At 62.3% G+C, this 56,703-nt stretch carries 57 protein-coding genes and 1 pseudogene (2 of these 58 running past the window's edge); 31 read left to right on the forward strand and 27 right to left on the reverse strand.

Annotation, left to right across the window (positions count from 1 at the left end):
- On the forward strand, window positions 1-486 hold the 3' portion of the coding sequence (locus VJR90_01705; protein HKV96191.1) for a ParB/RepB/Spo0J family partition protein. It extends 525 nt beyond the left edge of the window; the window shows 486 of its 1,011 coding nt (coding positions 526-1,011); its start codon lies beyond the left edge, outside the window; it ends in the stop codon at window positions 484-486.
- A 561-nt stretch (window positions 487-1,047) separates the two neighbouring features.
- Here the strand turns inward: VJR90_01705 and VJR90_01710 are convergent.
- From VJR90_01710 to VJR90_01720, 3 genes are all read right to left on the reverse strand, one after another.
- Window positions 1,048-1,479: a CBS domain-containing protein gene (locus VJR90_01710; protein HKV96192.1), complete on the reverse strand. Its 432-nt coding sequence runs from the start codon at window positions 1,477-1,479 to the stop codon at window positions 1,048-1,050.
- Between the two features lie 116 nt (window positions 1,480-1,595).
- Window positions 1,596-1,958, reverse strand: coding sequence for a hypothetical protein (locus VJR90_01715; protein HKV96193.1), 363 nt, complete (start codon window positions 1,956-1,958; stop codon window positions 1,596-1,598).
- A gap of 17 nt (window positions 1,959-1,975) precedes the next feature.
- Window positions 1,976-2,386, reverse strand: a complete 411-nt coding sequence (locus tag VJR90_01720; GenBank protein HKV96194.1) for a hypothetical protein — start codon at window positions 2,384-2,386, stop codon at window positions 1,976-1,978.
- Window positions 2,387-2,516: 130 nt separating this feature from the next.
- Between VJR90_01720 and VJR90_01725 the strand changes: the two genes are divergently transcribed.
- The 3 genes from VJR90_01725 (at window position 2,517) to VJR90_01735 (ending at window position 4,350) form a co-directional block, all read left to right on the forward strand.
- Window positions 2,517-3,644: a saccharopine dehydrogenase C-terminal domain-containing protein gene (locus VJR90_01725; protein ID HKV96195.1), complete on the forward strand. Its 1,128-nt coding sequence runs from the start codon at window positions 2,517-2,519 to the stop codon at window positions 3,642-3,644.
- A 58-nt stretch (window positions 3,645-3,702) separates the two neighbouring features.
- The gene (locus VJR90_01730; GenBank protein ID HKV96196.1) at window positions 3,703-4,002 is read left to right on the forward strand and encodes a hypothetical protein; all 300 of its coding nucleotides are present in this window, start codon (window positions 3,703-3,705) and stop codon (window positions 4,000-4,002) included.
- A gap of 102 nt (window positions 4,003-4,104) precedes the next feature.
- On the forward strand, window positions 4,105-4,350 hold the full coding sequence (locus VJR90_01735; protein HKV96197.1) for a hypothetical protein: 246 nt from the start codon (window positions 4,105-4,107) through the stop codon (window positions 4,348-4,350).
- A gap of 26 nt (window positions 4,351-4,376) precedes the next feature.
- Here the strand turns inward: VJR90_01735 and greB are convergent, their stop codons facing one another.
- Window positions 4,377-4,874, reverse strand: a complete 498-nt coding sequence (gene greB / locus VJR90_01740) for a transcription elongation factor GreB (GenBank protein ID HKV96198.1) — start codon at window positions 4,872-4,874, stop codon at window positions 4,377-4,379.
- 33 nt (window positions 4,875-4,907) lie between these two features.
- Window positions 4,908-5,513: a DUF998 domain-containing protein gene (locus tag VJR90_01745; protein HKV96199.1), complete on the reverse strand. Its 606-nt coding sequence runs from the start codon at window positions 5,511-5,513 to the stop codon at window positions 4,908-4,910.
- A 47-nt stretch (window positions 5,514-5,560) separates the two neighbouring features.
- On the opposite strand from VJR90_01745, the gene VJR90_01750 reads away from it, so the two are divergent.
- From VJR90_01750 to VJR90_01785, 8 genes are all read left to right on the forward strand, one after another.
- Complete coding sequence (locus tag VJR90_01750; GenBank protein ID HKV96200.1) at window positions 5,561-6,115, forward strand: hypothetical protein; 555 nt, start codon at window positions 5,561-5,563, stop codon at window positions 6,113-6,115.
- Between the two features lie 43 nt (window positions 6,116-6,158).
- Window positions 6,159-7,952 carry an acyl-CoA dehydrogenase gene (locus VJR90_01755; protein ID HKV96201.1) on the forward strand — a complete coding sequence of 598 codons (1,794 nt, stop codon included), beginning with the start codon at window positions 6,159-6,161 and terminating at the stop codon, window positions 7,950-7,952.
- Between the two features lie 377 nt (window positions 7,953-8,329).
- Window positions 8,330-8,632 carry a metalloregulator ArsR/SmtB family transcription factor gene (locus VJR90_01760; protein ID HKV96202.1) on the forward strand — a complete coding sequence of 101 codons (303 nt, stop codon included), beginning with the start codon at window positions 8,330-8,332 and terminating at the stop codon, window positions 8,630-8,632.
- Window positions 8,633-8,727: 95 nt separating this feature from the next.
- Window positions 8,728-9,825 carry an alkene reductase gene (locus VJR90_01765; protein HKV96203.1) on the forward strand — a complete coding sequence of 366 codons (1,098 nt, stop codon included), beginning with the start codon at window positions 8,728-8,730 and terminating at the stop codon, window positions 9,823-9,825.
- 37 nt (window positions 9,826-9,862) lie between these two features.
- Complete coding sequence (gene gstA, locus VJR90_01770; GenBank protein HKV96204.1) at window positions 9,863-10,477, forward strand: glutathione transferase GstA; 615 nt, start codon at window positions 9,863-9,865, stop codon at window positions 10,475-10,477.
- A 332-nt stretch (window positions 10,478-10,809) separates the two neighbouring features.
- On the forward strand, window positions 10,810-11,262 hold the full coding sequence (locus VJR90_01775) for a hypothetical protein (GenBank protein ID HKV96205.1): 453 nt from the start codon (window positions 10,810-10,812) through the stop codon (window positions 11,260-11,262).
- A gap of 243 nt (window positions 11,263-11,505) precedes the next feature.
- Window positions 11,506-12,138 (forward strand): peptide-methionine (S)-S-oxide reductase MsrA, encoded by a 633-nt coding sequence (gene msrA, locus VJR90_01780; protein ID HKV96206.1) that lies wholly within the window; start codon window positions 11,506-11,508, stop codon window positions 12,136-12,138.
- A gap of 53 nt (window positions 12,139-12,191) precedes the next feature.
- Window positions 12,192-13,499, forward strand: coding sequence for a hypothetical protein (locus VJR90_01785; GenBank protein ID HKV96207.1), 1,308 nt, complete (start codon window positions 12,192-12,194; stop codon window positions 13,497-13,499).
- Window positions 13,500-13,508: 9 nt separating this feature from the next.
- Here VJR90_01785 and VJR90_01790 read toward each other — a convergent pair whose 3' ends face one another.
- From VJR90_01790 to VJR90_01800, 3 genes are all read right to left on the reverse strand, one after another.
- Complete coding sequence (locus VJR90_01790) at window positions 13,509-13,802, reverse strand: UBP-type zinc finger domain-containing protein (GenBank protein ID HKV96208.1); 294 nt, start codon at window positions 13,800-13,802, stop codon at window positions 13,509-13,511.
- A gap of 100 nt (window positions 13,803-13,902) precedes the next feature.
- Window positions 13,903-14,850 (reverse strand): pirin family protein, encoded by a 948-nt coding sequence (locus tag VJR90_01795; GenBank protein ID HKV96209.1) that lies wholly within the window; start codon window positions 14,848-14,850, stop codon window positions 13,903-13,905.
- Between the two features lie 25 nt (window positions 14,851-14,875).
- Entirely contained in the window at window positions 14,876-15,622 is a 747-nt protein-coding gene (locus tag VJR90_01800) for a hypothetical protein (GenBank protein HKV96210.1), read from the reverse strand.
- A gap of 60 nt (window positions 15,623-15,682) precedes the next feature.
- Here VJR90_01800 and VJR90_01805 point away from each other — a divergent pair, with 60 nt between their 5' ends.
- The 3 genes from VJR90_01805 to VJR90_01815 all read left to right on the forward strand — a co-directional run bounded on the left by VJR90_01805 (window position 15,683) and on the right by VJR90_01815 (window position 21,717).
- Window positions 15,683-20,392 carry a DEAD/DEAH box helicase gene (locus VJR90_01805; protein ID HKV96211.1) on the forward strand — a complete coding sequence of 1,570 codons (4,710 nt, stop codon included), beginning with the start codon at window positions 15,683-15,685 and terminating at the stop codon, window positions 20,390-20,392.
- Between the two features lie 89 nt (window positions 20,393-20,481).
- Window positions 20,482-20,946: a hypothetical protein gene (locus VJR90_01810; protein ID HKV96212.1), complete on the forward strand. Its 465-nt coding sequence runs from the start codon at window positions 20,482-20,484 to the stop codon at window positions 20,944-20,946.
- Between the two features lie 33 nt (window positions 20,947-20,979).
- A complete protein-coding gene (locus VJR90_01815; protein HKV96213.1) occupies window positions 20,980-21,717 on the forward strand; it encodes a DUF899 family protein in 738 nt (245 codons plus the stop codon).
- Window positions 21,718-21,920: 203 nt separating this feature from the next.
- Here VJR90_01815 and VJR90_01820 read toward each other — a convergent pair whose 3' ends face one another.
- Window positions 21,921-23,711 carry a monovalent cation:proton antiporter-2 (CPA2) family protein gene (locus VJR90_01820; GenBank protein ID HKV96214.1) on the reverse strand — a complete coding sequence of 597 codons (1,791 nt, stop codon included), beginning with the start codon at window positions 23,709-23,711 and terminating at the stop codon, window positions 21,921-21,923.
- 415 nt (window positions 23,712-24,126) lie between these two features.
- On the reverse strand, window positions 24,127-24,351 hold the full coding sequence (locus VJR90_01825) for a hypothetical protein (protein ID HKV96215.1): 225 nt from the start codon (window positions 24,349-24,351) through the stop codon (window positions 24,127-24,129).
- Window positions 24,352-24,766: 415 nt separating this feature from the next.
- Between VJR90_01825 and VJR90_01830 the strand changes: the two genes are divergently transcribed.
- From VJR90_01830 to VJR90_01855, 6 genes are all read left to right on the forward strand, one after another.
- Window positions 24,767-27,397 carry a copper resistance system multicopper oxidase gene (locus VJR90_01830; protein HKV96216.1) on the forward strand — a complete coding sequence of 877 codons (2,631 nt, stop codon included), beginning with the start codon at window positions 24,767-24,769 and terminating at the stop codon, window positions 27,395-27,397.
- A gap of 14 nt (window positions 27,398-27,411) precedes the next feature.
- Window positions 27,412-28,068 carry a cytochrome c gene (locus VJR90_01835; GenBank protein HKV96217.1) on the forward strand — a complete coding sequence of 219 codons (657 nt, stop codon included), beginning with the start codon at window positions 27,412-27,414 and terminating at the stop codon, window positions 28,066-28,068.
- Between the two features lie 230 nt (window positions 28,069-28,298).
- Window positions 28,299-28,454 (forward strand): DUF3311 domain-containing protein, encoded by a 156-nt coding sequence (locus VJR90_01840; GenBank protein ID HKV96218.1) that lies wholly within the window; start codon window positions 28,299-28,301, stop codon window positions 28,452-28,454.
- A gap of 22 nt (window positions 28,455-28,476) precedes the next feature.
- The gene (locus tag VJR90_01845; GenBank protein ID HKV96219.1) at window positions 28,477-30,024 is read left to right on the forward strand and encodes a sodium:solute symporter; all 1,548 of its coding nucleotides are present in this window, start codon (window positions 28,477-28,479) and stop codon (window positions 30,022-30,024) included.
- The gene (locus tag VJR90_01850) at window positions 30,021-30,275 is read left to right on the forward strand and encodes a SemiSWEET transporter (protein HKV96220.1); all 255 of its coding nucleotides are present in this window, start codon (window positions 30,021-30,023) and stop codon (window positions 30,273-30,275) included. Before VJR90_01845 ends, VJR90_01850 begins: the two co-directional genes overlap by 4 nt.
- 7 nt (window positions 30,276-30,282) lie before the next feature.
- Window positions 30,283-30,969, forward strand: a complete 687-nt coding sequence (locus tag VJR90_01855; GenBank protein HKV96221.1) for a hypothetical protein — start codon at window positions 30,283-30,285, stop codon at window positions 30,967-30,969.
- Here the strand turns inward: VJR90_01855 and VJR90_01860 are convergent.
- Together VJR90_01860 and VJR90_01865 are read right to left on the reverse strand one after the other, a co-directional pair.
- Window positions 30,966-31,451: a type II toxin-antitoxin system death-on-curing family toxin gene (locus VJR90_01860; GenBank protein ID HKV96222.1), complete on the reverse strand. Its 486-nt coding sequence runs from the start codon at window positions 31,449-31,451 to the stop codon at window positions 30,966-30,968. The genes VJR90_01855 and VJR90_01860 overlap by 4 nt on opposite strands.
- Before the next feature lie 8 nt (window positions 31,452-31,459).
- Entirely contained in the window at window positions 31,460-31,684 is a 225-nt protein-coding gene (locus VJR90_01865) for an AbrB/MazE/SpoVT family DNA-binding domain-containing protein (GenBank protein HKV96223.1), read from the reverse strand.
- A gap of 607 nt (window positions 31,685-32,291) precedes the next feature.
- Between VJR90_01865 and VJR90_01870 the strand changes: the two genes are divergently transcribed.
- The 4 genes from VJR90_01870 to VJR90_01885 all read left to right on the forward strand — a co-directional run bounded on the left by VJR90_01870 (window position 32,292) and on the right by VJR90_01885 (window position 36,442).
- Window positions 32,292-32,915 (forward strand): hypothetical protein, encoded by a 624-nt coding sequence (locus VJR90_01870; protein HKV96224.1) that lies wholly within the window; start codon window positions 32,292-32,294, stop codon window positions 32,913-32,915.
- Between the two features lie 4 nt (window positions 32,916-32,919).
- On the forward strand, window positions 32,920-33,558 hold the full coding sequence (locus tag VJR90_01875) for a hypothetical protein (protein ID HKV96225.1): 639 nt from the start codon (window positions 32,920-32,922) through the stop codon (window positions 33,556-33,558).
- Window positions 33,559-33,626: 68 nt separating this feature from the next.
- Entirely contained in the window at window positions 33,627-34,541 is a 915-nt protein-coding gene (gene ttcA / locus VJR90_01880) for a tRNA 2-thiocytidine(32) synthetase TtcA (protein ID HKV96226.1), read from the forward strand.
- A gap of 38 nt (window positions 34,542-34,579) precedes the next feature.
- On the forward strand, window positions 34,580-36,442 hold the full coding sequence (locus tag VJR90_01885; GenBank protein ID HKV96227.1) for an HD domain-containing phosphohydrolase: 1,863 nt from the start codon (window positions 34,580-34,582) through the stop codon (window positions 36,440-36,442).
- Between the two features lie 194 nt (window positions 36,443-36,636).
- On the opposite strand, the gene VJR90_01890 is transcribed toward VJR90_01885, so the two are convergent.
- On the reverse strand, window positions 36,637-36,894 hold the full coding sequence (locus tag VJR90_01890; GenBank protein HKV96228.1) for a YdcH family protein: 258 nt from the start codon (window positions 36,892-36,894) through the stop codon (window positions 36,637-36,639).
- 164 nt (window positions 36,895-37,058) lie between these two features.
- Between VJR90_01890 and queD the strand changes: the two genes are divergently transcribed.
- From queD to VJR90_01905, 3 genes are read left to right on the forward strand one after another with little or no spacing between them, the layout of a single operon-like run.
- Window positions 37,059-37,415 (forward strand): 6-carboxytetrahydropterin synthase QueD, encoded by a 357-nt coding sequence (queD, locus tag VJR90_01895; protein HKV96229.1) that lies wholly within the window; start codon window positions 37,059-37,061, stop codon window positions 37,413-37,415.
- A gap of 14 nt (window positions 37,416-37,429) precedes the next feature.
- Window positions 37,430-38,311, forward strand: coding sequence for a dienelactone hydrolase family protein (locus tag VJR90_01900; protein ID HKV96230.1), 882 nt, complete (start codon window positions 37,430-37,432; stop codon window positions 38,309-38,311).
- 42 nt (window positions 38,312-38,353) lie between these two features.
- On the forward strand, window positions 38,354-38,920 hold the full coding sequence (locus VJR90_01905) for a chalcone isomerase family protein (protein HKV96231.1): 567 nt from the start codon (window positions 38,354-38,356) through the stop codon (window positions 38,918-38,920).
- 67 nt (window positions 38,921-38,987) lie between these two features.
- Here VJR90_01905 and cysQ read toward each other — a convergent pair whose 3' ends face one another.
- Window positions 38,988-39,785, reverse strand: a complete 798-nt coding sequence (gene cysQ, locus VJR90_01910; protein HKV96232.1) for a 3'(2'),5'-bisphosphate nucleotidase CysQ — start codon at window positions 39,783-39,785, stop codon at window positions 38,988-38,990.
- A gap of 44 nt (window positions 39,786-39,829) precedes the next feature.
- Between cysQ and yrfG the strand changes: the two genes are divergently transcribed.
- Entirely contained in the window at window positions 39,830-40,558 is a 729-nt protein-coding gene (gene yrfG, locus VJR90_01915; GenBank protein HKV96233.1) for a GMP/IMP nucleotidase, read from the forward strand.
- A 49-nt stretch (window positions 40,559-40,607) separates the two neighbouring features.
- Here yrfG and VJR90_01920 read toward each other — a convergent pair whose 3' ends face one another.
- The gene (locus tag VJR90_01920; protein ID HKV96234.1) at window positions 40,608-41,882 is read right to left on the reverse strand and encodes a DEAD/DEAH box helicase; all 1,275 of its coding nucleotides are present in this window, start codon (window positions 41,880-41,882) and stop codon (window positions 40,608-40,610) included.
- Between the two features lie 255 nt (window positions 41,883-42,137).
- Between VJR90_01920 and trxA the strand changes: the two genes are divergently transcribed.
- Both trxA and rho read left to right on the forward strand, forming a co-directional pair.
- Window positions 42,138-42,464: a thioredoxin TrxA gene (gene trxA, locus VJR90_01925; protein HKV96235.1), complete on the forward strand. Its 327-nt coding sequence runs from the start codon at window positions 42,138-42,140 to the stop codon at window positions 42,462-42,464.
- A 138-nt stretch (window positions 42,465-42,602) separates the two neighbouring features.
- Window positions 42,603-43,862, forward strand: a complete 1,260-nt coding sequence (gene rho / locus VJR90_01930) for a transcription termination factor Rho (protein HKV96236.1) — start codon at window positions 42,603-42,605, stop codon at window positions 43,860-43,862.
- 148 nt (window positions 43,863-44,010) lie between these two features.
- Here rho and purD read toward each other — a convergent pair whose 3' ends face one another.
- From purD to cutA, 12 genes and pseudogenes are all read right to left on the reverse strand, one after another.
- On the reverse strand, window positions 44,011-45,309 hold the full coding sequence (gene purD, locus VJR90_01935; protein ID HKV96237.1) for a phosphoribosylamine--glycine ligase: 1,299 nt from the start codon (window positions 45,307-45,309) through the stop codon (window positions 44,011-44,013).
- A gap of 212 nt (window positions 45,310-45,521) precedes the next feature.
- A complete protein-coding gene (gene purH / locus VJR90_01940) occupies window positions 45,522-47,096 on the reverse strand; it encodes a bifunctional phosphoribosylaminoimidazolecarboxamide formyltransferase/IMP cyclohydrolase (protein ID HKV96238.1) in 1,575 nt (524 codons plus the stop codon).
- Window positions 47,097-47,303: 207 nt separating this feature from the next.
- Window positions 47,304-47,600, reverse strand: a complete 297-nt coding sequence (gene fis / locus VJR90_01945; GenBank protein HKV96239.1) for a DNA-binding transcriptional regulator Fis — start codon at window positions 47,598-47,600, stop codon at window positions 47,304-47,306.
- Complete coding sequence (gene dusB, locus VJR90_01950) at window positions 47,597-48,583, reverse strand: tRNA dihydrouridine synthase DusB (GenBank protein ID HKV96240.1); 987 nt, start codon at window positions 48,581-48,583, stop codon at window positions 47,597-47,599. The genes fis and dusB overlap by 4 nt, the downstream gene beginning before the upstream one ends.
- A 174-nt stretch (window positions 48,584-48,757) precedes the next feature.
- Window positions 48,758-49,789, reverse strand: coding sequence for a DUF3426 domain-containing protein (locus VJR90_01955; protein HKV96241.1), 1,032 nt, complete (start codon window positions 49,787-49,789; stop codon window positions 48,758-48,760).
- Entirely contained in the window at window positions 49,789-50,673 is an 885-nt protein-coding gene (prmA, locus tag VJR90_01960) for a 50S ribosomal protein L11 methyltransferase (protein ID HKV96242.1), read from the reverse strand. Before prmA ends, VJR90_01955 begins: the two co-directional genes overlap by 1 nt.
- An 88-nt stretch (window positions 50,674-50,761) precedes the next feature.
- Complete coding sequence (gene accC, locus VJR90_01965) at window positions 50,762-52,102, reverse strand: acetyl-CoA carboxylase biotin carboxylase subunit (GenBank protein ID HKV96243.1); 1,341 nt, start codon at window positions 52,100-52,102, stop codon at window positions 50,762-50,764.
- 39 nt (window positions 52,103-52,141) lie between these two features.
- Window positions 52,142-52,618, reverse strand: coding sequence for an acetyl-CoA carboxylase biotin carboxyl carrier protein (accB, locus tag VJR90_01970; GenBank protein HKV96244.1), 477 nt, complete (start codon window positions 52,616-52,618; stop codon window positions 52,142-52,144).
- A 24-nt stretch (window positions 52,619-52,642) separates the two neighbouring features.
- Window positions 52,643-53,092, reverse strand: coding sequence for a type II 3-dehydroquinate dehydratase (aroQ, locus tag VJR90_01975; GenBank protein HKV96245.1), 450 nt, complete (start codon window positions 53,090-53,092; stop codon window positions 52,643-52,645).
- Window positions 53,093-53,342: 250 nt separating this feature from the next.
- Window positions 53,343-53,978 carry a redoxin family protein gene (locus VJR90_01980; GenBank protein ID HKV96246.1) on the reverse strand — a complete coding sequence of 212 codons (636 nt, stop codon included), beginning with the start codon at window positions 53,976-53,978 and terminating at the stop codon, window positions 53,343-53,345.
- Window positions 53,975-56,230, reverse strand: coding sequence for a protein-disulfide reductase DsbD (locus VJR90_01985; protein ID HKV96247.1), 2,256 nt, complete (start codon window positions 56,228-56,230; stop codon window positions 53,975-53,977). Before VJR90_01985 ends, VJR90_01980 begins: the two co-directional genes overlap by 4 nt.
- Before the next feature lie 251 nt (window positions 56,231-56,481).
- Window positions 56,482-56,703, reverse strand: a pseudogene (gene cutA, locus VJR90_01990) (divalent-cation tolerance protein CutA) (it continues 105 nt past the right edge of the window).

The raw sequence follows: 56,703 nt of genomic DNA on the forward strand, positions 1-56,703 counted from the left end.
GAAGTGATCCGCATGGCACGCACGCTCGCCAAGAGCCGGCCGCGCGCCAGGGAAACGGAATTTGCGGCGGAGTTCGAGGCGCCGGAATTTCTCACTCTCGGAATTCTCTACGAGGATGACAGCCGTTTCGCGGGCGGCGCCTACAGTTCTTTCCTGAAGAAACTCGATCGTTTCGACGAGCACACGCTCACGGCGAGTCTTACCCGGCGGCAGGATTATGCCGCGCGCTTGCGCCAGATTGATGCGCAGGTCAAAAAGATCGTGGCGAAATTGCAGGCGCGCGGCTTCAAGTCGCCGTACCTACGCAACTACGTGGTAGCACGTATCAATCCGGTGCGCTGGGTGCGATTGAAGAAGAATGACAGGAAGCCGCCCATGCCACTGGCCGCGGCGCTCACGCGCATGGCGGCGGGGGCGCGTGATTTCAACGTGGAGTCGGTAAAGCCATCCGATCTCGCCATCGTCGCGGCCTTGTCTTCAGAATAATAAATTGCGGGAGCGACTACATGTAGTTCTGTGGGAGCGGCGATATTCGCCGCGATTCCTGTATCACGGAATCGCTGCTGGGGCAGGCTCCTACTGCAGCCGCCGCGAAGCAATCGCTGCGCCGATTCAGGGAGCCTCTGGTTCATACCCCGTTCGCCCTGAGCGTAGCGGAGCGAAGTCGAAGGGTGAACGGCAGCCCCCCGAATCTCAAGGCGCAATTCCGTCCGTACTTCGACAGGCTCAGCACGAACGGAATTGATCAGAGTTTCCTTGGGGCACCTAACAAAATGACCATTCCTGACAAATCCCCCCGCGCGTAAAGCGCGCCCCCCTTTGCAAAGGGGGGGGCGAGGGGCGAAGCCCCGAGCGGACAGCCAGGGGCACATCGCGAAGCGATGCGCGGGCGGCCATGGATGGGCGCCCTGGGCCCGAACACGGAGCAGGATGGCGAAGGGATCGGGGCTGCCCTGGACTTTCGGACGAAGCAGGGTTGCGCAGTCCGAAAGAGGGGGGATTTAACGTGTGCCTGGTGATGACCACCGTACATTTTGTTAGACGCTCTTAGGAATTGATGTACTGGCGCAGGGATTCCGCTTCCGCGGTTTTTTCCTGCAGGATGGCTTTGACCAAATCGCCGATGGACACGATGCCCACCAGCCGGCCCCGGTCCACCACCGGCAGGTGGCGGAAGCGTTTCAGGGTCATGCGCTGCAACAGATCCTCGATACGCGCGTCCGGGTGCACGGTCTCGACCGGTGTGCTCATGATTTCCGCGAGCCGCATGCCGCCGAGCTGAGCGCCGTGGCGCGCGAAGCGCCGCAGGATGTCGCGCTCGGTGACGATGCCGGCTATGTCACCGCCGCGTCCGAGCACCACCAATGCGCCCACGCCACGCTCGGTCATGAGTTGCGCAGCGGCCGCGGCGCGAGTGTCTTCCCCGGAAGTGACCACCTCGTGGACCGGCTTGTTCTGCAATACTTGCGATACGAACATGATTTTGCCCTCCCTGACCCGGTAAAAAGTTTAGTCCAATTGGGGCTGCACGGCGCAGCGCCCAAACACCCCAGCCGCCACTGGCTGTCACGCGGGAGTCAGTGGGACCGGGATTCTCACACAGCGCCGCGCCGCACGAATTCGTGGGCTTCCCTGGCCAATTTGAGCCAAGCGGATTTAGGGAGCTTCACCACCAACCATTCCTTCATGAGCCGGCCGCGCGCAGGTTCGAAATACTCACCTTTGCCGGATTGCACCAGCTCATCCACGCGCTCACCGGACAGTTTGACCACGAACCGCCCTTTAGAAGACAGCATGGCAAAAATCCTGCCGTTCACCTTCAGGGCGGTAGAACCGAAACCCTTGCCGCCGTAGGTGACGTCGCGATTTTGCTTGAATGCCTTGACGAGTGCGGTCAGGTCCGCGTCGCCGGCGCTTGTGGCCGGCCGTTTTGCTTTGCGCTTCGGGGCGCTTTTCACGGCAACCGCTTGCTCAATTACGGCAGCTTGATCTTGCCGCCGCCGGGCAGACCGCCTTTTCCCCCGAGCCCGCCCAAGCCACCATTGCCCGCGCCGGGCAACACGATCGAAGAAGCCGCCTCGCGACGCATTTCTTCCAGGCGCTTCATGGTCTGCTCGATGGCGGCCTTGGCCCCATTGCCGAATTTCTCCGCTGCTTCCTTCAGCGACTTGGCTTCGATGTCGAAGCTGATGGGCAATGTACCGAGCGGCGTGAGCACCTGGGTCTGACCGCTGTAAATCACCGGCCGTGTCTGATCGGGACCGCCATCGCGCGTAATCGGCGTGAGCCGCTGAATGGTGCCGATGTTGCGGTCGGTGAATACCTCTTCCTGATAAAGCTGTTCGGGTGACATCTGGATGTCGAGGTCTTTGGCTTCGGTGGCCATGGCGGTGTGTCCGGTGAGTTTGCTTGCGCGACTAGGTTAGCAGAAATGTGTGCGGCCCCTACAGCGCTTGCGATAGGCCGATTTCTGCAACAAGATGGGGCCAGGCAATGCAACAACAAGGGCAAGCGACATGCAAATCTGCGTACTGGGCGCCGGCATGGTGGGTGGTGTCATGGCCCGCGATCTGGCGGGTCGCCATGAGGTCACTGCGGCCGACCGCAGTGAGACGGCGCTCGCGCGGCTCGCGGCGTACGGCATCCACACGCAGCAACTGGATCTCACGGATGTGAGCGCACTCGCGGGTTTCGTCCGGCCCTTCGACCTGGTGGTCTCGGCGGTCCCGGGGTTCATGGGCTTCCGCACTCTCAAGGTGCTCATTGAAGCTGGCAAAAATATCGCGGATATCTCGTTCTTTCCCGAGGACGCGCTGGATCTCGATGCGCTGGCCAAACGCCGAGGGGTTACTGCGCTGGTGGATATCGGCGTGGCGCCGGGCATGGACAACCTGATCCTGGGCCATCACGACGCCCACATGCGGGTAACGCGGTTCGAATGTCTGGTGGGCGGATTGCCGCAACATCCGCAGCCGCCGTTCAACTACAAGGCACCGTTTTCTCCGATAGACGTGATCGAGGAATACACCCGGGCAGCACGTTTGCAACGTGCCGGCAAGGTAGTGACATTACCGGCATTGAGCGAGCGCGAAACCGTGGAGTTCGACGGTGTGGGCCGGCTCGAAGCCTTCAATACCGACGGCCTGCGTTCACTCCTCAAGACCATGGCGCACATTCCGGAGATGGCGGAAAAGACCCTGCGTTATCCCGGCCACGCGGCGCTGATTGAAGCTCTTGAACAATCCGGGTTTTTCTCCACGGAAATGCTGGATATTGGTGCCGTCAAAGTGCGGCCGCTGGATCTGGCGGTGAAGCTGCTGCTGGAGCAGTGGAAGCTGGCGCCGGACGAGCCGGAATTTACCGTCATGCGCGTCACTGTCGAGGGTGAAGAAGACGGCAAGCGCCTGCGCCACGTGTGGGAAGTGCATGACGAGTACGATGCAGCCACCGGTTTTTCCTCGATGGCGCGCACCACCGGGTTCACCTGCACGGCCGCCGCGAATCTGCTGCTGGACGGCAGGTTCCGCGAACCCGGCGTGCATCCGCCGGAAATCGTGGGGCGCGATGCCGGCTGCTTCGATTACATCGTGGCCCATCTCAAAGAACGCCACGTGAATTACCGCCATCGTGCAACTGCCCTGTGAGCGGCGGCTGAGCCCGGTCTGTTAGAATACCCGCCCTTTTTTGGTGCCGGATTACGCCATGAATACCGAGATTACGTCCTTCGAATCCACCGCCGAGCAGGTGGTGGAGCTTGCCAATCAAGTCAGCGACGAGCATCCCGAAGCGGATCTCTGGGACATCGCGGACGGCCTGCTGGCCGGTGCGGTGCACTTCTGGCTGTACTCGCGCCAGCCCTGCGAGGATCCCATGTGCGAGGATTGCGCGCCGGTGTCCACCTCGGGGCTGCGCCAGGCGGAACTTGAAAAGCTGATACGCGAGTTCGCCGAGGACAGCGACTACTACCACGCGCCCACCGATTCCAACGCTGCGCGGGCTTGATTTCCTCACCCTGCCTCGTCCTCAGGGACGGGGTGACGTAGCGTGAGATCAGATAGTTCACTCGTCTGCTGGAAATGCGGCGCGTCGCTCAGGGATGTGCCGATGCCACTGTCGCGCCTTTCCGAGTGCCTTGCCTGTCACGCCGAGCTGCACGTTTGCCGGCAGTGCCGCTTTTATGACCCACGCAAGCCGGAAAGCTGTGCCGAGGAACGCGCCGACCCGCCCAAGGACAAGCAGCGCGCCAATTTCTGCGATTATTTCGATCCGCGTCCGAATGCTTTTCAGCCGGCCGACCCGGGTCCCACCGACCGGGCCAAGACGGAATTGGACAAATTATTCGGGAAATGAACCTGTGCGCATCGGCGCCGCGCTCGTTACCATTTATAACTTACTTCCATCACGTAATAACGCATCTTGCCAGCAGGCGTAACCACTTCGACTTCGTCGTCCACAGTTTTCTTGAGCAGAGCCTGCGCGAGCGGCGAGTCAATGCTGATGCAGTGCCCGGCGGGGTCGAATTCATCTGCGCCCACGATGCGATACACGGTCTGCGTTCCCTGATTGTCTTCCAGCGTTACCTGTGCGCCGAAAAACACCCGCGTCCGGTCGGGCGGCGAATCGGAAATGACATGCAAATCAGGCATGCGCCTTTGCAGGTAACCGATGCGCCCGTCCATCTCGCGCAATTGCTTTTTGCGATAAATGTATTCCGCGTTCTCCGAGCGGTCGCCTTCGGCGGCGGCGGCCGACAGCGCCTGCACCACCTCGGCGCGCTGCTGCCACAGTTGCTGCAACTCGGTTTCCAGCCGGCGATACCCCACCGCGGTGATATAGGGTGAGGACTTGGGCGGAGGAGGACGCCAGCGGCTCATGGATGTTGCGGCGATGCGGAAAGATACGGCAAATTATAGTTGCCGCCGGTGATACGGCGGCAATTGCAGCCACCGGGCCGCCAGCGCCAGCCACAGCAGAATCAGCAGGATGGTGAGCTTTTCCATGAAACCACGCGCCGGAAAGTGCAGCAGGGCGTACCACCAGAGTACCGCGAATTCAAACACCGCGAGTTCCATGGCAGGACGGAAATGCGGCCGCCAGCGGGGCGTGCGACGGAAATACCAGGATTGAATCAGCATGGCAACGCTGGTGCACAGGAAGGCGACGACAGCTGCGAAAATGTGGATAGCTCCATCAAGGGTGAGCGCGGCAGTCTTGTCAGTGGGGAAAATGGCCGTGACTGCCACGCCCGCAGCGCCCAGGGTGAACAGCAGCAGGGTCGCGGCAGTGCGCGCCCCCTGTTCACTGCCGAGATACAGTCCGGTCGCGAGCAGCGCGATGGCGGCAGCGAGGGCGTAGAACGCAGAATGCAACCAGCCGCCGTAAGGGCCGAGCAGGTAAAAGCTCAGTGGCGTGCCCATGAAGCTGTAATCCGGCCGCAGAAATTGCACCCCTGCCGAGGCCAGGAAGAAGTACAGCACTCCGAGCAGCGCCAGCCTACCGAGCCAGGGCGTCAAACCTGTCACTCGAGCCGAAGTCAACATCTGACTATTATAGGTAGCGCATGCCCTTCAGCTATTACGCTCGTCTAAGCGCTGGCAACAAACGCATTTACGATGCCAGTGAGTGCATCGTCGCGTTACAGTTGCAGGCCGCCGCAGAGTTGTGGGCATGCGTGTCGGTACTGGAGGCCGCGCTCGAATCCACGCAGTCGGCCGCGGTGCGGCAGGCCTGTCAGGTTCTGGCGGACGGACTTTGCGGTCAGTTGCAGGCGCCGCCGGTAGTGGTCAAGGTGCTGGCGAAACGACCGTCCAACAGTTACGGTGAGCTGCACGGCCTGTATGAAGGCGTGGAGGGCGCCCTCAAAGTGGCGAAGATCACCTTGTGGATGCGCACCGCCCAGCGCCGGCAGGTGGTCGCGTTCCGCAGCTTCCTGCGCACCTTGCTGCACGAGTTGTGCCATCATTTCGATTACACCCATTTCAAGCTTGCCGACTCATTTCATACCGCGGGTTTCTACCAGCGCGAGTCCTCGCTGTTCCACCAACTGGTGACGGATGCCACCAAGGCTGATGGTGCCGAGTTGTTCCCTGCGAGTGGGGGCGAGACTGTAAAATAGGCGTATCGGCGCCAGCCGTGGTCTTTATGTCAGGAGCTTTCCCGTGCCCAGCTATACCGCCCCCCTGCGCGACATGAAATTTGTCCTGACTGAACTGGCCACCCTGGACGAAATGGCGCGCTTGCCGGGTTGCGGCGAAGTCACACCGGATCTGCTGGACACCGTGCTGGACGCCGCCGGCAAGTTTGCTGCGGAAGTGCTGGCACCGCTCAATCAGACCGGCGACCAGCAAGGTGCGAAATTCAGCGGCGGCGCCGTCACCACTCCCAAGGGCTTCAAGGGAGCCTATCAACGCTTCGTGGCCGACGGTTGGAATGCGCTGTCGCTGCCGGCGGAATTTGGCGGCCAGGGACTGCCAGAGGTGGTGTCCGCGCCGGTGCAGGAGATGTGGCAGTCGGCAAACATGTCCTACGCACTCTGTTCGTTGCTGACCCAGGGCGCGGTCCATGCCTTGCTGTTGACAGGCAGCGATGCGCTCAAACAGCGCTTCCTGCCGAAAATGGTTTCGGGCGAATGGACCGGCACCATGAATCTTTCCGAGCCGCAGGCCGGCTCCGATCTGGCGGCAGTACGCTGCCGCGCGGTGCGTGAAGGCGATCACTACAAGCTCACCGGCCAGAAGATCTTCATCACCTATGGCGAGCATGACTTTACCGAAAACATCATCCACATGGTGCTGGCGCGCACTCCGGATGCGCCCGCGGGCGTCAAGGGTATTTCCATGTTCGTGGTGCCCAAGGTGCTGGTGAACGCGGATGGCACACTCGGCAAGCGCAACGACGTGCAGTGCGCGTCCATAGAGCACAAGCTTGGCATCCACGCGAGTCCCACCGCGGTGATGAGTTACGGAGAGCACGGGGGCGCGGTGGGTTACCTGATTGGCGAGGAAAACCACGGCCTGGAATACATGTTTGTCATGATGAACATGGCACGTTTTGCCGTGGGCGTGCAGGGGCTGGGCATTGCCGAGCGCGCCTGGCAGCAGGCGCGCGATTATGCCAAAGAACGCGTGCAGAGTGCGGATATCGGCGTGCGCCACGGCGCACCCGTAACCATCATCCATCATCCGGACGTGCGCCGCATGTTGATGAGCATGAAGGCGCGCAACGAGGCGATGCGCGCCGTGGCTTATGTGACGGCGGCACATCTGGATCGCGCCATGCGCCACGTGGATGCCAAAGAACGTGAACGGGCGCAGGAATTCGTGGACCTGATGATTCCGGTGGTCAAGGGCTGGTGCACCGAGAATGCGGTGGAGATCGCTTCGCTCGGCGTGCAGGTGCACGGCGGCATGGGTTATATAGAGGAAACCGGCGCCGCGCAATATTATCGCGATGCGCGCATCAGCACGATTTACGAAGGCACCACGGGCATCCAGGCAAAGGACCTGCTGGGCCGCAAGATCGCGCGTGACCAGGGCAGGGCCGTCAAGACGCTGATCGTCGAGATGCGCAAACTCGATGCGCAACTCTCCAAGGCAAGCGGTGAGGATCTGATCGCCATCCGCATGCGACTGACCGCCGGCATCAACGCGCTGGAAGAGTCAGTCAACTGGCTGGTAACGAATTACGCCGCCAACGTGCGCGCTGCGGCGGCGGGCGCGGTCCCGTTCCTGATGTTGCTGGGCACGGTCGCAGGCGGCTGGCTCATGGCCCAATCCGCATTGATCGCGCAGCAACGCTTGGCGGAAGGGACAGGGGACGCGGCGTTTTACCAGGCCAAGATCGACACTGCGCGTTTCTATGCAGACTACGAGTTGACCAGGGTATCGGCGTTCAAGGAGTCCATCGTGGCCGGTGCCGCAGGCGTCCTTGCGCTTACCGAAGACCAATTCTGAAATTGAAATTCTTTATTTCACGTGGGGCAAATGGGGCTTGATCAGGCTGCGAGATTCGACGGAATCACGGGAGGACTGAGGAATTAAGAAATGTATGTTCTCCCACCCGTAGCGCGAGCCGAGCACTGAAGCGAGCAAGGTCAGCCTGAAGGGGCGCCCCAGGGATGGCGGCGATCCGGCCGCGAGGCGAGGGACTGCCTCTCGGCCGGGCTCCGAAGCGAGCGAATCGCGCAGGGCAGTTGCGGCTCCCGCGACCCGCGCTCCGGGGGAATGGTTTTGGTGACTTTTGCCGAAACAAAAGTCACCCGTCGCGCGGGGCGGAACCCCGCACTGAAATAAACATTGACATATCGGAAAAAGCCGATATACTGATGCACATGGAACAGGTAGAAGTCTTCAAGGCATTGGCCAATGAATCTCGGCTCAAGATCCTGCAGTGGATGAAGGAGCCGGGCAAGCACTTTGGCGACTGCCCCACGGGCGGAGCCCGCGGCCGCAAAGTGTGCGTGACGGAAATCCAGTCGAAGCTGGGTCTTTCCCAGTCCACCGCCTCGCAGTATCTCGCCACCTTGGAGCAGGCGGGCTTGGTGGTGGCGCGGCGCGAGGGCCAATGGACCTTTTACGAGCGCAATGAGGAAGCCCTCAAGGAACTGGGGGATTTTCTCAAGAAGGATCTGTGAGCCGCCCAAGACAACCCCGCAAGGGTTTTTTTTGGACTTGTAATATCGAGATTATCAAATATGCAAAAACATCTGAATAACAACAGGAGACGCGCATGAGCACGCAACCGCTGCTGACGCCGGTGAAACTCGGCCGCTACGAACTTCCCAACCGTGTGGTGATGGCGCCGATGACGCGCTCGCGCGCCTACAACCGCGACCGCGTGCCCACCGAGCTGCATGCCGAGTACTACGCGCAGCGGGCCTCGGCCGGCCTCATTGTCACCGAGGGCAGCCAGATTTCTCCGCAGGGCGTGGGCTATGTGTACACGCCCGGCATTCATTCAAACGCGCAGATCCGCGCCTGGCAGAAAGTCACCGCTGCGGTACACGCGCGCGCTGGCCACATTTTCAGCCAGCTCTGGCACACGGGCTACGTGTCGCATCCGGATTTTCACGACGGTGCGCTGCCGGTGTCGGCCTCGGCCGTTAATCCGCGCACCAAATCGTTCACACCGCAGGGTCTGAAGGACACGGTCACGCCGCGCGCATTGGAAACCCGCGAAGTGCGTGCCGCGATACAGGACTACGTGCAGGCGGCTAGGAACGCCATCGAAGCGGGATTCGACGGCGTGGAGGTCCACGGCGCCAATGGCTATCTCGTCGAGCAGTTTTTACGTGACAGCAGCAATCATCGCGGTGATGAGTACGGCGGTAGCATTCCGAATCGTGCACGCTTTCTGTTCGAAATCGTGGACGGCATCGCCGACGACATCGGCGCGGACCGCCTGGGCGTAAGGTTGTCGCCCGCCAATACCTTTGACGTGCCGGCCGATTCCGACACGCGCGCGCTCTACGATTTTGTGATCGGCGCGCTTTCCAGTTACGGCCTGGCGTATCTGCACCTGCGCGAAGCCCAGGGCGATCTCTCGGCGATTCCCAACATGGTGCAGAACGTGACGGCACACTACCGCACGGTGTATCGCGGCACGCTCGTCACCAACACCGGCTTTGACCGAGAGCGCGGTAACGCCGTGATTGCACGCGGGGACGCGGACCTTGTGGCCTACGGCGTGCCGTTCATTGCCAACCCGGATCTGGTCGAGCGCTTTCGCGCCCATGCGCCGTTGGCGCAGGCCGACAAAAATACCTTCTATCAGGGCGGCGCGCGCGGTTACACCGATTATCCGTCATTGCAGGCGGAGGCCGCCTGAGCGGTTTTGTTCCTCAACTCAACGCAGGAGAATGAAAATGAAGCTGTACTTTTCCCCCGGCGCCTGCTCGATGGCGCCCCACATCGTGCTCAACGAACTCGGTTTGCCTTACGAGCCGGTGGAAGTGGATATCGCCAAGACCCACACGCTGGTGAAAACCGGTGAGGATTATTTGCGGATCAATCCCAAGGGATATGTGCCGGCCATTCAACTGGACGATGGCTCAGTGCTTACGGAAGTGGCCGCCATTCTCCAGTACCTCGCCGACCGCAAACCGGAAGCGGGTCTGTTGGCCGCGCCCGGCAGCATGGAGCGTTACCGCACCATCGAATGGCTGACCTTCATCAGCAGCGAGTTGCACAAGGGTTTCGGCGTGCTTTGGCATCCGCCGGTCGCGGAAACCGACAAACAGTATGGACTCGACAAACTCAAAAAGCGTTTCGCATTGCTCGACAAGCATCTCGCCGACAACGAGTATCTGATGGGCAAGAAGTTCACGGTGGCGGATGCTTACGCCTACACCATCATCAACTGGAGCTACTACCACAAGCTGGACCTCGGCGCCTACAAGCACTTGCAGGCGTACATGCGGCGTATCGCCGCGCGTTCCTCGGTGCGCAGCACCGCACACCAGGAAAAACTGGCGGCTTGAGTTTCAGGCGCATCGCCGGCCAGGGACGGCCGACCTTGCTGGAATCGAGATTTCGCATGAGCAAGAGACAACCAACACTTCTATACGACAGGCATCACGGCCGCTACCGAAGCACGTTTTGATCCCCGGCTGAAGGCGCGCTCCGCGCCGCCATTTCACCCAAGCTGAATCGGGCTCTGAAACGCACGGAGATGAGCCGTTACGCCCATTTATATCGGGAGTTTCCGATAAATGAATATCTGAACATTTTTTCCCGTCCCCGAACGTTGCCGCAATGCGCGGTGCCGTTCCCGACTTCGCAACAACAACCCAACCCCAAGGAGGTTAGTGTCATGAATAGCATCCTAAATCACAAAATCACAGTTATTTTCGCCGCACTTCTGGCGGCCTTATTGCTGGCGGCGCCCGCGGTGCATGCGCAGACCGGCATCAGCATCGGCTACACCGGCATGCACGACGGCCAGCGCGGCCGCGCTTTGATCTTTGATTACCGTCCCGAGGGCACACACTGGAATTTCAGTGCCGGCAATATATCTCACACACTCAACCGCGACACGACCTGGGCGGGCGTGCAATACATGATTGTTGACCGTGATCTGTTTGCCGGTTTTGGCCCGGCCCTGATTACGCGGCAGACATCCACGCTTACCAGCCAGTACCAATTCATCACCACTTTCGGTTGGCACCATGGCCACTGGGAGCTGGCGGTGCGCCACATTTCCAACGGCGGCACCCGTGGCGACAACATCGGTGAAAATCTGGTGACGCTGGGATGGAGCTTCTGACGCGTCTTGCTTCGCGCGGAACTCCACTGCGCGGCCGGCTTTCGTTCCCTCTTTGAGAGCCGGCCGGACGTCCCCCCAACGTCCGCAGCTTGCCGGTGCGCCGCCCGTTCCACGGCGCGCCGGCATTTTTATGCGCGGCGCAAACACGTGGCACGTGTAACGCGTCGGGCCTTGGTCTGGAAATCAGGGGAATCGGGCTTATATTAACGACTGGTGGCAGGTACTTTATATATGAGGAATCCGGTGCTTAATATTCACAAGACATCCATGCTTTCCCGCGACCAGATGCTGCCGGGGCGCGCCCAGCCAATCCACACGGCGGAGCGCCACTTCGTCAACGGACATTCGCTCATGCCGCCGTTCCCCGACGGGATGGAGGATGCGACGTTTGGTCTCGGATGTTTCTGGGGAGCGGAGCGCATGTTCTGGCAGCAGCCGGGTGTGTACGTGACGGCCGCCGGTTACGCAGGCGGCCACACGCCCAACCCGACCTACGAGGAAGTCTGCAGCAATCGCACCGGCCACGCCGAAGTAGTGCGCGTGGTGTTCGATCCCCAGGTCATTGGCTACAAACAGTTGCTGAGTATTTTCTGGGAGGCGCACGACCCGACGCAGGGCATGCGTCAGGGCAACGACGTCGGCGCACAGTATCGCTCCTGTGTATTTACATATAACAGCGAGCAGCAGTGTGCCGCGGAGCAATCGCTGCAACAGTACCAGCAGGCGTTGGGCGCCGCCGGGTATCCGACGATCACAACGGAAATCCGGACAAACGGCGAGTTTTATTACGCCGAGGATTACCACCAGCAATATCTTGCGAAAAATCCCGACGGCTATTGCGGCCTGCGCGGCACCGGGGTGCGCTGTCCGGGCTGAACATGCTTTGCGCTTGTGCTATGTTGATTTCCCGCCCATCCTTTCGGGGTCGCATGAACGCAAAGACACATTCACGTTCTGCCGCGCCCCTGTCGGAAGCCGATAAGCGGCTCGCCGCCGCGCCCTCGGCGTGGCGGTATTTCCCAAGCCTCGCGCACTACCCGCTGCACCGCGATGCGCTCATCGTGGTCTTGATTTTGGGTCTAGGCCTGTGGCTGATGCAGTTCAGCAGTACATATATCGTGTTGCTGCTGGCTCTGGGCATGGCGTTCGTGACGCAATATCTGCTGGGCGTAGTGCAGAGCACAGCTCTGGGTTACGCTGCGCCGCCTCCGTTCGTCAGGGAAATCCTGTCCCAGCCGAATTATTTTCGCCTGCTGGCGCTCGCGCTCTACCTCGTGCCGCTGACGCTCTTGGTATTGTTCGCGGCGCATTTCCGGCTTGCTTGGCTGGCCTATCCATTGCTTGCAATCGGTGCATTCCTGTTGCCGGCATTCATCGCGGTGCTGGCGCTGGCGGACGACGTGCGCGAGGCCGGCCAGCCCCTGAAGCTCAGGCATTTCATCCTCCAAGCTGGCGATGCGTATCTGGTCGTCGGCCTGCCAATGGCGGCGCTGGCATTGGCCGCCTATGCGTTCGGCGGAAGCATGTTTTCTCTGCTGGCCGCGCTGGGTGCGATCTGGTTGCTGATGATGAGCTGCCACCTTTTGGGTTTTGTCGCGTTCCACGGTTATGCGCAAATGAACGTGGGCATGGAAGAACTGAAGAAAACCGAGGATATACGCCGACTGGAAAATCAGCAAGCGAAGCTCGGGGAGCTGCTGTTGCAGGTGGATCTACTGCTGGCCGCGGGCGATCAGCGCGCCGCCTGTGATGCCATGTTCCTTGACCCCGGACCGCTGCATGATGCGCAGAAGTTCCATGAGGATCTGTATGAAGCATTGCGCAGCCGCGGGCAAGTTATCCTCGCGCTGGTCCAGGGCAAGCGACTCATGCACTTGTTGATGCATCAAAACAAGACGGGGCGTGCGCTCACGGTGTATGAGCAATGCCTGAATCTCTGCGGCTTCTTCGAGCCCCGCGAATTGCTCGAAGCGCTGCAACTCGCGGAATCGGCCTTGCAGGAAGGGCGCCTGCCGCTGTTCGACAAGATCGCCGCCGGTATAGTGCAGCAGCATCCAGGATCGGACGAGGCAGTGGGTTTACAGTTTCGCCGCGTGCGTTACCTGATTGAGGCCCAAAAGGACGAAGCCGGCGCGCTCCGGGATCTTGAAGCGCTGCTTTCCGAAACCGACAATCCTCTCTATCCGCGCATCGCCGCGCTGCACAAAACGTTGAGCGCTCCGCGTTCGTCGCGCTGATAGCCCTGCCTATTTGAGATAGGTGTCGTCCGGATAGCACCAGGCCCAGTCCGGTTCGGCTTCGATGGTCTTGATGATGGGGTGCTGGCTGCTCGCGTAATGCGCGCGCGCGTGGCGGTTCCTGGAGCTGTCGCAGCAACCCACATGTCCGCAGATCATGCAGATGCGCAGATGCACCCAGGTGTCGTCCTGGGCGACGCATTCCGGGCACACGTGCGCCGTGTAGCTCACTTCACGGGCCTGACCGGTGTGTTTGCAGAGTTTCGAGTGGAGTTGTTGCGCGGTCAATTTCACGCTGGGCATATTGGCCTCCGGTGACAATGTTGCATGAGGACTCTGGGGTACCCTCACCCGGCGCTTCGCACCACCCTCTCCCGGAGGGAGAGGGGGTTCTGTAAGGGGGCTATTGACTGGCGATCGGCCGCACGGTGAAGGACGGCGCCTTGAGCCGCTCGCCCTTGTACGCTTTGACTTCGCCAAAATGCCGCCGGGCTTCCCAGTCATCGCGCGCCGCGCGGATTTCCTCGGCGGTGCGCGCCACGAAATTCCACCAGATGATCACAGCCTCGCCGAAGGGCGCACCGCCGATGAGCACCGCGTGCGCGGGTGCCTTGCTCGTCAATTCCAGGCCACTGCGGTGGGTGCCGAGGTAGTGCAAGGCGCCGGGCGTGAGGCGCGTGCCTTCCAGGTCAAGTTCGCCCTCGATGATTACCAGCGCGTGCTCCCAAGCGGGATTGAGCGGCAATCTGAGTTTGCCGTTGGCGCCCATCCTGAGTTCTGCTCCCACCAATGGCGAAAATTCCCGGGCTCGGACGCGCACGTCGTGCAGTTCGCCCATGAATATCTGTACGCGCCCGCCGCCCGGCTCGAGCACCGGCAGGTCCTTGTAGTGATCGAATGCGGGTTCGCGTCGGCGCTCCGCTTCCGGCAGCGCCACCCACAACTGCAAACCGTGCAGCTTGCCGGAATTCTGCGGCGGAGTTTCTTCCGAATGCGCAATCCCGCGTCCGGCGGTCATCAGGTTCAATTCACCGGGACGCGCCATGCCGGTGAACCCCAGGCTGTCGTTGTGCAGGACTTCACCCGAGAACAGCCACGACACGGTTTGCAGGCCGATGTGCGGGTGTGGCGCCACATCCATGGCTTTGCGGCCGCTGAATGACAGCGGCCCGTAGTAATCGAAGAAGCACCACGGTCCCACCAGGCGGTGCTGGCGCAGCGGCAGCGCGCGTACCACCGTCAGGCCGCCGCCCAGTTCGGCGTTGCGTGCGGGCCAGCTCAGAATTTCCGCGCGGGTTGCGCCTTCGCCTTCACAACGTTCGGCTTCCGGCTGGGGCAGTGGATTGCTCATGGTAATTCCTACGTCGGTACAACTCTCAGGGATGCGGCACGGGCTGAAAGGCGAAGTTCCAGGTGAAATTCGTATCCAGCGTCACGAACAGCGGGTTACCCCTGAGGCCGAATTTCGTCAGCCACGTTGCGCCCGTGCTGCGATTGTACGCCTTGCCTTCGGCGTAACGCGTTGAGGATTCGGGGCCGTTGAACAACATGCCCGGCGGAGATACACGCACTGCAGTGGTGTCGCTGATGTTCATTGGCGTGGTCACCGGCTGCCACTCGGCATCGACGCTCAGTGTGCCGCGTGCAAAACGCAGCACGCTTTTGGCATGCTTGCCTTTGGCGAGAGCATGCAGAGTTAGCGACACTTGCGCCCGGGCCACGGGGATGCCATGGCTTTGGAACAACCGCATCACCGGTGTACCCGGTTTCCCGGCGGCTGCCAGTACCGCGATCCAATGGGCGTTCGCGGGCATCGGCGCGCTGGCATCGAGGACCACCGGTTCCACCGGTACCAGCACGAAGGCCGCGTTGAACGACCCGGTGGCTTTGCCCGCGTAGCTGGAATCGGGGCAGGAGGCGACGAACACCAGCACCAGCCCTGCGTCTTTGACCGGCCCGAGCGCGGCCCGCCATTGGGGTCCCACGAATGTGTTCAATTCGGAAAGCGGTTTGGCCCAGCCGGCCGTCAGGCCGGTGCAGGGCCGCTGCGCCGAGATTGTCCACGCAGCCTCGGCGTTCGCAGCCGTTCCGATCCCCATGGCCAGCAGTCCGCATACAATCATGGCGCAGCGCATAATGCCTCCGGATAATTGCGAATAGAGCACCGATATTAAACCCGATTCATGAGCCTCGAATACTTCCATCCCGCCACTGCGTCATGGTTCCGCCAAAGCTTCGCCGCGCCTACACCGGCGCAGGCCGATGCCTGGCCGGCAATTCGTGCCGGCCAACACACCCTCATTGCCGCGCCCACCGGCTCCGGCAAGACGCTCGCGGCGTTCCTGGCCGCCATTGATGCGCTGGTTTGCGAAGGTCTGGAACACGGTCTCAAGAATGAATGTCATGTGTTGTACGTGTCGCCGCTCAAGGCGCTCTCAAACGACATCCACAAGAATCTGCAGCAGCCGCTGGAAGGCATCCGTGAACAACTGCGCGCGCAGAATCTCCCTGACATAGAAATCCGCGCGCTGGTGCGCACCGGAGATACGCCGCAGGCGGAACGCGAACGCATGCGTCGCGAGCCGCCGCACATCCTGGTGACCACCCCCGAGTCGTTGTACATCCTGCTGACTTCCGATTCCGGCCGGCGCACCCTGTCCACGGTCAAAAGCGTGATCGTGGATGAAATCCACGCGCTCGCCGGCAACAAGCGCGGCGCGCATCTCGCGCTATCGCTGGAAAGATTGTCTGCGCTCACGCCGCAGGCACCGGTGCGCATCGGTCTGTCGGCGACGCAAAAGCCCATTGAAGAGGTCGCGCGCTTTCTGACGGGTGGCGAGGCGTGCAACATCATCAATACAGGTCACGTGCGCGAACGGCGGCTGCATCTGGAATTGCCGCGCTCGCCCCTCGCGCCGGTGATGGCCAACGAAGTCTGGGCGGAAATCTACGACCGGCTGGCAGAATTGATCAACGCGCATCGCACTACGCTGGTGTTCGCCAACAACCGGCGGCAGGCGGAGCGCGTAGCACGGCATCTGGCCGAGCGCATCGGCGAGGAGCACGTCACCTCGCATCATGGCAGCCTGGCGCGCGCCCATCGCCTCGATGCCGAGCAGCGCCTGAAGCGCGGCGAACTGAAGGCGCTGGTGGCGACCGCTTCGCTCGAACTCGGTCTCGATATCGGCGACGTGGACCTGGTGTGCCAGCTCGGCTCGCCGCGCAGCATCGGTACGTTCTTGCAGCGCGTGGGCCGCTCCGGTCATGCGCTCGGCGCGCTGCCCGAGGGCCGGCTGTTCCCGCTGTCGCGCGACGATCTGGTGGAATGCGCCGCACTTCTGGATGCGGTGCGCCGCGGGGAACTCGACGCATTGCACGTAAAGGAAGCCCCGTTCGACGTATTGGCGCAGCAGATTGTCGGCGAAGTCGCTTGTCGCGAATGGAATGAAGCGGAGCTGTTTGAGCTTTACCGCCGCGCCTGGCCGTACCGGAATCTGAGCCGCGCGGACTATACCGAAGTCGTCAGGATGCTGGCCGAAGGTTATGCCACGCGCCGCGGTCGAAGGAGCGCGTATCTGCACCGCGACGCGGTCAACGGCAAATTGCGCGGCCGGCGCGGCGCCAAACTCGTGGCGGTCACCAACGGCGGCGCGATTCCCGATCAGTTCGACTACGAAGTGATCCTGTCTCCCGCGGGCCTGCGCGTCGGCTCGCTCAACGAGGACTTCGCCTTCGAGTCCATTCCCGGCGACATCTTCCAGTTGGGCAATACCAGCTATCGCATCCTCAAGGTCGAAACCGGCCGCGTCTTGGTGGAAGACGCCAAAGGCCAACCACCCAACATTCCGTTCTGGTTCGGTGAGGCACCGGCGCGCACACTGGAATTGTCACAGGCGGTATCGCGTTTGCGCGAGAAGGCGGATGGTCTACTTTGCGCATCGGGTGCAATGGACAATCGTGAAAAATCCCCCTGCGCGTCACACGCGCTTCCCCCTTCACAAAGGGGGGTGAGTGGGCAGCCGACTCATCAGGCCGCAAGCACCGGCGGTGCGCTCCCCCCTTTGCAAAGGGGGGCATGGGGGGATTTTATGGCCGAGGGAGGCGTATCCGAACCGAAGGCGAAGCTGGAGCGATGGTTGTGCGCAGAACTGCAATTGGATGCGGTCGCCGCGCAGCAACTCGCCGCGTATCTTGCCGCCGCACGCGCCGCACTTGGCACGTTGCCTACCCAAAACCAAGTAGTATTCGAGCGTTTCTTCGATGAGGCCGGCGATCAGCACTTCGTGATTCATTCGCCCTTCGGCGCGTGCATCAACCGTGCCTGGGGCTTGGCGCTGCGCAAGCGCTTCTGCCGCAAGTTCAACTTCGAGCTTCAGGCCGCGGCACTGGAAGACAGTATCGTTCTATCGCTCGGTCCCACCCACAGTTTCTCGCTGGAAGAGCCGGCGCGTTATCTGAACTCCGCCAGCGCTTTGGATGTGTTGCAACAGGCGGTGCTGAACGCGCCCATGTTCGGCACGCGCTGGCGCTGGGTGACGAGCACCGCCCTCGCCGTGCGCCGCAACCGCAACGGCCGGCGTGCGCCGCCGGCGTTCCAGCGCGCCGACGCTCAGGACCTGGTGGCAGTGGTGTTTCCCGACCAGCTTGCCTGTGCCGAGAATCTCACCGGCGCCATCGAGATTCCGGACCACCCCCTGGTAAAGCAGACGCTCCACGATTGTCTGCACGAGGTCATGGATGCGGACGGGTTCCTCGCTTTGCTTCGGCGTCTGGAATCCGGCGAACTGAAAGTGGTGGCGCGCGATCTGGCCGCACCCTCACCGCTGGCCCAGGAAATCCTCTCGGCTCGGCCGTATGCCTTTCTTGACGACGCGCCGGCCGAGGAGCGGCGCACGCTCGCAGTGCAATCGCGCGGCATCTCGAGTCTGGAAGACGCCGGCGCGCTGGCGGCACTCGACCCCGACGCTATCGCGCGGGTGCGCGCCGAAGTCTGGCCCGAAGCGCGCGATGCCGACGAATTGCACGATGCCCTGACAATCCTTGGCTTTCTCACCGAAGAGGAAGGCAAACGTAATCCAGCTTGGTCGGGTCTTTTCGATGAGTTGGTCACTGCAAAGCGTGCCACGCGATTCTGGCAAAAAGTCGCCAGCCCTAATCCAGTAGTCACCCCCGCGAAAGCGGGGGTCCAGGGATTTGAATCAACGGATACCGCTGCCGAGGTGGGAGCGGTCGTCCCGACCGCGATGGGGCTGAATCGTGGCGGAGACCGCCACTCCTACAAAATTCTGTGGGTCGCCGCTGAACGCTTGCATGAACTGCTCACGATTTATCCCGAGGCGATACTCGATCCAGTGATCGAGCCGGTCGCAGAACCGGATGGAGAACCTTTATCGCAAGAGGACGCACTGCGCGAACTCCTGCGCAGCCGTCTGGAAGCCTCCGGTCAAGTGACCGTTGCTGCACTTACGGAATTGTTCCGGCTTCCCGAAAATGAAATCGAACCGGCGCTGCTGACGTTGGAAGCGGAAGGCTCCATCATGCGCGGCCGCTTCACTCCCACGAGTTTGCCCCCCTCGCCCCCTTTTGGGGGAGAGGGCGAGGGTGAGGGGGGTAATAATTCTCAGCGCACGTCGGCTTCGCCCAGCATCTTGGGCAAAAAGAAAGAAGTTGAGTCTGAATGGTGCGAGCGCCGGCTGCTCGCGCGTATCCATCAGTACACGCTCAAGCGCCTGCGCAACGAAATCGAGCCGGTGACGCCGGCCGATTACCTGCGTTTCCTGTTTGAGTGGCAGGGCGTTGCGGGCGAGCGCGCCGAAGGCAGCGCTGCGCTGGCCGCGGCGCTGGAACAACTGGAAGGCTTCTCGGCGCCCGCCGCTGCCTGGGAGGCGGACATCCTGCGCGCGCGCGTCAACGACTACGCACCTTATCTGCTGGATCAGCTTTGTGCCGGCGGTGCGGTAGCCTGGCTGAGACTCAACCGATCGCACAATGCAGACGGCGAGCGCCATGCCGGCCCAGTGCGCAATACGCCCATCGCCTTTGTCTCGCGCGAAGCCTTGCCCCATTGGCGCGCGCTTGCTGGTTCACCGGACGAGGGCGCGTTCAATCTCTCCCACGGCGCGCGTACGGTGCGCGACGCGCTCAGGCATCACGGCGCTTTGTTCTTTGCCGATCTGGTGCAGGAAACCGGACTGCTGCGCACGCAACTCGAAGCGGCGCTGGCGGAACTCGCGACCTGCGGTCTTGCGACTGCCGACAGCTTCGCCGGTTTGCGCGCGCTTATCACGCCCACCGCCAAGCGTGCGCCGCTCGCGCGCTCCTTCCGCTACCGCTTGCGGCGCGGCGCGCCGCCAGGAGTAAATGAAGCGGGCCGCTGGTCGCTTATGCCGCCGCGCACCGTGACGGGCGATGCGCCTGCCGACGGCGACGCGCTCACGCATCTCGCCGTAGTGCTGCTGCGCCGCTATGGCGTGGTGTTCCGCAAAGTGCTGGAGCGCGAGAACAACCTGCCGCCCTGGCGGGAGCTGCTCTATATATATAGAAGACTCGAAGCCCGCGGCGAAGTGCGTGGCGGGCGTTTCGTGGATGGCTTCTCTGGTGAGCAGTTTGCCCTGCCGGAAGCGGTGGGCGCATTGCGCGAAACCCGCCGACACGAAAAGACCGGCGAACTGGTTTCGGTGTCCGCCGCCGATCCGCTCAATCTTGTGGGCATCGTCACGCCCGGTGCGCGCGTGCCGGTGCAGGGTGAAAACCGCGTGCTCTACCGCGATGGCGTACCCGTGGCGGTGCAAGTGGCAGAGGAAGTGAAGTTCATGCAGAAAGTTGCGCCCGAGACGGAATGGGCACTACGCAATTCGCTTTTGCGGCGTATGTCGGTGGAACAACATCCGTAACATTGCTTTGCATTATCGGATTGCTGAAAGAATGATCATTGCTTGAAGTACAGTAGTCTTTGCCATCCATGATTCTAGGGCACAAGTAGATGGATAAAATGATCTCTATCTTGTCACTTATTATTGCAGTTCTGGCTGTTTTCATTGGCCCACTCGTATCTCTGCGTATCGCAAAACGTCAAATCCAGCTATCTCTGGGAGTTGCGAATAAACAGATCATCGCTCCTATGAGGCAAGTATGGATAAATAACTTACGGGATTTGCTGGCTGAGCTTCTGAGTAGGTCCCGCCATTACTACACAGCAGGTTTTGAAGATAGAACGGACCAGGAGTATCTACGTCTCACCCTTTTAGAATACAAGATTAAATTGATGCTTAATGCAAAAGAGAACGATCACAAGCAGCTTGAAGAGCTTATTCGTATGATGATTTCTTCTCTTGAGCAAGGAAGAGAAAAAGATCAAGAATTTGTAGATACGCATCAGAAATTGGTTGCTTTATCGCGACAAGTATTCAAGAGAGAATGGGACGTTGTAAAGGAACCCATTAACTGAATTGTGATTAACCTCTTCAAGAGGGAGATTTTTATGCCTAACTTCACTCGCAAGAAAAAATCTGCCAGCCGTAAGCGCAAAGTAGCAAAAACGCTGCACGCCTCGCGCTTCCCAGGCGAGAATAGTGCCTATCGCAAGGCGCGTGACAAGCTGCTGAAGGAGGAGATGGCGCTGCGACGGCATACCGAGGCAGTAGCGGCGCAACGTCGCAAGCTGCCACTGGGCGGCAAAGTCCCCGAGGACTATGTGTTCGAGGGTGTGGACGAGATCATGGGTGTGCGGCGGGTGCGGCTATCCGAATTGTTCTCGCCCGGCAAGGATACGCTGGTGATTTACAACTACATGTACGGTCCGGCTATGGAGCGGCCCTGTCCCATGTGCACCTCGATGCTGGATGCGCTCGAGGGCAATGCGCATCACATCATGCAACGGGTGAATCTGGCGGTGGTGGCGAAATCGCCATTGCCGCGTATTCTCAACTTTGCACAGGAACGCGGCTGGCGGCGGCTGCGTTTGCTGTCATCCGCCAACAACAGTTACAACCGCGATTATTTCGGTGAAAGCTCCGACGGCAAGCAATGGCCCGCGCTCAACGTGTTCCGCAAGCGCGGCAATGCCATTCACCATTTCTGGAATTCGGAATTGATGTTTGCGCCCAGCGACAAAGGCCAGTCGCCGCGGCACGTGGACTTCATCTGGCCGCTGTGGAATCTGCTTGATGCCACACCCGAAGGCCGCGGGACGGATTGGCATCCGAAGCTGAGTTATTAGAAGCAGTCTCAAAATTTGCAATTCGATCATGTTGAGCCCTTCGGCTTCGCTCAGGACCGGCTGCGCAAAGCGAAGTCGAAACATCGTTATTGCAGCAGAATCTACCCCCTTCGACTCCGCGCCTGCGGCGCTACGCTCAGGGCGAACGGATTTTGAGATAAGTTCTTGGTCCGCTGGTTGATTCCCGCAGAGTAAACCTTCCGTTAAGTCGTGGGCTTGCCGGCCGGTTCACTCCGGCTGTCCTCCGCGAACAGGCGCCGGAGTTCCTCGGCGGCTTCCTTGGTGGTTTGTATGTATTTGGCTTCGTCGTGGAACACGGCGTACTGGCGCTGCAGCAGCTCCTCATCGTAGTGCTGGAACTTGTCCAGCAGCGCGCGGGTTGCGTGCGCCGGTTCACCCAGACCTTCTAGCACAGCTTCGGTGAGTTTCAGGCTCGAATACAGGGTCTCGCGCACGATCGCCTTCACGCCCAGTTCCGTGAGCAGATGCGCGTGGTAACGGTTGCGGGCGCGGGCGTACACCGGGACGAGCGGGAAATTCTTGCGCACCGTCTCGGCCGTGCGCACCGAAGCCGCTACGTCGTCTATGGCGAGCACGAATACCTTGGCCTGTTCGACGTGCGCCGCGCGCAGCAGCTCCAGGCGCGAGGCATCACCGTAGTACACCTTGTTGCCGTAACGGCGCAGGTCGTCCACGTCCTCGAGGTTTGCATCCAGCGCGGTGAACGTGATTTTCTTGAGACGCAGCACGCGGCCCACGATCTGGCCGAAGCGGCCGAAGCCCGCGATTACCACCGGATTGCCGGGCTCGTCAATGCGGTCAAACGGCGGCGGCGCCTTTTTCGCATCTAGGCGCGCCATGACTTTTTCATCGAACAGTACCAGGAAGGGCGTGGCCGCCATCGAGAGCGTCACGGCGAGATTCAGCAGGTCGGTGAGCGGCTGGCTGAAAATCCGGTAGCCGGCGGCGCTGTTGAAAATCACGAAGGCGAATTCGCCTCCCAGCGGCAGGGTGAAGGCCAGGTTGCGTGACGCGGTACGCGGCAGTTGATATAGCCGCCCCATACCGTAAAGCACCGCGCCCTTGATGATCAGCATGCCGGCGGTCACGCCGATGACGATGAGCGGAATGGTTGCGAGTAGTCCCAGGTTCACCGACATGCCCACTGCCAAAAAGAACAATCCCAATAGCAGACCCTTGAAGGGTTCGATGTTGGCTTCCAGCTCGTGGCGGTAACTGGAGTCCGCGAGCAGCACGCCGGCGATGAAGGCGCCCAGGCCCATGGACAAGCCGACAGCGTTGGCGATGAGCGCGGCACCGATCACGATCAGCAGCGCGGCGGCGGTGAAGATTTCCGGATTGCCGAAGCGCATCACGAAGCGGAATACGGGTTTGAGAACGTAGCGCCCGCCAAAGATCAGCGCGGCCATCACCACCACGATGATGATGACGGAGCGCAGGAAATGCGCTTCGTGAATGGGCGCACCGCCGTGCACCACCTTGAGCAGCGCCAGTACCGGAATCGCCGCGATGTCCTGGAACAGCAGAATGCCGAACGCCGCGCGGCCGTGTTGCGTGGTGAGTTGTTTCTTCTCTCCCAGCATCTGCAGCACGAAGGCGGTGGACGACAGGGCCAGCCCGAAGCCCACCACCAGCGCCGTGATCCAGTCGAGACCGAGGGCGCGCGCGCCGAGCGCCAGGATGATGGTGCTGACCACGACCTGCACCGCACCCATACCGAATACGGTGCGGCGCAGCGCCCACAGACGTGAAGGTTGCAGCTCCAGCCCGATGATGAACAGCAGCAGCACCACGCCGATCTCGGAAAAATTCAGCAGCGCATCCACGCCGGTGATGAGCTTCAGTCCCCAGGGACCGATGACCACGCCGGCAATCAGATAGCCGAGCACCGAGCCGAAGCCGGATTTGCGCGACAGCGGAACCGCGATGCACGCGGCGATGAGGAACACCAGTACCTGTGGCAGGAAGCTCATGGCAGTCTCCACGCGTGCGACGGCCTAGCTTAGCAAGCTTGGATTGTGAGAGCGGCCGGGTTGATCACTGAGCCGCCTGCCACGATAACTACATCGCATGCGAGGCAAGCTGCGCGCGTAGTCCAGAGCAGAGGAGAACCTTTCTATTCCCTCCTTTGAAAAAGGAGGGTGAGGGAGGATTTGATCTGAAAATCCCCCTTCGTTCGGACTTCGCAATCCTGCTCGGTCCGAACGCCCAGGGTGGCCCTGCACACTCTGCCATCCTGCATCGTGTTCAGGTCCAGGGAGACCGTCCCTGGTCTCCCGCACATCGCTTCGCGATGAGCCCATGGCCACCCGTTCAGCGCTTCGCGCCTCACCCCCCTTTTTCAAAGGGGGATGGGACATTGGTTCTAAATTGCTCCATTCTTGCCCGTTACCGGGAATGCAGCAATTCCCGCGCTGCCTTGAGAATATCCGTGAGCACGCCGGCGGCGGTCGGCTCCGGTCCCGCGCCGGGGCCGGCGATGGACAGCGGCACGGGCTGATAGCGGTCCGTCCAGAGGCGCACCATGGTTTCCCGCTGTGCGTACAGTCCGAAGGGGGGGCGTAGCGGCCACGTGGGTGGCGTGTCTATAATCCGCTTCATGAATGCGCGCAACCGCTTCCGTCTGCTGTTTGCCCTGAGCCTGGTAGCGGCGTTGACCTTTGTATCTGCCGGCCCGGTGAGCGCGTTGGCGCAATGCTGTCAAGCCGAGGCGGCGCAAATATACGACGCCCGTTGCGACACGCACGGTACGTGTGGGCACGGGCAGGACCTGTCGGTCTGCTGTGGTGGCGTCTGCACGGCCCCGGCGATTTCCGCGGCCCCTCTGATTCCCACGCGCGCGCCGCAGGACCGGAGTTATGCTCGCGGACTTCCCGTCTCACCTGTCCTCCAATGGCTCGAACCTACCGACACTCCGCCCCCGAGGCGCTGACCTCCCGCAACCGATAAACGCCCGCACCCGCAGGGGCGCGGGGAATCGTCCAACCGGGCGTCCCATGTGCGTCCGGCACGATGCCGGAGGTGTTTCATGTTTTCCGTCTCTCGCAAGGCGCCACTTGGTGCGCCGCTCACCCTGTTTGCAGCTCTGATACTCGCCGTGGGCATGCAGCCCGCGTCCGCCAGAACCTACGATCTGACCATCGCGCGCACGCCGATCAACATCACGGGCACGCCGACGACGGCCGTTACCGTCAACGGCGTGTTGCCCGGCCCGACGCTGAACTGGCACGAAGGCGAGCACGTAATCATCCACGTGACCAACAAGCTCAAGGTGCCAACCTCGATCCACTGGCATGGCATCCTTTTGCCGGCAGACATGGACGGGGTGCCGGGCATCAGCTTCATGGGCATCGCGCCCGGTATGACCTTTACCTACCGCTTCACGGTCAAGCAGGCCGGCACCTACTGGTACCACAGTCACAGCGGCGGCCAGGAGCAGGAAGGGTTTTACGGCGCTATCGAGATTACTCCGCAAGAACTTCCACCCTTTCACTACCAGCGTGACTATGCCGTGGTGCTTTCAGATTGGAGCGATGAGTCGCCCGGGCAAATCATGGCGAACCTCAAGAGCCAGCCCGATTACTACAACTACGCGCAGCGCACCGTGCCGGAGTTTTTCCACGACATCGCCGCCAAGGGGCTCGGCGCGACGCTCTCCGATCGCCTGACGTGGGGGCGGATGCGCATGAGCCCGACCGACCTCAGCGATGTAACCGGCGCGACCTATACCTATCTGATGAACGGCAAGACGGATGCGCAAAACTGGACCGCGCTCTACACGCCTGGCCAGCGCGTGCGTCTGCGCCTGATCAACGCCTCCTCGATGACGTACTTCGACGTGCGCGTGCCGGGGCTCCAGATGACTGTGGTGCAGGTGGACGGACAGGACGTCAAGCCGGTCACGGTGGATGAGTTGCGCATGGCAATCGCCGAAACCTACGACGTGATCGTGACGCCGAAGGACGGCCGTGCCTACACGATCTTCGTCCAGAGCATGGATCGTTCCGGCTACGCGCGCGGCACGCTCGCCCCGCACGCGGGGATGGTGGCGGCGGTGCCGCCGATGGATCCGCGCCCGTTGCTCACTATGCGTGATATGGGCATGAACATGAGCGGCATGCAGGGTATGGACAACATGCCGGGCATGAAGATGGAGAGGCGCGAGGCCGAGCCGACCGCAAGTCAGCCGGCAATCGAAGACATGCCCATGCCGGAGCACGCCATGAGCATGAAAAGTACAAACACAACGCCCCCGGCGCAGGTCTCGCACGCCCCTCACTCGAATCTACCCGCGGCCGCAGGTAGTAAGGAAAAGAGGCCGGCATCGGATATGTCTGAGATGGCCGGCATGATGCACGCCATGACATTGCCGGCTGCGTCGGCCACGGCCGCGACACCGGCGTACGCGCCACCCGTGTACCCCGGCGTGGGCGTCGCGCATATTGCCGAGGCACCCATGAGCCGTCTCGACGATCCCGGCAACGGCCTGCGTGGCAACGGGCGCGTGGATCTTGCCTATGCCGATCTCGAAAGTCTGAAGCCGCATCCCGACCCGGCGCCCGACCGCACCATCGTGCTGCATCTCACCGGCAACATGGAACGTTACATGTGGTCGTTCAACGGCAAGAAGTACGCCGAGTCGGTGCCGCTCAAGATGCATTTCGGCGAGCGTGTGCGCATCGTGATGATCAACGACACCATGATGAATCATCCGATTCATCTGCACGGCATGTTCATGGAACTGCAGAACGACCATGGGGTACACAATCCGCTGCTGCATACCGTCAACGTGCAACCCGGCGAAACGCTGAGCGTGCTGGTCACGGCGGATGCTCCCGGTGGCTGGGCGCTGCACTGTCATCTGCTCTATCACATGGAAGCGGGCATGTTCCGCGAAGTGCTGGTGATGCCGCCGCCCGGCGCCACGGACCCGGCGGTCTATTCGACGCCGGCTTTCGCCGATGCCCGCGGCCACACGACCGGTGTTCCGTCGCCGCCCCAAGAACGATTCACGATGGCGGACACGAAACTCCACCGGCAGGTGCTGCTCGATCAACTCGAATACCAGTCCGGCCTCGGCGCGAGTTCCGATGCCCGCGCCTGGGATGCGCAGGCGTGGTTCGGCGGCGATTACCGGAAGCTGTGGCTCAAAACCGAAGGCACCCGCAGCGGCGGTCATACCGAGGACGCCAATCTGAGCACCTTCTACGATCGCGCGTTCAGTCCATACTTCGACTTCCAGGCCGGCGTGCGTCACGACTTCGGCGGTGGGCCGGCGCGCAACTGGGCGGCCTTTGGCATTCAGGGGCTCGCGCCGTACTTCTTCGACGTTGAACTCACGGGCTACCTCGGCCCCGGCGGGCGCACGGCGGCGCGCGCCAAGCTGCGTTATGAGTTGCTCTTTACGCAGCGTTTGATTCTGGAGCCCGAACTGGAGGCGAATTTCTACGGGCGCGACGATGCCGCGCGCCAAATCGGCAGCGGCCTGAGCGATGTCTCTCTTGGCTTCAGGCTGCGCTACGAATTCAGTCGCAAGTTTGCGCCATACCTGGGCATCGTCTGGCGCGAGCGTTTCGGCAAAACTGCTGATTTCGTGCGTGCGCGCGGTGAGCGCCCCGACGATCGGCAATGGGTCGCGGGCTTGCGCGTCTGGTTCTGAAAAAGGAGCATTCCGTGAAAAGACATACCGAACATGTTCTGGTCGGCGTCGGCGTCTTGGCCGCGATCGTAATTGGCCTTGGCCTTTTTGTCTGGTCCGGCATTTACAACATAGGCGCCGACGATCACCATTTGCGGGTCACATACAGGGTGCTGCAAATCCTGCGCGATCGCTCGATCCGGGCGCGCGCGGACGACATCCAGGTGCCAAACCTCGACGACCCGCAACTGATTCTGAAGGGCGGCAGGCAGTACGCGGCGATGTGTGCCCAGTGCCATCTCGAACCCGGTATCGGGAATTCCGAGCTGCGCGAGGGCATGTACCCGCAGCCGCCGAATCTCTCGCAGGAGCATTTCGATCCCAGGGTCGCGTTCTGGACGATCAAGCACGGCATCAAAATGAGCGCGATGCCAGCCTGGGGCCAGAGTCATGATGACGCGACGATCTGGAGCATGGTGGCCTTCATGGGGAAACTTCCCGGCATGACCCCCGAACAGTACAAGGCCACCGTTGCCAAGCTGCCGCCGGGTGAGGATACGGACATGCATGCGGACGAGGGGCATCCCCATTCGCATGCCGTACACGGACGCATGACAACGCCGGCACCCGGGATGACCTCGATGCCGGGCAGGACTGCCCCGCCTTCCGCAGGGACGGGCAGCGGTGACTGAGCTCGGCCTCAGAAATCCATCGTGGCCCGGAGTTCCGCTTCCAGGCTTAGCTCCGACGCAATCGGTGCGCGGCTTTGCGAATGTCGGTGAGCACGCCGGCCGCGGTGAGTTCCGGCCCCGCACAGTTCTTGCCCTTGTCAAGATGCGAACGGCCCGTTATTTTGACTTGATGGCGACAAGGCGAGGGTAACGCGATGTGCCGCTGGAAACGCGCCTGCTGGATTGTGGGTTTGTTCGCAATACCGTACGTGCCGGTGTTGTGGGTCGGGCTGTACAACCACGCGCAGCCGGCGGTCTTCGGCATCCCGTTCTTCTACTGGTTCCAGTTCGTGTGGATCATCGCGACGGCGATCGTCACCGCCGTGGCGTATCTGGCCAAAGTCTGAATATCATCAATCGGAACCGCACATGAACTGGCCTGCGCTCACGGTGTTTGTGCTGCTGTTTGCCCTGGTGACGGTGCTGGGGTTCGTGGCCGCACGCTGGCGGCGCGGCAATCTCAATCACCTGAACGAGTGGGGCCTGGCGGGACGGCGCTTCGGCACGGTGGTGACCTGGTTTCTGCTCGGCGGCGATCTCTACACCGCTTATACCTTCGTGGCGGTACCGGCGCTGGTATTCGGCGCGGGCGCCATCGGCTTTTTCGCGTTGCCGTACACGCTCATGGTGTATCCGTTCGTGTACGTGGTGTTTCCGCGCCTGTGGTCGGTCGCGCGCACGCACGGCTACGTGACCGCATCGGATTTCGTGCGCGGCCGTTACGACAGCGGCCTGCTGGCGCTGGTGGTGGCGATCACCGGGATCCTCGCCACCATGCCGTACATCGCGCTGCAGCTTGTCGGCATTCAGGTGGTGATCGCGGCCATGGGCTTTACCGGCAGCGGGCTGATTGGCGACGTGCCGCTCATCATCGCGTTCGCGATACTCGCGGCCTTCACCTACACCAGCGGCCTGCGCGCGCCGGCGCTGATCGCGGTGGTGAAAGACCTGCTTATATATATCGTCATCATCGCCGCCGTGATCATCATTCCCATGCAGCTCGGCGGCTACGGCCACATCTTCGCGGCCATCCCCGAAGCCAAGTTGTTCCTGAAACCGCCGGCCGGCGGCAATCTCGGCAGCTACAGCGCCTATGCCACGCTGGCGCTCGGCTCGGCGCTCGCGCTGTTCCTGTATCCGCACTGCGTCACCGGCGTGCTGAGCGCGAACGGCCGCCGCACCATCAAACGCAACATGTCGCTGTTGCCAGCGTATTCACTGGTGTTGGCATTGATCGCGTTTTTGGGCTACATGGCTTACGCCGCGGGCGTACAACACGATCCGGCGTATGCCGGCTGGTTCAAGCAGTACGGGACGACGTTCGCGGTGCCGGCGCTGCTGCTGCATTCTTTCCCGGCGTGGTTCGCGGGCGTGGGTTTCGCGGCCATCGCCATCGGCGCGCTGGTACCGGCCGCGATCATGTCCATCGCCGCATCGAACCTGTTCACGCGCAACATCTACAAGGAATACCTCAAGCCGGGCGCGACGCCGGAACAGGAAGCCAAGACCTCGAAACTCGTGTCGCTGATCGTGAAGCTCGGCGCGCTGGCCTTCATCATCTTTCTGCCCGAGTCGTACGCCATCCAGTTGCAGTTACTGGGTGGCGTGTGGATCATCCAGACGCTGCCGTCCGTGGTCATCGGGCTTTACACGCGCTGGCTGCACCGCTGGGCGCTGGTCATCGGCTGGGTTTGCGGTATGGCCGTGGGCACCGCCATGGTGGCGGCGCAGAACTTCAAGACTTCGATTTATCCGCTGCACCTGGGCGCGCTCACAGTGCCGGGCTACGCCGCGTTGTATTCCGTGATCATCAACATCGCCGTGGTGATTGTGTTGACGGTGATACTGCGCGCGTTGCGCACGCCGGCCGGCCACGATCAAACTTCGCCGGATGACTACGAGCGCGAGGCCGCGTGAACATCCCGCGCATCATCGGTCTCACCGCGGCAGCGCTTACCACGCTTTCCCTGTTGCCGCAGGTATGGCGCTCATTCAAGACGCGCGACACGCGCGGCATTTCACTCGGCATGTACGTGGCGTATACGGTAGGCATCGCGCTGTGGCTGGTGTATGGTCTGCTGATCCACGACTTGGTGGTGACGCTTGCCAATGCCGTGACATTGATTTTTGCGGCTGTCATCCTTACGCTCAAACTGAGATTTGGGTGAATCACACATGCATCGAACACGGGGATTCCTGCTTGTCTTGCTGACGTTGATGGCGTTGACCGGGTGGCAGTGCGCGCAGGCCGACGATAACGATATTTACGCGCCGGGCATGAGTGCGGCGGTGGATCTCGGCAGCTATCGCACGGATTTCGCCTACAGCAACGGCAATCATCAGGCAGACATCGGCCGCTACGGCATCACCTTTGTACAACCGGTGGCGCCGGAAGTGGGTTTCGGCCTGCAGGGCGGTTATATGACTGCCGGCATCGACAACGCGACGCTCAATCCTCTGGGCGACGGCTACGGCCCGTTTTTCGGATTGTTTTTCACCGCACAACCCGAGTTGGGCAATTACTGGAGCGTGGATGTGCGTGCCGGTTATACCTGGCACGACATGAGTTACAGCGGCGCGAACCAACAGGCGGATGCCACCTGGTACACCAGCTATGCCTCTGCGGGACCGGCATTGCGTATTGATCACTGGCGGTTTTCCGCCGGCGGGTACTGGCAGAACATTTCCGGCCATGAAACCGACACCGGCACGCTGAACGGGCGCCTGGATTTTTCCGCGGCGCACTCCAGCGGCGCCTACTTCGGGTTTGCCTATTACCTGGATCAGACCGGCTCAGTCGGCATTTATGCGTTCGGTGGTGCGCGCCACGGCATGAGCCTGGTTTTCAAGCGGGAGTTTTAGCTGTGTTGACGGGAGCGGCGTGTTTTCTTAAGCGGTAAGTCTCGGTGGAGCCGTTTAGCCTTATAAGAGCGGCGCGTTTCATGTACTTGATTGCGTGTGCTTGCCTGCATGTGCGCATGTAACCAGGCTGAAAAATCCTTTTCGCTGAGTTTGCCTTCGGCCAGCGCCAGCATGGTCAGGTATTTTTCTTCGTCGCTCGCGACCAGCTCGATTTTATTCAACGCCAGGAAAGTTCGATACGCTACGTAAGCGGTGCGCTTATTACCGTCCACAAAGGGATGATTGCGGGCCAAGCCGAAAGCCAGGCTCGCCGCCAGTTCGGCAAGATCAGGCGCGGGATCGCCGTAAGCGAAAAGCTGCTGCGGCCGGGCGAGGGCGTATTCCAATAGTGTTTCGTCGCGCACGCCCGCGCTGCCGCCATGCTCGGCAAGCTGGCGGTCGTGAATGGCAAGCGCCAGGGCCTTTTCCAGCCAGACGATCATGCGTGGTTTCAGCTATCGGCGAGTTTGCGCAGTAGATTCCGGTCCTTGCGCATGATGCGTTCGGCCACTTCCATTTGCTCGGCGAGTTTGGAATCGAAGGGCGTGAGTTTGATGCCGTCCGGCAGTTCGGTGGCGTAAAGCGCGTCGCCTTTTCCCAGGCGCAGGCGCGCCAGCAGTTCCTTCGGCAGTATGACGCCGGCGGAATTGCCGATCGTGGTGACTTTGAGTTTCATAAATAGGCCTCCTGACAGCATTATAACGTACGTTATAAGCCTGCCAAAATGCCGTTCCTGAGTGGGTTGGTCATGTTCAGCCAATCGCTGGCCGCAACAATCCTCCGTGCACAAGTTGCAACACTGGCCCCAGCGATGCGTAGCCGGTGTACCAGGTGGCATCCGCCTGCTGGTTGTACTGCTGTAACTCATGTCGTGCCAGCTATGACCACAAGGCAAACCAACATTCCAGCAAGCACCAAACACGAGCTGTCAGTTGAAGAACAAACCCGGCAACGGTCCGTAGCCGCCGCCCAAAGGAATGCGCGTCTTGCATGCTAACAACGCTAACGTTGCCAACAGCCATGCGAAAAACCTGGGCGCTCAATGCGTGCTTTCAACTGTGGCGTAATTTGCGCGTCGGGCCAATTTTCGCCAGCCACAGGATGATGGCGTGCAAGTTGCCGATTCTCAATCTGAGTCAGCACGGCAGCTGCTGTCAGCACTCCTGGTCGCACGCTGCCAATGCGACCCGTTTGTCGCCGACCGATGGGCGTGCAACTTTTCCCGTGCCTGCTAGGCTAAAGATCAGGGCCGCGTGAATGCGGTACACAGGCAGCAAGACAACATGGGCAGCCAGCGAGTCATTGCAGTGGAAAATCTCGAAGACTGGTTCCGCCAGTCGATCGGCGGCGCGCTCGAGCGCCGCCAAGTCTCGGCCGAGGCGCACACTGAACAGTACGTGGTGCGGCTGGCCACGGAGTTCGCGCGCACCGAGGCCTTGTACGAATGCGCGCACGACGGCGGTTACCGGTTGAAACCGCTGGCGGGCATGCTGGCTGAGGCCTTCGAGTCCGGCTCGCCGGAGCGGCGCCAGCAGTTGTTGCAGCGGCTGGGCGACGTGGCGCTGTTCATCGCCGGCTTTTTCAGCGATTACCTCAATCACCGTCCGGTGGACGTGGACTATTACAGCCGCATGGGCGGTACCGCCTACGGCACGCTCGCGGACATGCCGCCGGCCTCGCGGCGCGAGGCGGTGCTAAGTCCGGTATTCGCGGAACTCGCGCGCAAGTTCGACGAGTTCGTGGACGTGCTCAACGAAGTGGCACAGCAGGCGCGGGTTTTCGACGAGCGCGATGTGATGCGGCTCTACGAGTTGTGGTTGCGTACCGGCAGCCGCCGCGCGGCGGACAAACTGCGCGAACTCGGCGTGCAGCCGGCCGCGGGCGCACGCAGCCGCTTCACGCATTGAGTGCATGCACGCCGCGGCTCCCGGCACGACGCTCGGCACGCTGCAGGATTACCTGGCGCGGCTCTATGAGCTCGACGTGGCGTTTCGCGTCGAGGATTTCCTGTTGACCGATGCGCGTGTGGCGCAGGCACTCGAGGGCGCAAGCTACCGGCCGCTGCCGGAAAAACTCTTGTTGCGGGAATCGCCGGCAGCGCTGGAGCTGTCGGTGTACCTCGATCCCGAAGTGCTGCAACGGCTCGCGGCCGGCGGTTCGCTCGAGGACTTCTGGACCGTGCTGGAAGGCGTGAGCCATTTTCTATATCTCGCCTGGAACGCACAACACGACCGCGGCGTGCGTGCGGTGGAACTCGAACTGCAGGCCGAGGTGGACAAGTATGCGCTCACCACGCTCATTGGCGCCGGACAGGCTGGGCTCGGAGCCGGTGACGTGCATCAATTGCTGTTCGAGTGTGCACACTTCGATTCAGGCTTGAGCGGCGCGCTGCTGGAGCGTTACCGTGATGCCACCCGCGATGCGGCGCGCTACTGCCTGAGCCTGGCCCGACGCTTCGCCGGCCCCAAGGATCCAGCGCGACTGCGCGAGCTGCGTCGTTTCTACCGCCTCGATCACTGCACCAAAATCCGGTTTATCGCCGAGCATTGAAGCGCGACCGGCGGCCGGCGGGCGAAAACCGCTAGAATGGGCGCGCTTTTTTTACGCGGATTTGCCCCATGTCCAGACGCCCCGTGAACGTCAACAAGCTGGAGAAACGCCTGCGCCGGCAGGTGGGTCAGGCTATCCAGGATTTCAACATGATCGAGGCCGGCGATCGCGTCATGGTGTGCCTGTCGGGCGGCAAGGATTCATACACGCTGCTCGATATCCTGCTCAAGCTCAAGGCGAGCGCGCCGGTGGAGTTCGAGATTTTGGCGGTCAATCTGGATCAGAAGCAGCCGGGTTTCCCCGAGCACGTGCTGCCGGAATATCTGAAGAGCATCGGTGTGCCGTTCCATATCCTCGAGCAGGACACCTACAGCGTGGTGAAGCGCGTGATTCCGGAAGGCAAGACCACCTGCAGCCTGTGCTCGCGCCTGCGACGCGGCGCGCTGTACACGTTTGCGGCACGCAACGGTATCACGAAGATCGCGCTCGGGCATCATCGCGGCGACATCGTCGAGACATTTTTCCTCAACCTGTTTTACGCCGGCAAGCTCAAGGCCATGCCGCCCAAGTTGCGGTCCGATGACGGCCGCCACGTGGTCATCCGCCCGCTTGCCTATGTCGAGGAGCGCGACATCGCCAAGTACAGTGCCCTGCGGGAATTCCCCATCATTCCCTGCAATCTCTGCGGCTCGCAGGAACACCTGCAGCGCAAGGCGGTGAAAGCGATGCTGGCCGAGTGGGAGCGCCTGCATCCGCAACGCATAAATTCCATCTTTGCGGCGCTGCGCGACGTGGTGCCGTCGCATCTGGCCGATGCACGCTTGTTCGATTTCAGCGCACTGGGTGCGCGCCTGCCGCCGCGCCGCGACTGGCTGGCGCCGGACGCCGGTGGCGAAGATGACATGGCCGACGTGCTGGTGGCCGCGGTGCCGGTGGACGAGTTGCTCATGACCGCCCGGCGCGCGGTTGCGGCCGGCGCCTGATTGCCGGCCGATGAAATGTTGAGAGGGGAGAATCACCTGTGACACTGGTCGCGGCCGCATCCGGCTATTTCAGTTCCGAACAGCTTGCCGCCCTGTCGAAAGAGGGACTGCAGGTTGCCGTGGTCCAGACACCGGCTGATTTGTCTGGCAAGAACTGTACGGTGCTGTGTCTCAGTCCCAATCTGCTCTCCGCCGAGGCGACCCTCGCACATTGGCAGGCCGCCGCCGCGGACGCGGCAATGGTCGCCGACCAATCCATTGCGAAGGCGGGCGTGACCGGCATTTCGAAATCGTGGCCTACGGCGGCCATTTCCGCCACGCTGCATCTGGCGGCGGCGGGCGCACACGGGCGCCGGCAATGGCGTGAGCTCGGCGAACTGGGCGCGGCGCTCGCCGGCGAGCGCAACCCGCAGGCGTTGCTTGCATTGATTCTCACCGGGGCGCGGAGCTTGGCGGGCTGTGACGCCGCCGGCCTCTTTCTGATTGACAAGCCCACCGGCGGTGACGCTGAACTGGTGCTGCGGCTCGCGCAGAACGCATCGGTGGATTTCACGTTCCAGGAACAGCGCCTGCCCCTGAACCGCTCCTCGATTGCCGGTTACGTGAGCGTGAGCGGCGAGGAGATCAATGTCGCGGACGCCTATGCGCCGCCGGCGGGCGTGACGTGGCGCTTCAACGACAGTTTCGATCGGCGCTTCAGTTATCGCAGCGTCTCGCTGTACGCCGTGCCACTGCGTACGCCGCAGGGCGCGGTCATCGGCGCCCTCGAATTCATCAACCGCAAGCGCGAGGCCGCGGGCAAGCTCGATGACACCGCGAACGCGACGCGGCAAATCCTGCCTTTCGATGCGCAGCTGCTGCCGCTGCTGCGTGCGTTCGCGACCCAGGCCGCCGCCGCCCTGGAAAACACCCGCTTGTTGCTGGCCGTCGAGAACATGTTCGAGGGTTTCGTGACTGCCGCGGTCACGGCGATTGAGCAACGCGACCCGGTCACCAACGGGCATTCCTTCCGCGTGGCGCGCATGACCACGGGTTTGGCCCAAGCCCTGCCGCGTTCCGGTGTAGCGCGCTTCAACGGCGCGACTTTCAATGACCGCCAATTGCGCGAACTGCGCTATGCCGCGCTGCTGCACGATTTCGGCAAGATCGGCGTGCGTGAAAACGTGCTGGTCAAGTCCCACAAGCTCACTACCGAGGATTTTCAAGCCATCCAGGCGCGCATCAGCGTGGAAACGGAGCGTCTCAAGCGCCGTGCACTGGCGCAGCAACTCGTGATGCTGAGAGGCGGCATGGATTCAAGCCAGGAACGGCGCGCCATCGAGCAGGAACTGCAGAGCAAACTTGCCGCCCTGGACGCTTACTGGGGTGCCATCCAGGAAGCCAACGAACCGGAACTCGCGAAGAAAAAGTCCGGCAAGGCGTTCAAGCAGGCGGTCGAGTACAGCCTCACCGAAGAGGGCACGCCATTGTTGACCGCCGAAGAGCGACGCGTGTTGTCCATCCCGCGCGGCAGCCTGAGCGCCGAGGAGCGGCGCGAAATCGAAGCGCATGTGCTGCATACCTACAATTTCCTGCGGCGTATCCCCTGGCCGGAGGAGCTGGCCGCGATACCCGAAATCGCGGGCGCGCACCACGAAAAGCTCGACGGCAGCGGCTATCCGCGTGGCCGCACCGAGGCAGACATCCCCCTGGCGTCGCGACTCATGACGGTGGCCGACATTTACGACGCGCTCACCGCCACCGACCGGCCTTACCGGAAGTCCCTGCCTTCAGAACGGGCCTTCAGGGTGCTTGAGGACGAGGCGCAGCAGGGCAAGCTCGACAGCGATGTAGTGCGCATATTCATTGATGCCAAGGTCTATGACCAGGCCGCGACCCTCGACTCGCTGGAAGGTCACTAGCAGGCTGTTGAAAAGCAGCCTGCTAGGCGCCCCAGGGATGGGACGCATCAAAAATCAAACACACAAGTGTTTGATTTTTGGAGCAAGGCGCGAATTTACTTCGCGCCGCAGCGAGTTGAAAAAGACCAGGGAGGGTCTTTTTCAACAACCTGCTAGCCGCCAGAGCCGGACGCGCACCGGCGCAAACGCATCCTTCACGCATCCAGATCGGGAATCATCAGGCTCTCGAGCTTGGCGATGTAGTCCTTGAGCTGCAACTTGCGCTTCTTGAGGCGCTTGAGCTGCAATTCGTTGGTGTGCGGATCGTCCGCCAGCCGGCCGATGGCCATGTCGAGATCGCGGTGCTCGATGCGCAATAGTTCGAGTTTGGCGCGGATTCCCTGGCTGGAAATGCTGGTCATGAGTGCGAAATCCGTATCCAGGATGCCGGTGACGGGAATTCCGCTCAACATACGTTTCGCAGTCAGTCGGTGCAAGGGGCAGCGTAGCAGGCGGGGCCGGGTGGACCCGCCGCCACGTGCCGGTGCACGTATTGCCCACGGCCCGGAATCTCCTTTCTGAGCGGCTAGAATGAGCCTGGCTTACACTTTGGGTCGTGGGTGATTCGGCGCAGGCAATGGAAATTTTCAAGCTGTTCCATATCGAGGCGGCCCACCGGCTGCCGAACCTGCCGGCCGGCCACAAGTGCGGTCGCCTGCACGGCCATTCATTCCGCGTCAGGGTTTACGTGCGCGGTGAGCCCCAGGCCGGGACCGGCTGGATCATGGATTTCGCCGAGCTCAAACGGGCATTTACGCCGGTGTTTGAGGAGCTTGACCACCGCTATCTCAATGACATTCCCGGCCTGGAAAATCCCACCAGCGAAATCCTGGCGCGCTGGATCTGGCAGCGGTTGCAACCATCGCTGCCGCAACTGTCGAAAGTGGTAATCGCCGAAACCTGTACGTCCGGGTGTGTGTATCGTGGCCATTGAACAGGAGTGAATCCATGCGTACCCATTCAGTGTTGAGCGGCTGGTTGTTGGCGTCAGGTTTGCTGTGTGCGCCGGCGGTCATGGCCATGAGCGACCAGCAATACCTGCTCGCCATGCAGGCGATGCACATGCACGATGCGCCGGTCGCGAGTCCCGCGACCCGTGCCACGCCGGTGCAGCCCATCCAGCACCGCGAAGTCGCGTATGCCAACGTCAACGGCCAGGCGGTACGCGGTTACCTGGCCGAGCCGCTGCACGCCGACGGCCCGCTGCCGGCCATCATCGTGATTCATGAATGGTGGGGCTTGAACGACAACATCCGCGACATGGCGGACCAGTTGGCAGGCGAAGGCTATACCGCGCTCGCCGTGGATCTGTACGGCGGTCACGCCGCCACCACGCCTGAAGCCGCGGTGCAGCTCATGAAAGGCGTGCTTGCCGACACCGCGGCAGCGAACAGCAATCTGCGTCAGGCGTATGCCTATGTGCACGACAAGCTGCATGCGCCGCGCGTGGGCGTCATCGGCTGGTGTTTCGGCGGCGGCTGGTCGCTGCAGACCGCGCTCATGCTGCCCGACCAGTTGAATGCCGCGGTCATGTACTACGGCCGGCCGGTGGATGATGTGGCCGCGCTGTCCAAGCTGAAAATGCCGTTGCTCGGCTTTTTCGGCGAGCAGGACCAGGGCATCACGCCGGCGGACGTGCGTGCCTTTCAGGCGGCGCTCAAGCACGCACATGTAGATGCCCAAATCCATGAATACGCCGGCGCCGGCCATGCCTTTGCCAATCCCTCGGGCGGGAATTACCGGCCAGCCGCCGCTGCCGATGCCTGGAAACGCACCTTGGCGTTCTTTGCGCACAATCTCAAAGGCGCGGGTGCGCATCCGGCCGGCTGAAATGCTAGGCTTGGTTCTTCAAACATGGAGTGAGGTGCAACCATGCGGAAGCTATTTGCGGGTTTGTTGCTGCTGGCGATGGGCGGACTGACGGGAGTGCAGGCCGCGACACTCGCGGGCGTCAACATACCGGATACCGCCGTGGTGGGCGGGCAGACTCTGGTGCTGAACGGCATTGCGTTGCGCACCAAGACCTGGTTCAAGGTCAAGGTCTATGTGGGGGGGCTGTATTTGCGTGAGAAGGCCAATACGGTGGAAGCCGTGCTGGCCCAGACCGGTCCGGATCGCGTGCAGATGAACATGATCTACGCCGCCTCCCCAGGTCAGTTCAAGGATGCGTGGGATGAAGGCTTCAACGACAACAATCCCGAGATCAGTGCGGAACTGCGCGCCAAGATAGACCAGTTTGTCGGCTTTTTTGGCCAGGCAAAACGCGGCGATGTCATCACTCTGGATTACATTCCGGGGCAGGGCACCGAGGTGCACTGGAACGCCGAGCTCAAGGGCACGATCGCGGGTGCGGATTTCCACACTGCGCTGTTGAATGCTTTTCTCGGCCCGAAGTTGCCGGATGATTTCCGCAACGGCTTACTGGGCGTGAAAAATTGACCGGGTGCGTTTTGCAGGACTGACGCCCACATCGCGATAAACGCAGAATCGCGGCCAAGGGCTGCTGCTACAAGTATTGCCGCCAGTCGCGCGCTGGGTCCGCGTACGCGATGAAATGGGGATTGAGCAGAGATTCCTTCGCGTTGTAGCTGAGCGCCGTTCCGTCGACGTTGACCACGTGACCGCCGGCCGCCAACAGAACGGCGTGACCGGCCGCCGTGTCCCATTCCGAGGTCGGGCCAAGGCGCGGGTACACGTCAGCGGCACCTTCCGCCACCAGGCAGAATTTCAGGGCACTGCCGCGCGACACGGTCGCATGCGGTCCGAGTTTCGCGAGATAGCCGTCCAGCAGTTCGCCGCGGTGCGAGCGGCTGGCGACCACGCGCACCGGGTCTCCGGAGAGCGGGTGCACGCGAACCGGCTCGGGCTTGCCCGCGCCATGGCGGCGCCAGGCGCCGGCACCGACCACGCCGTAGTAGCTGAGATTCTCCGCCGGGATGTGCACCACGCCGGCCACCGGCGCATGTTGCTGCACCAGCGCGATGTTCACGGTGAAGTCGCCGTTGCGGTTGATGAATTCCTTGGTGCCGTCGAGCGGATCCACCAGCCAGTAGCTGTCCCAGCGGCGGCGCTCGGCAAACGGAATCTGGCTGGATTCTTCCGAGAGCACCGGCAGATCGGGCGTGAGCTGTTTCAGCCCTTTGACGATGATTTCCTGCGCCGCCAGGTCGGCGGCGGTGACCGGCGAACGGTCCGCTTTCTGTTGCACGCTGAAATCCGTGGCGTAGATTTCCAGAATGCGCCGGCCGGCGCTGTCGGCAATGTTGAGCAGCGGTTCGAGCATGCGCGCGTCGGCGAATCGCACTGTGAGTCTCCGGTTTGCGGAAAAGCCGGTATATCATACCGGTCATGTTGCAAAAGGCGCGCATGCAGGTGGCTTGGGCCGCGATCGACAACGTGTTCCTGGACATGGACGGCACGCTGCTCGACCTGCATTTCGATAATTACTTCTGGCAGGAATACCTGCCGCGACATTATGCCGAGCGCCGCGGCTTGAGCACGGCGCAGGCACAGGCGGAACTGCGGCCGCGCTTTCGCGCGCTTGAAGGCACGCTGCAGTGGTACAGCGCCGATTACTGGTCAGCCGAACTGGGCGTGGACGTGCTGGCACTGACGCGCGGACTTCAGCATACGATCCGCGTGCATGCGGGCGCGCTGGAGCTGTTGCAGAACGCGCAAGCGACGGGCAAGCGCCTGGTGCTGCTCACCAATGCGCATCCCGGCGTGCTGGCGATAAAGCTTGAACATACGGGACTGGGGCGGTTTTTCGACCGCGTGGTGTCCGCGCATGCGCTGGGTCATCCCAAGGAAACCGCAGGCTTTTGGCAGAGTCTGCGTACGCTTGAACCCTTCGACCGGCGCAGCACCTTGTTTGTGGACGACAGTTTGCCGGTGTTGCGCGCCGCACAGTCCGACGGCCTGGGGCGGTTGATTGCCGTGCGCCGTCCCGACAGCCACCAGCCGGCGCGCGAGATCGACGAGTTCCCCTCGGTGGAGTCGTTGGCGGAGTTGATGCCGGAAAGCAGTGAGGGGTTAGGGGTGAGGAGTGAGGAGCTGGAGAAAGCGCGAAATTATTGAAAGACAAATTGTCAGACCTAAGCGTTTTGAACGCCTCACGCCTCACGCCTCAGCGCCTGCGGCGTCGGCCGCCGCGTGCGCCACCGCGCCCGGGTGCATGGCCGTGATGGTGCAGCTGCGCCTGATAGCGTTCGCGTTTCGCCGCCGGGTGCAATTCCGCGAGCAGCTCCGGCCGCAGGGCCTCGCGCGGAATGGCGCGACCGATGTAGTGCTCGATCTCCGGCAGCGAAAACGCGTATTCCTCGCAGGCAAAGCTGATGGCGTCGCCTTCGGCGCCGGCACGCGCGGTGCGGCCGATGCGGTGCACGTAGTCCTCGGCGTCCTGGGGCAGATCGTAGTTGATGACGTGCGTTACGTCGGGGATATGCAGGCCGCGCGAGGCGACGTCGGTGGTCACCAGGATCGGCAGGGCGCCCTCGGTGAATTCGCGCAGCAGCCGCAGGCGCTTTTTCTGCGGCACGTCGCCGGAGAGCACCGCGGCCTTGAAGCCGTTGCCCTTGAGCCAGGCTTCCACGTCTTCCGCCACGCGTTTGGTATTCACGAACACCATGGTGCGGTGGGCTTCCAGTTGCCGCAGCAGGCCCACCAGCAAGGCGATCTTTTCGTTGGTCGCGGGCAGATACAGCACCTGGCGCACGCTGTTGACCGTGACCTGGTCCGGCTGGATGCGCACGAACACCGCGTTGTTCATGTGTTCGTAGGACAGCTCCATGACGCGGTAGGAGAGCGTGGCCGAGAACAGCATGTTGAGCCGCTCGGTGGGGTGCGGCATGCGACGCAGCAGAAAGCGCACGTCGGCAATGAAGCCCATGTCGAACATGCGGTCGGCTTCGTCCAGTACCAAGACTTCCAAGACGCGCAAATCGTATACGTGCTGCTTGAAGTAATCGATCAGCCGGCCCGGAGTGCCGATGAGCAAATCCACGCCGGCCGCCACGCTGTCGCGTTGCTGGTCGTAGTTCTCGCCGCCATACACCACCGTGCGACTGAGATTGACATGCCGGCCGAGCAGTTCGGCATCCTTGTGGATTTGCACCGCCAGTTCACGCGTGGGCGCCACCACCAGCGCGCGCGGTTGATTCGCCCGGCGCCCGGATTTGGGTGGATGCGTCAGGAGGCGCTGATACAGCGCGAGCAGAAACGCGGCGGTTTTGCCGGTGCCGGTCTGCGCCTGTCCGGCCACGTCCTGGCCCTTGAGCAGCAGCGGCAGCGCTTGCGCCTGAATGGGCGTGCAGTGGCTGAAGCCGGCCTCGGCGAGGCTGGCAAGCAGGGGCGCGGCCAGTCCCATGGACTCGAAACGCAGCTCGGTCAGGTGTTGTTCCATCGTGGTTTCTTGAGTGACCCGGGGGCTTGCAATCCGCCGGCGGTTGGGCTCAAATAGGCTTCAACGCCCAGTACCCGTGCTCAGTGCGGGACGTTTCCGAACCTCATAACGCTTTATTAATTCAGCGACGCGCACCAGCCGCGACATTGTGCCCTAACCGGCACGGCACGTCACTTCCCATGCGGGTTGCACGCCAACGCACCCATCCGCCCAGCGGCGGCACCAAGAGTTTCAGATACCGGAGGATCGATAACCGTGAGTGACCAGATCGTGTATACCACCGACGCCAACTTCGAAAACGACGTGTTGAAATCCAGTGTCCCGGTGCTCGTGGATTACTGGGCGGAGTGGTGCGGGCCCTGCAAGATGATCGCTCCGATCCTCGACGAGATCGCCAAGGACTACGACGGCAAGCTCAAGATCGCCAAGGTCAACGTGGACGAAAATGCCCACCTTACCCAGAAATACGGGATTCGCAGCATTCCCACCTTGATGCTGTTCAAGAGCGGCAGCGTGCAGGCGCAGAAAATCGGTGCGCTTTCGAAGTCCCAGTTGACGGCATTCATTGAAACCAATATCTGACTGCGGCCGCACATGCGGCGCGCGGTGCGCACGGCGGCAGAGAACCGCCGGCAGCATTAGACAGAATTGCAAAACATTTTTCTAACCCCGGCATTCGCCGGTTTTCCTCTATTGCATTAAATCGGGAACTCCGCGTTTATGAATCTGACTGACCTCAAGAAACGACCCGCCGAAGCCATCATCGAACTGGCGGAATCCATGGGCCTGGAGAACATGGCGCGTTCGCGCAAGCAGGACGTGATCTTCTCCATCCTCAAGGCACACGCGCGCAACGGCGAGGAAATCTCCGGCGACGGGGTGCTGGAAATCCTGCAGGATGGTTTCGGCTTCCTGCGCTCCGCGGAGGGCTCGTATCTCGCCGGCCCGGACGACATTTACGTCTCGCCCAGCCAGATCCGGCGTTTCAATCTGCGTACCGGCGATTCCGTGGCCGGCAAGATCCGGCCGCCCAAGGAAGGCGAACGCTATTTCGCGCTGCTCAAGGTGGACCACATCAATTTCGATCCGCCCGAGAACGCCAAGAGCAAGGTGCTGTTCGAGAACCTGACGCCCCTGTTCCCCAAGCAGCGCTTCAAGATGGAGCGCGGCAACGGCTCTACCGAGGACATCACCGCGCGCATCATCGACATGATCGCGCCCATCGGCAAGGGCCAGCGCGGCCTGATTGTGTCGCCGCCCAAGGCCGGCAAGACCATGATGTTGCAGAACATCGCACAGAGCATCACCGCCAACTATCCCGACGTGTACCTGATCGTGCTGCTGATTGACGAGCGCCCCGAGGAAGTCACCGAGATGCAGCGCTCGGTGAAGGGCGAGGTGGTGTCCTCGACCTTCGACGAGCCGGCCACGCGCCACGTGCAGGTTGCGGAAATGGTCATCGAGAAGGCCAAACGTTTGACCGAGCACAAGCGTGACGTGGTGATCCTGCTGGATTCCATCACGCGCCTGGGGCGCGCCTACAACACCGTGGTACCGGCCTCCGGCAAGGTGCTGACGGGCGGCGTGGACGCCAATGCATTGCAGCGCCCGAAGCGCTTCTTCGGCGCGGCGCGCAACATCGAAGAGGGCGGTTCGCTCACGATTCTGGCCACCGCACTGGTCGAGACCGGTTCGCGCATGGACGACGTGATTTACGAGGAATTCAAGGGCACCGGCAACAGTGAAATCCACCTCGACCGGCGCATCGCGGAAAAACGCGTGTTCCCGGCCATCAACATCAACCGCTCCGGCACGCGTCGCGAGGAACTGCTGGTGCCGCAGGACGAGCTGCAGAAAATCTGGATTCTGCGCAAGCTGCTGCATCCCATGGACGAGCTCGCGGCCAGCGAATTCCTGCTCGACAAGCTCAAGGAAACCAAGACCAACGCCGAGTTCTTTGATTCCATGAAGCGGCAATGATGCCGTCGGCATCTGATTGTCCCTTCTCCCGTGTCAGGGGAGAAGCATGGATGAGGCGGTCTTGAAAACGTAGGAGCGGCTTTCAGCCGCAATTAAGTGGCGCAGATTGTGAGAGCGGCGTGGACCTATGGTCCACCTGTCGCAATCCCTATTCTCGATGTCCAGCCTTTTCCCGTTGCAGCGCGCGGTAGCCGATATCGCGGCGGAAAAACCGTCCCGGCCAGTGAATGCCTTCGGCGACCTGATAAGTGCGCTGGCGGGCAGCGGTCAGCGTGTCATCCACCGTCGTCACGCACAACACCCGCCCACCGCTGGTCACTACGCGGCCATCCTGCTCCGCAGTCCCGGCGTGGAATACCTTGATGTGATCCATGGGGGACGACGGCAGGCCGGCGATAGAATCACCTTTGCGGTATTCGCCCGGATAACCCTCGGCTGCGAGCACCACGCCGAGCGCGGGACGCGCATCCCATTCGGCGGTGATTTTGTCGAGCCGGGCGGCGAGCGCGGCTTCACACAATTCCACCAGATCGGACTTTAGGCGCAGCAGGATGGGTTGGGTCTCGGGGTCGCCGCTGCGGCAGTTGAATTCGATTACCCGCGGCTGCCCGTCCGGCGAGATCATCAGGCCCGCGTACAGGAATCCAGTGTAAGGCGTGCCCGCGGCGGCCATGCCGTGGATGGTGGGCTGGATGATGTCCTTCAGGATGCGCGCGTGCAGATACGGAGTTATGACCGGCGCGGGTGAATACGCACCCATGCCGCCGGTATTGGGACCGGTGTCGCCGTCGCCCACGCGCTTGTAATCCTGGGAAGTGGCGAGCGCCAGCACGTGTTCGCCGTCGGCCATGACGATGAAGCTCGCTTCCTCGCCCTGCAGGAAATCCTCGATCACCACGCGATGTCCGGCGGCGCCGAAGGCATTGCCGGCCAGCATGTCGCGCACCGCATGTTCGGCCTCGGCGAGCGTCTGCGCCACGATCACGCCTTTACCGGCGGCCAGCCCGTCGGCCTTGATCACGACCGGCGCGCCATGCTCGTGCAGATGCTTGAGCGCCGTTTCCACTGCGGTGAAGGTACGGTACCCGGCGGTGGGAATGTTATGGCGCGCGAGAAAATCCTTGGCGAAGGCTTTGGAGCCTTCGAGCTGCGCGGCCGCCTGCGTCGGGCCGAAGCATGGCAGACCCGCCTGGACGAACACATCCACGATGCCTGCCACCAGCGGCGGTTCGGGGCCGACCACGGTGAGCGCGATGCCCTGACCGAGTGCGAAATCCACCAGAGCCTGCAGATTGTCGGGGGCGATGCGCAGATTCTGGCATTTCGCCTCGTGTGCGGTGCCAGCGTTGCCCGGCGCCACATACACGCGCGCCACGCGCGGCGACTGCGCCAGCTTCCACGCCAGCGCATGTTCACGTCCGCCGCCGCCGATGACCAGAACCTGCATGATTTTTCCGCGGGCTGTTACTGAATCCGTATGGTACGTGTTTGGTCTGTTAAAGCCAGGAATTTTGGCTGCGAGTCGCTAAATCCCAAGCTAGGCGCCGGAGATTTTGCCCGAGGACGAGGCGCATCCCGAGCGAGCAGCGGAGTTACCGATCTGTGTAATGAGCAGCGCAGCGAGGGTTGCAACGCTGTAATCGGGCAAAAGATCCGTGCCTAATGCCGGAAATGGCGAATGCCGGTCAGCACCACGGCAATCCCGTGTTCGTCCGCTGCGGCGATGACTTCCGCATCGCGCATCGAGCCGCCCGGCTGGATGATGGCGGCGATGCCCGCCGCCGCGGCTGCGTCCACGCTGTCGCGGAAGGGGAAGAAGGCGTCCGAAGCCATGACCGCGCCGCGCACTTCCAGTTGGGCTGCGGCGGCTTTGAGCGCGGCGATTTTCGCGCTCATCACGCGGCTCGCCTGACCGGCGCCGATGCCGAGGGTACGTAGATCTTTTGCGTACACGATGGCATTGGATTTCACAAACTTCGCCACCGCCCAGGCGAACATTAGATCGTCGAACTCCTTGGCCGTGGGTTGGCGCTTGCTGACCACTTTCAACTCCGCGCGCGTCGTGCGCTGCTGATCGGCAATCTGCATCAGCAGGCCGGAGCCTACGCGTTTCACGTCGATGCTGTTATGGCCATCGCCCGGCGGAATTTCCAGTATGCGCACCTTGGGTTTGGCAGCCGCCGCGGCCAGCGCGTCCGCGGGCACCTGCGGCGCAATCAACACTTCGACAAACTGGCGTTTGATCACTGTCTGTACGGTTTGCGCATCGAGTGGGCGGTTGAAGGCGATGATGCCGCCGAAGGCGGATTCCGGATCCGTGGCGTAAGCCAGCGCGTAGGCCGCCACGCCATCGGCCGCGAGCGCCACGCCGCAGGGGTTGGCGTGCTTCACGATCACGCAGGCGGGCGCCTCGAATTGGCGCACGCATTCCCAGGCGGCATCGGCGTCCGCGAGGTTGTTGTAGGAGAGTTCCTTGCCCTGCAACTGGCGCAAAGTGGCGAGTGTGCCGGGTGCGGGGTACAGGTCGCGGTAGAACGCGGCTGGCTGGTGCGGATTCTCGCCGTAGCGCAGGTCCATGAGTTTCACGAAACGGCTGTTGGCGTGCGCCGGGAAGGTGTCACGGCCGACGATCGCATCGTATGCGTCATTGAGCTTGAGACAGGAAAGGTAATCGCTGATGGCGGCGTCGTAATCGGACACCAGGTCAAACGCAGCCACCGCGAGGCGAAAACGGCTGGCGCGCCCGAGGCCGCCGTCGCGGCGGATTTCGCCGAGCGCGTCGGCGTACTGCGTGGGTGCACTCAGCACCGCCACATCGTTCCAGTTCTTGGCGGCGGCGCGCAGCATCGCCGTACCGCCGATGTCGATGTTTTCGATGGCCTGGGCCAGCGTGGCCTGCGGCTGGGCGACCGTGGCTTCAAAGGGATAGAGATTCACCACCAGCAGGTCGATCGGCGGGATGCCATGCTTCTGCATAGTCGCGGCGTCGGTGCCGCGCCGCCCGAGCAGTCCGCCGTGAATCTTGGGGTGCAGGGTTTTGACGCGTCCGCCGAGGATTTCGGGAGAGCCGGTGTATTCCGCAACTTCCTGGACCGGGAGTCCGGCATCGCGCAGCAGTTTCGCGGTGCCGCCGGTGGACAGCAGTTCGATGTCGAGCGCATGCAGGCCGCGCGCCAGATCCACGAGACCGGTTTTGTCGGAAACCGAAAGCAGCGCACGTTGGATGGGGCGCATCGGCTGGAGCCTGGAGATTGCGGAATGTGAATTTTACAGTGACCCCCGTGCCTCGGCTACACGGGACAATCCCATGAGTAGTGTGTGTCTGAACGTGACATTCCAGCTGCTGGCCAAGGACGGGCGGCCAAACCAGCGCCAGCGGAGTTAAGTCCCCTTCGCGCTCAGCGCGCGCCCCCCATTTTAAAAGGGGAGTGAGGGGGGATTTCAGGCGCTGATTTTATATTGACGCAGTTTCTTGCGCAGCGTGCTGCGGTTGAGGCCGAGGATCAGCGCGGCGCGCGACTGGTTGCCGCGCGTGTAGTCCATCAGCGCCTTGAGCAACGGCGGCTCGATCTCGGCCAGCACGAAGTCGTACACGTTCGTGGGGTCATGGCCGTCGAGGTCGCTGAAATAACGTCGCAGGGTCTTCTCGGCATAGTCCCGCAGGCAATGTGAGGCCGCCACGCCCGGCGCGCCGCCCTCGACCACTTCGAAACGTTGTGCCGTGGCTTTGTTGTTCATGCCGCCAACTCCAGTTCGTTGTTGTTGTCCCCAAATAGATCACGGACCAGGGCACGCTGTGCGCGCGTGCTTTCCACGCGCAGCAACTGGTCCCGCAGCCCGGCCGCGTGTGGCACGGTCTTCAGATACCAGCCGATGTGCTTGCGTGCCATGCGCACGCCGGTGAACTCGCCGTAAAAAGCGTACAGATTGTCGAGATGCGCGAGCATGATGGCGGCAATCTCGGCGGGCGCGGGCGGCGGCAGTTTGCGGCCGGTCGCGAGAAAATGCGCAACCTCGCGGAAGATCCATGGCCGTCCCTGGGCGGCGCGTCCGATCATGACGGCATCGGCGCCGGTGTGCGCGAGCACCGCCTGGGCTTTCTGCGGCGAGTCCACGTCGCCGTTGGCGATCACCGGAATGCCGACCGCCGCCTTGATGGCGCGGATGGTTGCGTACTCGGCCTCGCCGCCGTACAGATCGGCGCGCGTGCGGCCGTGTACCGCCAGCGCGCAGATGCCTGCCTGTTCGGCGATTTTCGCAATGCGCACGCCGTTCTTGTGTTCGCGATCCCAGCCGGTGCGAATCTTGAGCGTTACCGGCACGTTGACCGCGGTGACCACCGCTTCGAGAATCTGCCCGACCAGCGTTTCATCCTGCAACAACGCCGAGCCGGCCGCCTTGTTGCAGACTTTCTTCGCCGGGCAGCCCATGTTGATGTCAATGATCTGCGCGCCTTCATCGGCGTTGCGACGCGCGGCTTCGGCCAGCATGAGGGGTTCGCCGCCCGCGATCTGCACGATGCGTGGCTCGGCCTCACCTTCATGATCGCGCCTGCGGCGGCTTTTCAGGCTGTCGTAGAGCGCGACTTGCGCCGTCAGCATTTCCGAAACCGCCAAGCCTGCACCCAGGCGCATGCACAACTGGCGGAACGGACGGTCGGTGACGCCCGCCATCGGTGCGAGCACCACGGAGTTGCGCAAAAAATACGGCCCTATACGCATGCGTGCGTGGATTTGTTGAACGGGGATTAGGGGCCGGATGATAACGGCAAACCCCGGGGTGTCAAACTTGAAATTTTCCGCGCCACGTTCTATGCGAATGCGCCGCGTGAGCGTTCGGATTGGCAGCGCAGATTCGCGCAATTTGTCCCGGAGACAGGCGCGGTTCCTTGAGAATCAGCCTGCGCCGGCGCTGCTGCCGCATTGGCGCTGATTTTCCATGTTCAGGCAGGCCTGTACCTGAAAGCCCACCGCGTCCGGTCCCGGGTCCACCACGTCGATGCGGAAATGCGTGGCCATGCCGCTGCCCAGCCAGGTGGCGGGCTGGTTCGCGGGCAGATACTCGCTGGCGGTGAAATCCCGCGCGCGCAGCGCATCGCCGTAGCGGTCGGTGAGTTCCACGCGCAGCAGCGGCCACGACTGCGCGAAGTCCGCGTGGTTCTGCAGATTGCCGGTAATGGCCAGGGCGCCGGGTGTGTCCGGGTCGGAGGTCACATTGATGCTGCTGATTATCCAGGAACTCGGCTGTGGCACCGCCTGCAACGGATGCCCCATGGCCGCATACACGGCGCCCAGCGGCGGGCCAATCACAGCGGTGGCGCTCAATGCCAGCCGGTTGGCGTTGATCAGCTGGATGGCCAGCAGCACGAGCAACATGACCGCGCCTACCCCCCAGCCGCTGATGGCAAAACGCCGGCGTGGGGCGGGTGCCACGCGCGGTTCGCTCGGCGGCAATTGCGTGTCGCGGTACAGCGCCTGGTCGCGCGCGAGTTCCGGGGGCTTGGGAATATGATCCTCGATGAGCAGCGATGCCTGCGTCGGTGAAGGCGCAGACGCAGGTTCGGCCGGTTTGGCGGCCGGGGGCTCGCCCCACAAATCCGCGAACAAATCGTCTATCGGCGCGACGGATTCTTGGTCTTTTACCGAAATTTTCAGGTCCAGCACCGGCGGCGCCGGACTGGCGGATTCGATGGCAATCGGCTCGAGCTCCTCGGGCTTGCGCACCGGCGTTTCCTCCGCCGGCTCAATCGTGTAAACCGGTGTGCCGGTTTCCGCAACCTCCGCTGCCACCTCGGAAGCCTCGCGCAGGGTTTCAAAGGCATCGAACACGCTTTGGCAGCGGCTGCAGCGCACCAGTCCATGCACCGCGCGCAACTGCGCGGTATTGACGCGGAACTGGGTGCCACAAGCGGTGCAGGTCGTGAACATCAATGCCTCTCTGGTTTGCGGCGCGCATCCAGTCGCCGCCATCCGTCGCGCTGTGTCCCGGGGCCGAATCGGAACCAGGGCGCACAGGCGGCGCGCACGTCGCGATCCTGATCCGCAAGGATACCGGAAAGTACCAGCTCTCCGCCGGGCTTGAGCCGTTGTGCAAATTGCGGCGCCAGCTCGATCAGGGGCGCAGCCAGAATGTTGGCGAGTACCACATCCACGGCCGCGGCCGGCAAGCTGTCCGGCGGGCCGATCTTGATTTGCGCATCCACCTGGTTGCGCAGAGCATTTTCGTGCGTGGCGGTAAGCGCCTGCGCGTCATTATCCACCGCGTGGACGCGCGCGGCACCGAGCAGGGCGGCGGCGATCGCCAGCACGCCCGAGCCGCAGCCGTAATCCAACACGGATTTTCCGGCGAGATCCGCGCCATCCAGCCATTCGAGGCACAGTGCGGTGGTGGCATGGGTGCCGGTGCCGAACGCCAAGCCCGGGTCGAGTCTGACATTGACGGCGTCGGAATCGGGCGGCGCGTAGGCGCTTGGCACGATCCAAAGTCGCCGGCCAAAGCGCATGGGTTTGAAATCCTTGAGCCATTCCCGTTCCCAGTCGCGGTCCGCGAGCGGCGTGAAGCGGTGCGGCGGCAACCTGCCGAGCGCCGCGGTGAGTACCGCACGCACCGCGTCCGCATCAATGTCGGATGGAAACAGCGCACGCAGTTGCGTGTGCGGCCAGCGGGATGGATGCAGCGGATCGGGGTCGTACAGCGGGTGGTCCGCGGCGTCGCAGCACGTGACAGACCGGGCGCCGGCAGCCTCGAGCGCGGCTTCGACGCGCAGCACCTCGTCGGCCTCGAGCATCATCTGAAGTTGCAGCCAAGCCATAAAAAGTACTGCGTGCTGCGTTCTATGTGCTGCGAATGAAAAGTAGATTCTGCTTCTTTACGCAGTACGCAGCACTCAGCACGTCTTTTTACAATCCCAACTTCTTTTCGAGGTAGTGAATATTCGTGCCACCGGCGATGAAGGCCGAATCGCTGAACAGTTCCTGGTGCAGCGGGATGTTGGTGTTGATGCCCTCGACTACGGTTTCCAGGAGTGCGGTGCGCATGCGCGCCAGCGCCGAGGCGCGGTCATCGCCGTAGGCGATGATCTTGCCGATGAGCGAATCGTAGTAGGGCGGCACGGTGTAGCCGCTGTACGCATGCGAGTCCACGCGTATGCCGGGACCGCCGGGCGCGTGCCAGCGGGTGATGAGACCGGGGGAGGGCGTGAACTTGTGCGGGTCCTCGGCGTTGATGCGGCACTCGAAGGCGTGGCCCTTCATCTGGATGTCCTTCTGCTTGAGCGTGAATGGCTTGCCGGCGGCGATCATCAGCTGCCATTTCACGATGTCGATGCCGGTAACCAACTCGGTGATCGGGTGCTCGACCTGCACGCGGGTGTTCATCTCGATGAAGAAGAACTGGCCGTCCTGGTAGAGGAACTCGAAGGTGCCGGCGCCGCGGTAGCCGATGTCCTCGCAGGCTTCGGCCACGCGCTCACCCATGGTGCGGCGCTGCTTCTCGCTGATGCCGGGCGCGGGCGCTTCCTCGATGATCTTCTGGTGACGGCGCTGCATCGAACAATCGCGTTCGCCGAGGTGCACCGCGTTGCCCTGGCCGTCGGCCAGCACCTGGAACTCAATGTGCCGCGGACGCTCCAGGAACTTCTCCATGTACACCGCGTCGTTGCCGAAGGCCGCCTTGGCCTCGGCCTTGGTCATGTTGATGGCCGACATGAGCGCGGCCTCGCTGTGCACCACGCGCATGCCGCGTCCGCCGCCGCCGCCCGAGGCCTTGATGATCACCGGATAACCGATTTTCCTGGCGCTCGCGACGGTCTGTTTGGCATTGTCGGTGATCGCACCGTCCGAACCCGGCACCGTAGGTACGCCGGCCTTCTGCATGGCCTGCTTGGCCGAGACCTTGTCGCCCATGAGGCGGATGGTTTCGGCGCGCGGGCCGATGAAAATGAAGCCGCTTTTTTCCACGCGCTCGGCGAAATCCGCATTTTCGGCGAGGAAGCCGTAGCCCGGATGGATGGCGACCGCGTCGGTGACTTCGGCGGCGCTGATGATGGCCGGCATGTTGAGGTAGCTGTCGGCGGAGGCCGGCGGGCCGATGCACAGCGCTTCGTCCGCGAGGCGCACGTGCTTCAAATCGCGATCGGCGGTGGAGAACACCGCCACCGTCTTGATGCCCAGCTCGCGGCAGGCGCGCAGGATGCGCAGCGCAATCTCGCCGCGGTTGGCGATCACGATCTTGTCGAGCATCGCCGGCGCGCGGCTGGTGGCTTTGGCGGCGATGGCGGCTTACTCGATGATGATCAATGGCTGACCGAATTCCACCGGATCGCCGTTGCTGGCCAGGATCGCCTTGACGGTACCGGCCTTGTCGGCCTCGATCTGGTTCATCATCTTCATGGCCTCGATGATGCACAGCGTGTCGCCCTCCTTTACCACGCTGCCGACATCCACAAACGGTTTGGACCCGGGTGTGGCGGCGCGGTAGAAGGTGCCCACCATCGGCGATTTCACCTGGTGGCCGGCGGGGATTTCCTTGCCGCTGGGTGTCACCGTCGCGCTCGCAGCCGGTGCCGCAGCTGCAGGCGCAGCCGGTGCGGGCGCGGCCGGAACTGGTGCGGGCGCAGCCATCGCATGCGTAACCGCCGGAGCGCTCCCGCCGTAGCGGCTGATGCGTACCGATTCCTCGCCCTCGGTAATCTCGATTTCCGCGATGCCGGATTCTTCCAGCAGCTCGATGAGTTTCTTGACCTTGCGTATGTCCATAGGCGTTACCCCGGAAAAGCAGGTTCAGTGTGTCTGGGTGCGCAGCCAGCGGTCGGCCGCCTGCAGCGCGAGCTCGTAACCCTGGCTGCCGAGGCCCGTGATCGTGCCGAGCGCCAGGTCCGAGAAATACGAGTGACGGCGGAAGGGTTCGCGCCCTTGGATATTGCTCACGTGGATTTCGATGAACGGCAGCTTGACCGCGGCCAGCGCGTCACGCAGCGCGACGCTGCTGTGCGTATAGCCCCCGGGATTGACCAGCAGGAACGCAGTGCCGTCCTTGCGCGTCTGCTGCACGCGGTCCACGAGTGCGCCCTCGTGGTTGCTCTGGAATGACGCCAGCGTGTGGCCCAGAGCCTTGGCTTGGTTCTGCAGACGCTGTTCGAGTTCCGGCAGGCTGGCATGACCATAGAGTTCCGGCTCCCTTTCCCCCAGAAGATTCAGATTGGGCCCATTCAACATCAGGATGCTTGCCACTCGATGCCTTCATTTAAGCCTGGAATCCCAGGAGATGGCGGCAGGATTATAGCAATTCCATTTCTAGAGTCAGCGCCAGTTCCCGGCCCGGCCCACTCTGGAAGACCCCATTGATTGCATGGTTCGACTTAGCCGGCAAATTGGTGCCGGAGGTTCTTTGGGGCTGGTCGGGGCATGGATTGTGAGGCAGGCAGGCCAGATTGTCCATGCCCGGTTTTGACAGAAGCAGGGAGATCAGCGCAGTTGGCGGCTAGTTTGCCTGGGTTGTAGCCGCTGGCTTTGCAGACGGCAGGGCCGGGAGCTTTAGCGCGGCTCTGATCAGGTTTTCGGCATCCATGGGCTCCATGGCGCCCGCGTTGATGCGGAACACGCTACCGTCCGGGTCCAGCACCACGCTCACCGGCAGGCCGATGAAGTCGCCTCCCAGGGCATTCACGATGTCGGCGCTGTGGCCACCCCCCATGAGAATGGGGTAATTGACCACCGTTCTCTTGAGGAAGTCACGCACGTCCTGCTCGCTCTGCTCATCGGTGGCAATGCCCACGATCTGCAGGCCCTGGGCCGCGTATTTGGCCTGCAACTTCACCAGCAGCGGTACTTCCTCGCGGCAGGGCGGGCACCACGTGGCCCAGAAATTCACCAGCACCACCTTGCCGCGCCAGTCATCCAGGCTGTGCGGCTTGCCCTGCAAGTCGTTCATGGAAACCGTCAGCGCTTCGGCGGCGGACATTGCGGGGATCGCGGGCGGCGGCGCGGAAGTTTCCGCCACCGACGTGACCGGTGCCGGGTGGTGAGCCGGCTGCATCCAGGTGTACACGCCGAATCCGGCCGCACCCGCCGCGATCAGAATGACGATTACCAATACCGTGGCTTGAGTGTGTTTCAATTTCCTGTGCCCGTGTTGTCTGCGAATACCTGGCGCACGCGTGCCGCGAAATCCTCCGGGTCCATGTAACCGACCACGCGCTGGTCCGTGAGTTCCTGACCGCGGTCATTGAAGAACATGATGCTCGGCGGACCGTAGATGCCGAAATGCTTGAGCAGTGCCTGATCGGCGGCGTCGTTGGCGGTGACATCGGCTTCCAGGAGCCGCGTGTTGCCGAGCGCGGCAATCACACTCTGATTGCGAAACGCTCCTTGCTGCATCTCCTTGCAGGATACGCACCAGTCGGCGTAGAAATCCAGCATCACGGTTTGATGCCGCATGCTGGCCGCCGCCACCGCCTGATCCAGATCCGTCACCGTCTTGATGCGCGTGAACTGCAGGCCGTCGATGCGGTTCACACTCGACCCGGCTTGCGTGAAGCGCGCCAATGGCTGCAGCGGATCCTGTGCGCCGCTCGCCGCACCTACCAGCATGATAACGCCGTAAATCCCGACTACCACTCCCACGCCCTGCCACACTCGCCGCCAGGCAAGCGCGCGGGTCTTTTGCAACAGCAGATACACGCCGCAGGCAATGGCGAGCGCCGCCCACAATGCGAGCGTTACCGCTCCCGGCAGGATGCGCGACAGGAACCAGATGGCCACGGCGATGAGCAACACGCCCAGGAAATATTTGACCGCCGTCATCCAGGCGCCGGCCTTCGGCAGCCACTTGCTTGCGGAGGTGCCGACGATCAACAGCGGCACGCCCATGCCCAAGCCAAGTGCAAACAGGGTCAGCCCGCCGCGCAGCGGATCGCCGCTCTGGCCAATGACCAGCAGCGCCGCCACCAGCGGCGCGGTTATGCAGGGACCGACGATCAGTGCCGAGAGCACGCCCATCACGCCCACACCCGCGAACGCGCCGCCGCGCTGTGTATTGCTCAGGCTCACGAGGCGCGTCTGAAGCGCACTCGGCATCTGCAACTGATATACGCCGAACATGGAGAGCGCCAGCAGCACGAAAACCAGCGCAAACACGCTCACGATCCAGGGATTCTGGAACCAGGCCTGCACGTTGGCGCCGGCCAGCGCCACGATCACGCCGGCCACGGTATAGGTGAGCGCCATGGCGATGACGTAAGTGAGCGAGAGCGAAAATGCGCGCAGCGTGGAGGGTTTGTTTTGCTGGCCGGCGATCAGGCCGGCGATGATCGGAATCATGGGCAGTACGCAGGGTGTGAAGCACAGTGCGATGCCGAGGCCCAGGAACACCAGCAGCACCCAGGCGAGGTTACCGTGGCGTATCAAATCCGCGAGCCGGTTCTGTTGTGCAACAGGCGGAGGGTTCGCCGCCACTGTTGACGCCACGCCGGTCGTGGGAGTCGCGGACACGCCAGGCGTGGTGAAGTTGATCAGCACGGTTTTGGTGATCGGCGGATAGCACAGGCCCTTGTCGGCGCAGCCTTGGTAGGTAACGACGAGCGGAATACTGCTGTCGCCGCCGCTGCGCGTCACCGGGATCATGGCCGCCACGCTCTGGCGGTAAATTTCCTGCGTGCCGAAATACTGGTCGCTCTCGATCTGGCCTTGCGGGAAATCCGGTGCGCCCAGCGACACGTTCAGGTCGGAACTCGTGAAATGGAATTTTTGCCGATACAGGTAATAGCCGTCGGCGATCTGCCACTGCGCCTCGATGGTGTTCGCATCCTTGGCATAGGCGCTGAAATGAAACACCTGGTCGGGCGGCGGGAAACTGCCGGTGCTTTGGCCCCCGGCCACCACGGCCGCGAGATCCGGCGGATGTACCCCGGCAACTTGCGCGGCGGCCAGAGTCAGATTGAAGGTGCGGGTCTGTGGCGGATAGCAAAAGCCTTGGTCGGCGCAGCCCTGGTAAATGACTTCTAGCGCCAGCGGTCCCGAGCCGGCATAGGGGACGCTCGCGGTCACGCCGCCGCGATAGATTTCCTGGGTGCCGAAGAACTGATCCGTATGGGTTTCGCCCGCAGGAAATTGCGCGTTCTCAAGGGCCACGCCGGGTGTCTGGCTGACGAACTTGAATTTGCTGCGGTAGAGGTAATAGCCGGGCTGGATGTCCCAGTGGGCCAGCAGCATGCCGTTCTGCGGCTGTACCTGCAGGCGATATGCCTGGTCGGGCGGCAGCGGCTGCCAGGCGGCATGGGCCAAGGCGGGCAGCAGGGCGAGAATCGCCAATAACCATACGGCACCCGAAGACAAAAGGCGTGGTGCAAAATCCCCCCACGCGCGACGCACGCCCCCCCCTTTGCAAAGGGGGGTAAGGGGCGGAGCCGCGAGCGGGCAGCCACGGGCACATCGCAACGCGATGTGCGGGAGACCAGGGACGGTCTCCCTGGACTTGAACACGACGCAGGAAAGCAAAGTGTTCAGGGCTGCCCTGGACTTTCGGACAAAGCAGGATTGCGGAGTCCGAAAGAGGGGGGATTTAAGGTCGCATTGACTGGCGCGCATATTCGACATGTCGTTCGATGCTCAAAATAATAAGTTCAGGATCCACGGCTATTCTGCGTCAGCCAGCCGAGATAGTCGGGGTCGCCGTGGCTTACTGGAAGGGCCAGGATTTCCGGGGTCTCATACGGGTGCAGCGCGCGCAGGCGCTCGCGCAGGGCTTCGAAGCGCCCGGCCGTGGATTTGATGATCAACAGGCATTCGGGTTCCCGCTTCAGCTCCTCTTTTCAGATATATATGGAGGTGAGTCCCGGCACCAG

The organism is Gammaproteobacteria bacterium (assembly GCA_035279405.1).
Classification (GTDB): Bacteria; Pseudomonadota; Gammaproteobacteria; order Natronospirales; family REEB76; genus REEB76.

Excerpts from the sequence above, each read along its gene's own strand:
- VJR90_01710 (HKV96192.1), bottom strand. The coding sequence starts at position 1,479 with ATGTTCGTATCGCAAGTATTGCAGAACAAGCCGGTCCACGAGGTGGTC.
- VJR90_01720 (HKV96194.1), bottom strand. The coding sequence starts at position 2,386 with ATGGCCACCGAAGCCAAAGACCTCGACATCCAGATGTCACCCGAACAG.
- VJR90_01725 (HKV96195.1), top strand. The coding sequence starts at position 2,517 with ATGCAAATCTGCGTACTGGGCGCCGGCATGGTGGGTGGTGTCATGGCC.
- VJR90_01730 (HKV96196.1), top strand. The coding sequence starts at position 3,703 with ATGAATACCGAGATTACGTCCTTCGAATCCACCGCCGAGCAGGTGGTG.
- VJR90_01735 (HKV96197.1), top strand. The coding sequence starts at position 4,105 with ATGCCACTGTCGCGCCTTTCCGAGTGCCTTGCCTGTCACGCCGAGCTG.
- greB (HKV96198.1), bottom strand. The coding sequence starts at position 4,874 with ATGAGCCGCTGGCGTCCTCCTCCGCCCAAGTCCTCACCCTATATCACC.
- VJR90_01750 (HKV96200.1), top strand. The coding sequence starts at position 5,561 with ATGCCCTTCAGCTATTACGCTCGTCTAAGCGCTGGCAACAAACGCATT.
- VJR90_01760 (HKV96202.1), top strand. The coding sequence starts at position 8,330 with ATGGAACAGGTAGAAGTCTTCAAGGCATTGGCCAATGAATCTCGGCTC.
- VJR90_01765 (HKV96203.1), top strand. The coding sequence starts at position 8,728 with ATGAGCACGCAACCGCTGCTGACGCCGGTGAAACTCGGCCGCTACGAA.
- gstA (HKV96204.1), top strand. The coding sequence starts at position 9,863 with ATGAAGCTGTACTTTTCCCCCGGCGCCTGCTCGATGGCGCCCCACATC.
- VJR90_01775 (HKV96205.1), top strand. The coding sequence starts at position 10,810 with ATGAATAGCATCCTAAATCACAAAATCACAGTTATTTTCGCCGCACTT.
- VJR90_01785 (HKV96207.1), top strand. The coding sequence starts at position 12,192 with ATGAACGCAAAGACACATTCACGTTCTGCCGCGCCCCTGTCGGAAGCC.
- VJR90_01790 (HKV96208.1), bottom strand. The coding sequence starts at position 13,802 with ATGCCCAGCGTGAAATTGACCGCGCAACAACTCCACTCGAAACTCTGC.
- VJR90_01795 (HKV96209.1), bottom strand. The coding sequence starts at position 14,850 with ATGAGCAATCCACTGCCCCAGCCGGAAGCCGAACGTTGTGAAGGCGAA.
- VJR90_01800 (HKV96210.1), bottom strand. The coding sequence starts at position 15,622 with ATGATTGTATGCGGACTGCTGGCCATGGGGATCGGAACGGCTGCGAAC.
- VJR90_01805 (HKV96211.1), top strand. The coding sequence starts at position 15,683 with ATGAGCCTCGAATACTTCCATCCCGCCACTGCGTCATGGTTCCGCCAA.
- VJR90_01810 (HKV96212.1), top strand. The coding sequence starts at position 20,482 with ATGGATAAAATGATCTCTATCTTGTCACTTATTATTGCAGTTCTGGCT.
- VJR90_01815 (HKV96213.1), top strand. The coding sequence starts at position 20,980 with ATGCCTAACTTCACTCGCAAGAAAAAATCTGCCAGCCGTAAGCGCAAA.
- VJR90_01820 (HKV96214.1), bottom strand. The coding sequence starts at position 23,711 with ATGAGCTTCCTGCCACAGGTACTGGTGTTCCTCATCGCCGCGTGCATC.
- VJR90_01830 (HKV96216.1), top strand. The coding sequence starts at position 24,767 with ATGTTTTCCGTCTCTCGCAAGGCGCCACTTGGTGCGCCGCTCACCCTG.
- VJR90_01845 (HKV96219.1), top strand. The coding sequence starts at position 28,477 with ATGAACTGGCCTGCGCTCACGGTGTTTGTGCTGCTGTTTGCCCTGGTG.
- VJR90_01855 (HKV96221.1), top strand. The coding sequence starts at position 30,283 with ATGCATCGAACACGGGGATTCCTGCTTGTCTTGCTGACGTTGATGGCG.
- VJR90_01860 (HKV96222.1), bottom strand. The coding sequence starts at position 31,451 with ATGATCGTCTGGCTGGAAAAGGCCCTGGCGCTTGCCATTCACGACCGC.
- VJR90_01865 (HKV96223.1), bottom strand. The coding sequence starts at position 31,684 with ATGAAACTCAAAGTCACCACGATCGGCAATTCCGCCGGCGTCATACTG.
- VJR90_01870 (HKV96224.1), top strand. The coding sequence starts at position 32,292 with ATGGGCAGCCAGCGAGTCATTGCAGTGGAAAATCTCGAAGACTGGTTC.
- VJR90_01875 (HKV96225.1), top strand. The coding sequence starts at position 32,920 with ATGCACGCCGCGGCTCCCGGCACGACGCTCGGCACGCTGCAGGATTAC.
- ttcA (HKV96226.1), top strand. The coding sequence starts at position 33,627 with ATGTCCAGACGCCCCGTGAACGTCAACAAGCTGGAGAAACGCCTGCGC.
- VJR90_01890 (HKV96228.1), bottom strand. The coding sequence starts at position 36,894 with ATGTTGAGCGGAATTCCCGTCACCGGCATCCTGGATACGGATTTCGCA.
- queD (HKV96229.1), top strand. The coding sequence starts at position 37,059 with ATGGAAATTTTCAAGCTGTTCCATATCGAGGCGGCCCACCGGCTGCCG.
- VJR90_01900 (HKV96230.1), top strand. The coding sequence starts at position 37,430 with ATGCGTACCCATTCAGTGTTGAGCGGCTGGTTGTTGGCGTCAGGTTTG.
- VJR90_01905 (HKV96231.1), top strand. The coding sequence starts at position 38,354 with ATGCGGAAGCTATTTGCGGGTTTGTTGCTGCTGGCGATGGGCGGACTG.
- yrfG (HKV96233.1), top strand. The coding sequence starts at position 39,830 with ATGTTGCAAAAGGCGCGCATGCAGGTGGCTTGGGCCGCGATCGACAAC.
- VJR90_01920 (HKV96234.1), bottom strand. The coding sequence starts at position 41,882 with ATGGAACAACACCTGACCGAGCTGCGTTTCGAGTCCATGGGACTGGCC.
- rho (HKV96236.1), top strand. The coding sequence starts at position 42,603 with ATGAATCTGACTGACCTCAAGAAACGACCCGCCGAAGCCATCATCGAA.
- purD (HKV96237.1), bottom strand. The coding sequence starts at position 45,309 with ATGCAGGTTCTGGTCATCGGCGGCGGCGGACGTGAACATGCGCTGGCG.
- purH (HKV96238.1), bottom strand. The coding sequence starts at position 47,096 with ATGCGCCCCATCCAACGTGCGCTGCTTTCGGTTTCCGACAAAACCGGT.
- fis (HKV96239.1), bottom strand. The coding sequence starts at position 47,600 with ATGAACAACAAAGCCACGGCACAACGTTTCGAAGTGGTCGAGGGCGGC.
- dusB (HKV96240.1), bottom strand. The coding sequence starts at position 48,583 with ATGCGTATAGGGCCGTATTTTTTGCGCAACTCCGTGGTGCTCGCACCG.
- VJR90_01955 (HKV96241.1), bottom strand. The coding sequence starts at position 49,789 with ATGTTCACGACCTGCACCGCTTGTGGCACCCAGTTCCGCGTCAATACC.
- prmA (HKV96242.1), bottom strand. The coding sequence starts at position 50,673 with ATGGCTTGGCTGCAACTTCAGATGATGCTCGAGGCCGACGAGGTGCTG.
- accC (HKV96243.1), bottom strand. The coding sequence starts at position 52,102 with ATGCTCGACAAGATCGTGATCGCCAACCGCGGCGAGATTGCGCTGCGC.
- accB (HKV96244.1), bottom strand. The coding sequence starts at position 52,618 with ATGGACATACGCAAGGTCAAGAAACTCATCGAGCTGCTGGAAGAATCC.